Origin of the sequence: Actinomyces glycerinitolerans (genome assembly GCF_900098745.1) — a bacterium.
GTDB classification, from domain to species: domain Bacteria; phylum Actinomycetota; class Actinomycetes; order Actinomycetales; family Actinomycetaceae; genus Actinomyces; species Actinomyces glycerinitolerans.
Window position 1 is genome coordinate 1 of record NZ_FQTT01000002.1, and the last position, 57,671, is coordinate 57,671.

At 69.3% G+C, this 57,671-nt stretch carries 37 protein-coding genes, 3 tRNA genes and 2 pseudogenes; 17 read left to right on the forward strand and 25 right to left on the reverse strand.

Going from position 1 to position 57,671, the window contains the following annotated elements:
- Positions 1-201, reverse strand: a pseudogene (locus ACGLYG10_RS16305) (hypothetical protein); the annotation flags it as partial.
- A gap of 29 nt (positions 202-230) precedes the next feature.
- Here ACGLYG10_RS16305 and ACGLYG10_RS03170 point away from each other — a divergent pair.
- Positions 231-1,013: a Fic family protein gene (locus ACGLYG10_RS03170; protein ID WP_073327875.1), complete on the forward strand. Its 783-nt coding sequence runs from the start codon at positions 231-233 to the stop codon at positions 1,011-1,013.
- 35 nt (positions 1,014-1,048) lie between these two features.
- Here ACGLYG10_RS03170 and ACGLYG10_RS15770 read toward each other — a convergent pair whose 3' ends face one another.
- The 5 genes and pseudogenes from ACGLYG10_RS15770 to ACGLYG10_RS16495 all read right to left on the reverse strand — a co-directional run.
- On the reverse strand, positions 1,049-2,641 hold the full coding sequence (locus ACGLYG10_RS15770) for a hypothetical protein (RefSeq protein WP_139240772.1): 1,593 nt from the start codon (positions 2,639-2,641) through the stop codon (positions 1,049-1,051).
- 328 nt (positions 2,642-2,969) lie between these two features.
- The gene (locus tag ACGLYG10_RS16795) at positions 2,970-3,101 is read right to left on the reverse strand and encodes a hypothetical protein (protein ID WP_258522160.1); all 132 of its coding nucleotides are present in this window, start codon (positions 3,099-3,101) and stop codon (positions 2,970-2,972) included.
- Positions 3,102-3,310: 209 nt separating this feature from the next.
- Complete coding sequence (locus tag ACGLYG10_RS15775) at positions 3,311-3,883, reverse strand: hypothetical protein (RefSeq protein WP_139240774.1); 573 nt, start codon at positions 3,881-3,883, stop codon at positions 3,311-3,313.
- A gap of 63 nt (positions 3,884-3,946) precedes the next feature.
- Positions 3,947-4,621 (reverse strand): DISARM system phospholipase D-like protein DrmC, encoded by a 675-nt coding sequence (drmC, locus tag ACGLYG10_RS03180; protein ID WP_244542555.1) that lies wholly within the window; start codon positions 4,619-4,621, stop codon positions 3,947-3,949.
- A gap of 361 nt (positions 4,622-4,982) precedes the next feature.
- A pseudogene (locus ACGLYG10_RS16495) lies at positions 4,983-6,038 on the reverse strand (SNF2-related protein); the annotation flags it as partial.
- 698 nt (positions 6,039-6,736) lie between these two features.
- On the opposite strand from ACGLYG10_RS16495, the gene ACGLYG10_RS03190 reads away from it, so the two are divergent.
- A complete protein-coding gene (locus ACGLYG10_RS03190; RefSeq protein ID WP_073327878.1) occupies positions 6,737-9,223 on the forward strand; it encodes a (Fe-S)-binding protein in 2,487 nt (828 codons plus the stop codon).
- A gap of 4 nt (positions 9,224-9,227) precedes the next feature.
- On the opposite strand, the gene ACGLYG10_RS03195 is transcribed toward ACGLYG10_RS03190, so the two are convergent.
- The 3 genes from ACGLYG10_RS03195 to ACGLYG10_RS03205 all read right to left on the reverse strand — a co-directional run bounded on the left by ACGLYG10_RS03195 (position 9,228) and on the right by ACGLYG10_RS03205 (position 16,208).
- A complete protein-coding gene (locus tag ACGLYG10_RS03195; protein WP_073327879.1) occupies positions 9,228-9,914 on the reverse strand; it encodes an L-threonylcarbamoyladenylate synthase in 687 nt (228 codons plus the stop codon).
- 114 nt (positions 9,915-10,028) lie between these two features.
- Positions 10,029-15,494 carry a DEAD/DEAH box helicase gene (locus ACGLYG10_RS03200; RefSeq protein WP_073327960.1) on the reverse strand — a complete coding sequence of 1,822 codons (5,466 nt, stop codon included), beginning with the start codon at positions 15,492-15,494 and terminating at the stop codon, positions 10,029-10,031.
- A gap of 243 nt (positions 15,495-15,737) precedes the next feature.
- Positions 15,738-16,208, reverse strand: coding sequence for a helix-turn-helix domain-containing protein (locus ACGLYG10_RS03205; RefSeq protein ID WP_073327881.1), 471 nt, complete (start codon positions 16,206-16,208; stop codon positions 15,738-15,740).
- 74 nt (positions 16,209-16,282) lie between these two features.
- On the opposite strand from ACGLYG10_RS03205, the gene ACGLYG10_RS03210 reads away from it, so the two are divergent.
- The gene (locus tag ACGLYG10_RS03210; protein ID WP_073327882.1) at positions 16,283-18,973 is read left to right on the forward strand and encodes an excinuclease ABC subunit UvrA; all 2,691 of its coding nucleotides are present in this window, start codon (positions 16,283-16,285) and stop codon (positions 18,971-18,973) included.
- Positions 18,974-19,286: 313 nt separating this feature from the next.
- Here the strand turns inward: ACGLYG10_RS03210 and ACGLYG10_RS03215 are convergent, their stop codons facing one another.
- The 3 genes from ACGLYG10_RS03215 to ACGLYG10_RS03225 all read right to left on the reverse strand — a co-directional run bounded on the left by ACGLYG10_RS03215 (position 19,287) and on the right by ACGLYG10_RS03225 (position 21,518).
- On the reverse strand, positions 19,287-19,547 hold the full coding sequence (locus ACGLYG10_RS03215) for a type II toxin-antitoxin system antitoxin (protein WP_073327884.1): 261 nt from the start codon (positions 19,545-19,547) through the stop codon (positions 19,287-19,289).
- A gap of 30 nt (positions 19,548-19,577) precedes the next feature.
- Complete coding sequence (locus ACGLYG10_RS03220; RefSeq protein ID WP_073327885.1) at positions 19,578-20,537, reverse strand: SPFH domain-containing protein; 960 nt, start codon at positions 20,535-20,537, stop codon at positions 19,578-19,580.
- Between the two features lie 327 nt (positions 20,538-20,864).
- Positions 20,865-21,518 (reverse strand): HAD family hydrolase, encoded by a 654-nt coding sequence (locus ACGLYG10_RS03225; protein ID WP_073327887.1) that lies wholly within the window; start codon positions 21,516-21,518, stop codon positions 20,865-20,867.
- Positions 21,519-21,718: 200 nt separating this feature from the next.
- Between ACGLYG10_RS03225 and ACGLYG10_RS03230 the strand changes: the two genes are divergently transcribed.
- From ACGLYG10_RS03230 to ACGLYG10_RS16945, 4 genes are all read left to right on the forward strand, one after another.
- A complete protein-coding gene (locus ACGLYG10_RS03230) occupies positions 21,719-22,732 on the forward strand; it encodes an ROK family protein (RefSeq protein ID WP_244542556.1) in 1,014 nt (337 codons plus the stop codon).
- Between the two features lie 38 nt (positions 22,733-22,770).
- Positions 22,771-24,183: a replication-associated recombination protein A gene (locus ACGLYG10_RS03235; protein WP_073327890.1), complete on the forward strand. Its 1,413-nt coding sequence runs from the start codon at positions 22,771-22,773 to the stop codon at positions 24,181-24,183.
- 83 nt (positions 24,184-24,266) lie between these two features.
- Positions 24,267-24,752, forward strand: coding sequence for a nucleotidyltransferase domain-containing protein (locus ACGLYG10_RS15515; RefSeq protein WP_083565434.1), 486 nt, complete (start codon positions 24,267-24,269; stop codon positions 24,750-24,752).
- Positions 24,749-25,090, forward strand: coding sequence for a HepT-like ribonuclease domain-containing protein (locus ACGLYG10_RS16945; RefSeq protein ID WP_073327891.1), 342 nt, complete (start codon positions 24,749-24,751; stop codon positions 25,088-25,090). Before ACGLYG10_RS15515 ends, ACGLYG10_RS16945 begins: the two co-directional genes overlap by 4 nt.
- A gap of 158 nt (positions 25,091-25,248) precedes the next feature.
- Here ACGLYG10_RS16945 and pulA (ACGLYG10_RS03250) read toward each other — a convergent pair whose 3' ends face one another.
- Both pulA (ACGLYG10_RS03250) and ACGLYG10_RS03255 read right to left on the reverse strand, forming a co-directional pair.
- Positions 25,249-28,089: a pullulanase-type alpha-1,6-glucosidase gene (gene pulA / locus ACGLYG10_RS03250; RefSeq protein WP_073327893.1), complete on the reverse strand. Its 2,841-nt coding sequence runs from the start codon at positions 28,087-28,089 to the stop codon at positions 25,249-25,251.
- 107 nt (positions 28,090-28,196) lie between these two features.
- The gene (locus ACGLYG10_RS03255; protein WP_073327895.1) at positions 28,197-28,754 is read right to left on the reverse strand and encodes a TetR/AcrR family transcriptional regulator; all 558 of its coding nucleotides are present in this window, start codon (positions 28,752-28,754) and stop codon (positions 28,197-28,199) included.
- 117 nt (positions 28,755-28,871) lie between these two features.
- On the opposite strand from ACGLYG10_RS03255, the gene ACGLYG10_RS03260 reads away from it, so the two are divergent.
- Complete coding sequence (locus tag ACGLYG10_RS03260) at positions 28,872-29,987, forward strand: ABC transporter permease family protein (RefSeq protein WP_073327896.1); 1,116 nt, start codon at positions 28,872-28,874, stop codon at positions 29,985-29,987.
- 297 nt (positions 29,988-30,284) lie between these two features.
- Here ACGLYG10_RS03260 and pulA (ACGLYG10_RS16895) read toward each other — a convergent pair whose 3' ends face one another.
- The 4 genes from pulA (ACGLYG10_RS16895) to ACGLYG10_RS03280 form a co-directional block, all read right to left on the reverse strand.
- A complete protein-coding gene (pulA, locus tag ACGLYG10_RS16895; protein ID WP_073327898.1) occupies positions 30,285-36,365 on the reverse strand; it encodes a pullulanase-type alpha-1,6-glucosidase in 6,081 nt (2,026 codons plus the stop codon).
- A 1,035-nt stretch (positions 36,366-37,400) separates the two neighbouring features.
- Positions 37,401-39,158 carry an ABC transporter ATP-binding protein gene (locus ACGLYG10_RS03270; protein WP_073327900.1) on the reverse strand — a complete coding sequence of 586 codons (1,758 nt, stop codon included), beginning with the start codon at positions 39,156-39,158 and terminating at the stop codon, positions 37,401-37,403.
- Positions 39,155-41,089: an ABC transporter transmembrane domain-containing protein gene (locus tag ACGLYG10_RS03275; protein ID WP_073327901.1), complete on the reverse strand. Its 1,935-nt coding sequence runs from the start codon at positions 41,087-41,089 to the stop codon at positions 39,155-39,157. The genes ACGLYG10_RS03270 and ACGLYG10_RS03275 overlap by 4 nt, the downstream gene beginning before the upstream one ends.
- 213 nt (positions 41,090-41,302) lie before the next feature.
- Positions 41,303-44,221: a YhgE/Pip domain-containing protein gene (locus ACGLYG10_RS03280; RefSeq protein ID WP_073327903.1), complete on the reverse strand. Its 2,919-nt coding sequence runs from the start codon at positions 44,219-44,221 to the stop codon at positions 41,303-41,305.
- Between the two features lie 204 nt (positions 44,222-44,425).
- Here ACGLYG10_RS03280 and ACGLYG10_RS15780 point away from each other — a divergent pair, with 204 nt between their 5' ends.
- The 9 genes from ACGLYG10_RS15780 (at position 44,426) to ACGLYG10_RS03325 (ending at position 53,240) form a co-directional block, all read left to right on the forward strand.
- Positions 44,426-45,295, forward strand: coding sequence for a TetR/AcrR family transcriptional regulator (locus ACGLYG10_RS15780; RefSeq protein ID WP_073327905.1), 870 nt, complete (start codon positions 44,426-44,428; stop codon positions 45,293-45,295).
- 393 nt (positions 45,296-45,688) lie between these two features.
- Positions 45,689-47,080: a MalY/PatB family protein gene (locus ACGLYG10_RS03290; protein WP_083565438.1), complete on the forward strand. Its 1,392-nt coding sequence runs from the start codon at positions 45,689-45,691 to the stop codon at positions 47,078-47,080.
- A gap of 101 nt (positions 47,081-47,181) precedes the next feature.
- Positions 47,182-48,408 carry a PLP-dependent transferase gene (locus ACGLYG10_RS03295; RefSeq protein ID WP_083565440.1) on the forward strand — a complete coding sequence of 409 codons (1,227 nt, stop codon included), beginning with the start codon at positions 47,182-47,184 and terminating at the stop codon, positions 48,406-48,408.
- Positions 48,409-48,505: 97 nt separating this feature from the next.
- Positions 48,506-48,988, forward strand: coding sequence for an SAV_915 family protein (locus ACGLYG10_RS16510; RefSeq protein ID WP_244542552.1), 483 nt, complete (start codon positions 48,506-48,508; stop codon positions 48,986-48,988).
- Positions 48,985-49,278 (forward strand): hypothetical protein, encoded by a 294-nt coding sequence (locus tag ACGLYG10_RS03305; protein WP_073327906.1) that lies wholly within the window; start codon positions 48,985-48,987, stop codon positions 49,276-49,278. Before ACGLYG10_RS16510 ends, ACGLYG10_RS03305 begins: the two co-directional genes overlap by 4 nt.
- Positions 49,275-50,465: a hypothetical protein gene (locus ACGLYG10_RS03310; RefSeq protein WP_073327908.1), complete on the forward strand. Its 1,191-nt coding sequence runs from the start codon at positions 49,275-49,277 to the stop codon at positions 50,463-50,465. Before ACGLYG10_RS03305 ends, ACGLYG10_RS03310 begins: the two co-directional genes overlap by 4 nt.
- A gap of 170 nt (positions 50,466-50,635) precedes the next feature.
- Complete coding sequence (locus ACGLYG10_RS03315) at positions 50,636-51,343, forward strand: hypothetical protein (protein WP_139240776.1); 708 nt, start codon at positions 50,636-50,638, stop codon at positions 51,341-51,343.
- A 66-nt stretch (positions 51,344-51,409) separates the two neighbouring features.
- On the forward strand, positions 51,410-52,264 hold the full coding sequence (locus ACGLYG10_RS03320; RefSeq protein WP_073327911.1) for a hypothetical protein: 855 nt from the start codon (positions 51,410-51,412) through the stop codon (positions 52,262-52,264).
- 400 nt (positions 52,265-52,664) lie between these two features.
- A complete protein-coding gene (locus ACGLYG10_RS03325; RefSeq protein ID WP_073327912.1) occupies positions 52,665-53,240 on the forward strand; it encodes a hypothetical protein in 576 nt (191 codons plus the stop codon).
- Positions 53,241-53,352: 112 nt separating this feature from the next.
- On the opposite strand, the gene ACGLYG10_RS03330 is transcribed toward ACGLYG10_RS03325, so the two are convergent.
- The 7 genes from ACGLYG10_RS03330 to ACGLYG10_RS03360 form a co-directional block, all read right to left on the reverse strand.
- A complete protein-coding gene (locus ACGLYG10_RS03330; RefSeq protein WP_073327914.1) occupies positions 53,353-54,798 on the reverse strand; it encodes a GuaB1 family IMP dehydrogenase-related protein in 1,446 nt (481 codons plus the stop codon).
- A gap of 138 nt (positions 54,799-54,936) precedes the next feature.
- Complete coding sequence (aqpZ, locus tag ACGLYG10_RS03335; RefSeq protein ID WP_073327915.1) at positions 54,937-55,668, reverse strand: aquaporin Z; 732 nt, start codon at positions 55,666-55,668, stop codon at positions 54,937-54,939.
- A 136-nt stretch (positions 55,669-55,804) separates the two neighbouring features.
- Positions 55,805-55,877, reverse strand: a tRNA-Arg gene (locus ACGLYG10_RS03340).
- Positions 55,878-56,079: 202 nt separating this feature from the next.
- Complete coding sequence (locus tag ACGLYG10_RS03345) at positions 56,080-56,739, reverse strand: nucleotidyl transferase AbiEii/AbiGii toxin family protein (RefSeq protein ID WP_211482968.1); 660 nt, start codon at positions 56,737-56,739, stop codon at positions 56,080-56,082.
- On the reverse strand, positions 56,736-57,104 hold the full coding sequence (locus tag ACGLYG10_RS03350) for a hypothetical protein (protein ID WP_073327968.1): 369 nt from the start codon (positions 57,102-57,104) through the stop codon (positions 56,736-56,738). The genes ACGLYG10_RS03345 and ACGLYG10_RS03350 overlap by 4 nt, the downstream gene beginning before the upstream one ends.
- 39 nt (positions 57,105-57,143) lie before the next feature.
- A tRNA-Ser gene (locus tag ACGLYG10_RS03355) sits at positions 57,144-57,233 on the reverse strand.
- A 104-nt stretch (positions 57,234-57,337) separates the two neighbouring features.
- A tRNA-Ser gene (locus ACGLYG10_RS03360) sits at positions 57,338-57,426 on the reverse strand.
- Positions 57,427-57,671 lie beyond the last annotated feature (245 nt).

Consider the following 57,671-nt stretch of genomic DNA (forward strand, 5'->3'; position numbering starts at 1 on the left):
GGTGTCAGGCCGGCCAGGTCCAGCACCCCCCTGGCCTCCCCGGATCTTCTCCCGCCCAGCCTGAATCAGGGCCGCCAGCTCCGCCTCATCGTGCGCCGAGCCCAGGTGCTCCACAACCCGGCGCACCCCGTGCTCCTTAGCCACGATCTGCACCGCCGTAGCACCAGAAGCGGTACGCACCTTACGAACATACGGGCTCACACACCATCACTCTACCGCCCACCGGATTAGTGCCCCACAACCACCAACCCAACCGCACCACACCAACGAAAAACCCCGATCACCCCAGCGACCTGTCAGGAGTCAGGCCGGAAGACTGCGAGTATCTAGTCGATCGTCTATGCGAATGGCTGAACAACGAGCTCTCCCAGTTGGGCGACGACCCCGCCCTGCGGATGCCCATGGCCTCCATACTGGCCACGCTGGCCCACCTGCACCTGACTTGGATTCGCCCCTTCGGCGACGGGAACGGACGCATGTCCCGTCTGCTGGAGTTTGAACTGCTCACACGTGCCGGAGTTCCGGTACCCGTCGCCCACCTCCTGTCCGATCACTACAACAAGACCCGCGACATGTATTACTCCATCTTGGAGCAGACCAGCGTACGCCCCGGATACCCGGCAGAGGACTTCGTCCACTACACAGCCCAGGGCCTTGTGGATGGTCTACGCGAGCAGATCGCACAAGTGCAGGAGATGCAGCTATCCATCATGTGGCAGTCCTACGTCCACAAGCGGTTCCATGGCCAGCACATCCAGGCGCGAACCAGGATGAGAGACCTCGTGCTGGCCCTGCCCGCCGACCATTGGACCCCAATCGACGATGTCACGATCCTTAACCGAGGCCTCGCCGAGGCGTATCGGAGCAAGACTTCGAAGACCGTTACACGCGACATCAACGGCCTAGTCAAGATGGGGCTGGTCGAGAAACAGCGTGGCCGCTGCGTGCGCCCCCGCGTCGAGGTCATGTCCGCATTCCTTCCTCCGCGGCGTGACCCATCAGCGGGCCAATGAGCTGAACCACCCGTGGCAGTGCTTCCGACGCGTCGTCAGCACCGCTTGTCAGTTCGCCGCGACCTCTCGGCGCCTCCAGCACGCAAGCGCTTTGACGGGCGCTTGCGCGACGCGGCACGGCGGAGCCCTCTGAGCCGCGCCTTCACAGCGCTCTCACCCATCCCCATGGATACAAGCCTCCTCTCCTGCGCGCGCAGCCACACCAACTCGTCGCTGCGGCGCATCGCCAGACGCGCGCGAATCACAGTTACTGGATGCATGGCCGCGTCAACGCCACGCATGATCACCACTGACCAGGCGAGCACAAGCAGCACGAGTACAGCCAGTCCAGCAGGAATACTAGCCGGACTAGACGCCACTACCCCATACACCATAAAACACATGACCGTCACCACTGCACAGAAACATCCCGCGAATCCAGAAACTATCACAAGAAAAACACCCTGAGCTCGCCCCCAGCTCCAGGCGTAGGCGACAAAATATACACAAAATGCGTCAAGCAAAGCCAACACAGAAAACAGCCCAAGAAACCGCGCTGGCGCGTACGGCAGGAATGTTCCCGCCAGCAGCGGACCAATAAGCAGCATCAACCCGAAAGCAATCCAGCGACCAACGTGCGCCGCCTTGCCGCGCGCCTGCACCACGTCACGCGCTTCCACGTCTGACGCAACCTTGACTCGAATCAAGCGGTAAGCCCGCTCATACTCCCACCATACTGTATGACGTCGGCGCTCAACGTCTTTCAACGTATATTTAACAGCGTATCCATATAACCAAATCGGAATAACAACCGATGCTGCTGCGACGACCCAAATGGGCCACATCGATAACAACACCACCCCGAGCGGCCGTTCCGGAAGCACCTCCAGTCCCGGAGTCCACACCAGGCAGACATAGAGAATGGGAAGCCATACACAACAGTACATAATCAGCCAGAAGACCAACGCCCTGCCAGGGTCGCTCCACACGTGACTCATAATCGTCTCCCGCCGATTGTGTCGCCCGACGGACGCACGTGATTGGAAGCTGAACACCGCAATGATTACGCACTCAACGCCGAATAATCCAGATACCAGCGTCATTCCCGCTGATACAGATAGATCCAGCCCGAAGGGGCACTGATTGAATCCCTCCAGACCCACATCCGGAGTGGCTGCTAGGCACTGCCTGCTGATCCTCCGAATCTCCATTAACTCCACGAACATCACTTCCAGAGAAGACTCGGGCAGGTCCTTCGCCAACAACCACATGGTCCACCCCAAGAGGCCCAGCATGCCCGGCACCGTCATCATGGCGAGATTGCCACCGTGTTCCCAGGTTAGATTTCGACTGTAAAGCCTATCCCTCTTACCTCTCCTCTTCTCCCCCAAAGTCTTATCTTGCCCCACATTCTCTGGGGTTGTCGCCGAGCCATCTTTCTCCGCCGCGAATGCGCCCTTGAATCGTCTCAGGAAGCGGTGCAGGCCGTCGGCTTGTTCGGTCCCCACGGCATTCTTGGCACGATTCGTTGGCTCGCTCTTCTGCGGGGCAGGTTCCTGCTCGGGCTCCTTCGTATCGTTCCCGTCATCCAGGGACGCAGTGCCCCGCGGCTGCGAACCATCACCACGCACGTCTTCGCACTCACTCATGATCGCCTCGGTTCTCGCCGGCCGGTCAGGGTCTTGGGCGGGGCCGGCGGTTCCCGCCCACAGTCACAGTGCCACGGGGGTCCGACACGAACTACCGGCCTACGGGTTGAGGCAGGGACGAGGCTGGGCTAGACCGCCTGAGGCTGCCCGGCGCGCGCATTCGACACTCACGCTCCGCCACCTTGCCCTTCCACCATCCTCGTGACCGACCGCCAACCAGTTACTCACGGGACCAAGCAGAGCAAGGCGCTCCGCCTCCCCACTCCCTTGGTTCTCGCTCTGGGACATGGTGCCGCGGTACGACCGCGGCGCCCGTCTGCCGGCCCGCTCAGCCGCTAGCCACCTGCTCGTTGACGTGCGGCTCCAGGGTGCGTGTCTGGTCCCCGATGGCGCAGGCGAGCAACGGCTCGTCCAGGCGCAGCCCGAGCTCGACGTTAGCCTCTTCCGCGCTACGCGACACATTCGCACTCGCGACGACCACGATCCGCGACTCTCGCGGGCAGTTCTAGATGAGGCACCGAGCCTCTTTCGCGGGCATCTGAGACGAGTCTCGTCGCGGGGTTGACCTTCAGAGGAGGGGGGTGGCACACTAATGTCGCCGCCGCATCAAGGTGCGGACAGGAAGTTAACGCCGGTGCGCCTGTGACGTCATAGGGCCCGGCGTTCGCGCTACCTCCTGGGATGAATCGTCTCGATTCGCACGTGCGGTTCGAGCAGCGCCCATGCCGTAGTTTTACCCATGCAGGCATCGCCGTAAGCTCCCAGAACCTGATCCGGCACCCACAGCATGGGTTGTTGGGTCCCATACTCGTGCCGAAGTTTGAAGTCAGCGCTAACCATCCCGCTCTTACGGGCAACAGCGAAAACCGCTCGGTCTTTGTCATCTTGCTTCTGCTGCCGACGCTCCAGGACTAGTTCGTCTACGCCGTAGCCTCCCGACAAAATGGTCATCAGCGTCATAAGCGCCTGTTGACGCGCCGACTCTTCACGCACACCCTCAGCAAGGGGACGCGCCGCGACAATCAAGTGGCCTCCGCCGTGGGAACTGATTATGCGGCACGCCTCCTCCTGAACTCGAGGAATGGAATCTCGCCAGTGCAGTTTCCTTCCCCGCACGAGAGCCATCAGCTCGGAGGCAAGATCGGGGACGGCATCATCACGAATATAAGCACCCAAGAGATATGTTGGCTCCCGCACGCCTCTTCTGCGGATGCTCTCATCGCCGTACGCCACCTTCACCATGGGCAAATAGTAGCCATGCCCTCAGACACTAACCGTGTCTGAGCCGCGATCACGAAGCCTGCGTTAACCGGCCACCCGTTCATAGACGTGCGGCTCCAGGGCGCGCATTTGGTCCTCGATGGCGCGGGCCAGCAGCGGCTCGTCCAGGCGCAGGCCGAGCTCGACGTTCCACTCCTCCGCGGAGCGCGACATATTCGCGCTCGTGACCACCACGATCTGGTGATCCACCACCACGAACTTGGCGTGATTTCGCGGCCGCTTCCCGTCCTCACCGGCCCGCGTCCGCATCACCACGGCGCCCTTCAGCTCGCGCGCGACCTGCGCGGTGGTGGGCACCCAGGGCTTGGGCTCGGCGTCGGCCACGTCGGTGTCCAGGTACAGGCGCACACTCACCTCCGGCCGCGCCGTCACCTCCTTCAGCGCCTCCCACAGCGCCGAGGAGCGCGCAATGTTGTAGGTGGAGCAGGTGACCGCCCCGTAGGCCCGCGTCACCAGCTCGTGGATCAGCCCGGTCAGGTGCCCCGTCACCCCAAAAGCGCCAGGCCCGCCGGGAACCGTCCACACCGGGGTGACGGAGGTCGGGTGCGCCAGCGCGCCCTCGATGGCGCGCAGCACCGCCGCGGTCCGTTCCCGCTCCAACGTGCCGAGCCCGGCCCTCCCCATCAGCTCCCGCACTCGGCGTCGCCGCGACGCCTCCACGGCCCCAAGCGCCTGTGCCAGGGTCTCCCCCGCCTCCAAACTGGCGGCGACGGCCCGCGCCTGGGCCCCGCTCAGGACCGACCCGAGCTCGACGACGGCGTCCCGCCGCCACCGGATCGGTCAAGTAGTTGCCGAGCGTGCGGGCGAAGGCCCACGGGCTGGACAGGAAGCGCTTCTTCAGCAGCAGGGCGGCAATATCCAGGCTGCGCCGCCCCTGCTGGCGTCCCGAGGCGCGCAGCAGCGAGTCCAGCTTGGCGTAGGCATCCTCCTCATCGGCAGCGGCCGCATACTCCACGGAGTTGACCTTGCGGCGCTTGAAGTCGCGGTCCGGCACGTCCGCCTTCAGGCGCCGCACCGTCACCTCATCCAGGGCACTGCGGTCGATCTCGGCGCCGCGGGCGAAGCGGCGCGGGTCGATCATCTCCAGCAGGGCGGTAAAGGACTCGGTGTAACCGTTGTGCGGCGTGGCGGACAGGAACAGGCGGTGCTCACACTTCTCGGCCAGGCGGCGCAGCGCCCGGGTGCGCTGGGAATCCACCGCGTAACCGCGGCCGCCGCCAACGGCCGAGGGCGCCGCCGGGGCCACGTGGTGGGCCTCATCCACCACCAGCACGTCGAAGGCGTAGTTGCGGGCGCTGCCCGGGCGGCCGGCGTCGTCCAGTACCTCACGCAGCAGCCGCTGGGCGCGCACGCCCGGCAGCCAGGCCATGGACACGATCACCCGCGGATACAGGCGCAGCGGGTTCGCGGCCAGGCCGTAGGCGCGGCGGTCGGCGGCAATCCGGGCGGAGTCGACGATCACGAACTCCAGGCCAAACTTCTCACGCATCTCATCGCGCCACTTCAGGGCCAGGCTCGGCGGGCACACGATGATGACCGAGCGGGCCCGGTGCCGCAGCAGCAGCTCCTCGATGACCAGGCCGGCCTCAATGGTCTTGCCCAGGCCCACGTCGTCGGCCAGCAGGAGGTTGGTGCGCGGGGCCTCCAGGACGCGGCGCAGGGGCTCGAGCTGGTAGGGCTCCAGGGTGGCGCCCGAGCGGAAGGGAGCCTGGTAGGCCTTGGCGTCGGCGGAGGTGACCGCGCCCCAGCGCACGGCGTCGACGAAGGCGCCCAAAGTGTCCGGGTCGTCGAAGGAGTCGGCGGAGATCGTCTCCGGCAGGCCGCGGTCCGGAATGATCGAGTTGCCGACCTCCAGCTCCCAGATGACGGTCAGCTCCTCACCCATACGATCCTCGGCCAGCGATTGCAGTGAGACCAGGTGCTCCAGGTCGGTGCGTGAATCGTCGGCGGGGCTGTGGGGCAGGCCCTGCTCGCGCACGTCGGTGACGGCCCAGGTGGCGCCCCGCACCTGCACCACCTGCCCGGGTTCGGGCAGGGCCGGTGCGGCGTCAGTGCTGGAATCCAGGCCGGAGCTTGCGGTCGCGCCCGTAGGCCAGGGTGAAGTGTGCGTAGTCATCGGTGCCTGTTCGTGCGGGAGCGCCCGTTGCCTGTGGCCGGGCGCGAGACGAGCACACTGTAGCCCTAGTCACCATCGCCTCGGGGCGCGCGGACTCATCTCAGGCGACCGAGTCCGTTTCGAGTCCCATGTTCACCGCCCCGGCCTCCGACTGGCATCTCCAGCGGGCAGGCGCTCCGGTTCCGAGATCAGCCACGCCACGCCGTGAGTGTCAAGCAAGTAGGCCACGCCTACTCCCAGCTCTCAAGTTCGTCTTCCGCCAGGGGCGCGAAGAAGAACTCATCGGGAACCTTGAGATCGGGGCGCACCCCGAAGGAACGACGCTCTTCCGGAGCCACGACCCTCAGCGTGGCGACGGGCCTGCCACCCCGAGCCACCGCACGCACGCCGCCGCCTCCACCGGATACGCACCCCGCACCTGTCACAAAATGCACCACTTTCGGACCGCACCACTGCCAGGATCACACTGAAACCGCGGAAATCCGCGGACGCAGCCGACACGGCCGGCGGCCGCAGAACTGAAAGTGGTGCATCCAATGACACCCCCGACCCCACCAGCCACCGACAACCACACCCGAGCACCACCCCCCCACCCCAGCCACCTCACCCGCACCCCGACCCCCCTTCCCACCCGCATCCCAGCCGGCCCTTCGTGACGCCTGCGCACCCGCACCCGTCCGCTTGCGTAGGCTGACGCCATGAATTGGCTGATGGGCATCCGCGTCGTGTGCACCGTCATCGTCGCAGTCACGACGGTGGTCGGCGTCTTCGTGTTCGGCCGGGCCTGTTGCACCATCGCCAACCGCATGGGCGTGGGCCGCCCCGTCCCCCGCGAGCGCCTGCGCCCCATCGGCCGCCGCCTGATGCGCATGCTCGGTGAGGTCGTCGGCCACACCGCCTTCAAGGGCCGCCCTTGGATCCGGGCCGCGCACTGGCTGGTGATGGTCAGCTTCCCGCTGCTGTTCCTGACCCTGGTCACCGGCTACGGCCAGGTACTGGCCGGCCCGCACTGGGAGTTGCCGTGGCTGGGCCACCAGGCCTGGTGGGCGTGGGTGGTTGAGCTCATCGCCTGGCTGAGCCTGGCGGGCATCGTCCACCTGATCACGGTGCGCCGCCGCCTGACCCGCCGCCGGGCCGCCGCGCCCCCCTTCAACACCGACTCCGCCGGCGGCACCCGCACCCGCACCTCCCGCTTCGCCGGCTCCAGCCAGGGGCAGGCGCACTTCGTGGAGGCGATCGTGGCCGGCGTGGTGGTCTGCGTACTGGCGCTGCGGATGCTGGAGCACGCCCAGCTTGTGCTCTCCCCCGACCCGGCCGACGCCGCCCTCGCCCACTGGACGCACTTCCCACTGACCGCCTGGACCGGCCCACTGCTGGCACCACTGAGCGCAGACGCCCTGGCGGCCGCGATCACGGTGGTGGCAACCGTCAAGATCGTCATCTCCATGTGGTGGTTCGTGGTGGTCGGCCTGCAGCCATCGATGGGCGTGGCCTGGCACCGCTTCCTGGCCTTCGTGAACCTCTACGCACGCCGCAACACCGACGGCACCAAGGCGCTCGGCCCCGCCCAACCGCTGCTGCTACCCGACGGCCGGCCGCTGACCGCCGACACCCTGGACGACCTCGACGCCGCCATGGAGGCTGCCGAGGAGGCGGGCACCGAGGTCAAGCTCGGCGTGGAGCGCATTGAGGACTTCACCTGGAAGGGCCTGCTGGACTTCTCCACCTGCACCGAGTGCGGCCGCTGCCAGGACCTGTGCCCGGCGTGGAACACCGGCAAGCCCCTGTCCCCGAAGCTGTTCACCCTGGCCCTGCGCGACCACCACGCCGCCGTCGCCCCTTACCTGCGGGCGGCGAGCGCACTCGGCGTTGAGCCAGACGAGGTCACCGAGGAGATGCTCGCCGAGCGCCGCAGTGCCCGCGGCCCGCTCGGGCGGCTGGCGGGCATGACCGACGGCCTGGAGGACGACGACGATCTGGGCCTGGCTCCGGGCAGCGCCCACACCGGCGACGTGCTGGGCGCCCTGCTGGCCGCCAAGGCCGCCCCGAGCGACACGGGTGTGGCCACGCGTCCGGCGCCGCTGGCCGGCGAGGTGATCCCCGCGGACGTGCTGTGGTCGTGCACCACCTGCGGGGCGTGCGTGGATCAGTGCCCGGTGGACATCGAGCACCTGGATCACGTGATCGACGTGCGCCGTCAGCAGGTGCTCATGGCCTCGGCCTTCCCCAAGGAGTTGGGGCAGATGTTCCGCAAGCTGGAGTCCAAGGGCAACCCCTGGGGCCTGGCGGCGCGCAAGCGCATGGACTGGACCAAGGGCCTGGACTTCGACGTGCCGGTCGTCGGCGTGGACGTGGAGGACGCCTCCGAGGTCGACTACCTGTTCTGGGTGGGCTGCGCGGGCGCCTACGAGGACCGGGCGAAGAAGACGACGCGTGCGGTCGCCGAGCTGCTGCACACCGCCGGGGTGTCCTTCGCCGTCCTGGGCGACGCCGAGGCCTGCACCGGCGACCCGGCCCGCCGCGCTGGCAATGAGATCCTGTTCCAGACGCTGGCGGCGCAGAACGTCGAGACGCTCAACGAGGCCGGCGCGCAGAAGATCGTGGTCACCTGCGCCCACTGCTTCAACACGCTGGCCCGCGAGTACCCGCAGGTGGGCGGGCACTACGAGGTGCTGCACTACACGCAGCTGCTGGGCCGGCTGGTGCGTGAGGGCCGCTTGCGTCCCGCCCCGCCGCAGGCCGCCCGTCCCGACGACGCTGCGGCGCCCGCTCCGGAGTCGTCCGCGACGACGCCGTCATCCACGCCGCCCGCAGCCCCGACCGTCACCTACCACGACGCCTGCTACCTGGGCCGCCACAACCGCATCTACTCCCCGCCGCGCGAGTTGCTGGAGGCGACCGGCGCCACCACCGTGGAGATGCCGCGCAGCCACGAGCGCGGCTTCTGCTGCGGCGGCGGCGGGGCGCGGGCCTTCATGGAGGAGTCGATCGGCACCCGCATCGCGGTGGAGCGCTCGCGCGAGGCGATCGGCACCGGCGCGCAGGTGATCGCGACGGCCTGTCCGTTCTGCACCACCATGCTCTCCGACGGCGTCGCCTCCGAGGGCGCCGACGTGCGCGTCACGGACGTGGCCACCCTGATGCTGGAGTCCGTCCGCCGCGGCCAGCAGCCGACGCCGGCCTGAGCGCCTAGAAGTCGGTCGCGACGCTTACCCCGGTCAAGGCGGCACGAATGGTGCCCGGGCGCACGTCTCCCTCCCGCAGGATCGTCGCCCGGCCGTCCTGAACCTTGACGATCGTCGACGATGCCGTGGTGCCCTGATGCCCACCTTCGAGGATCAGGTCCACCGCGTCGCCGATCTGCTCGCTCGCGAGTTTCAGGTCCACCAGGACGCCGTCGGCCCTCCCGGACAGGTTCGCCGAGGTCATCGCCACCGGTCGACCGATGAAATCCAATAGTCGTTGCAGGGTCGGGTTGGACAACACCCCGAGCGCAACCGTGCTGCCTCCACGCACCAGGAAGTCGGGCACCGCGTCGCTGCGCGGCAGGACCAGGTTGAAAGGACCGGGCCAGAACGCCGCCGCCAGTGCCTGAACCGTGGCCCTGTCCGCCGCGGGTACCCGCGTGTAGCGTTCCCAGTCCCCGGAGTTCCGCAGGAACAGGGTCAGTGGGGAGGTCGCCGGGCGGCGCTTGATGGCGAAGGCCCGCTCGATGGCAGCCTCGTTCCAGGCGTCGAGTGTCAGCGCCAGATTCGTGTCCGAGGGCGCCACGATAACGCCCCCGGCCAACACGATCCGGGCCGCGCGTCGAAGGTTCTCCTCCGTAGCGGCAACCACCTTCGGATGGTGGAGGGCGTCGGCACTCGTCTCAGTCATCGGTCGCCGCCTCCAAACGAGGATCAGGGAGTCGCATCGAGTCATTTTCCCCCCGCCCGGCGGGACGGGCGAGTCGAACAGGGTCCCGGTCAACGGGTGCGGGTCGGGCACGGCTCAGCTCCGGTAGGGGTCGATGTGCAGACGCATGCCGCGCGGGTCGCGCACCAGTCCGGCCGTCTCCAGCAGGTCGCCGACCACCGGGTCCAGTGCGGAGACGCCGTTGAGGGCCTCCACCACGCGCTTGCCGGTGCTGCGCGGGGTCTCCCGCAGCGCGGCGCGGGTCTCGGCGGCGACGACGGCGGCCAGCGCCCGTTCCAGTTCTGCCCGGATCGTGGTGTAGCAGGTGAGGGCGCGCAGCCGCTCGGCGGCATGCAGCACCGGCCGCCCGCCGATCAGGACGACGCGCGTGCCCTGCCGCGCCGCCGGGCGCGGCAACTCCTCATCTGCGACATCCGCGGCCCGCGCGGCCAAGTCGGGCGGCAGCGCCGGCTCGGGCCAGGGGACGACGCCGCCCATGAGGCAGGCGGGGTCCTTCAGATCCAGCACCGCCACCGATTCGGGGCGGGAGGCGGAAGACTGCTCCGGCGCCCGCCCGGCCGCAGGCTCGTCCGACGGCGTGAACTGTGCGGCGGTTGGCGTGCCCGCTGCCGCGCCGTCGAGTCCGCCGTCACGCCCCGCCAGGGCGCGCAGCCGGTCGACGGTCTCCCGGCCGGCGAACTGACTCGGCCCGAGCCCGGTGACGAAGGCGCCGCGCAGCACGACGCCGGCGTCCTCCATGCGTCGCAGCACCGGCAGCAGCGGGGTGATGCCGCCCGGGATACCGGCGGCGAGCGCCACGTCCCGGCTGACGATGCCGTAGCGGTCGAGCAGGGATTCGACGTCGGCCACGGCCTGCTCCTCGGCCGTGACCTGCGGCGGGGCGAGCCGACGCCAGGAGGCGGTCGCGAGCGCGGCGGCGAGCGCCGGGTTGTGGGCCGCCGTCGGGCTGCCGCCGGCGGCGGAGAGCCCACCGGCCGTCGAGGCCGATGACGGTCGCAGCGCGTCCGGGGGCGGCAGCGGCCCCGACGTGGACGGCGTCGACTGCGCCGCCCCGGCAGATCCGGCCGGGCGGGTGCGTTCGGTGAGATAACCCGTGCGGTAGCCGCCGTAGCGGCGGGTGCGGCGACTGCGCACACGCCGCGGCGGCACGGCCGGTGGCCGCGGCTGGAGGAGTGCCCGCACCGGTGCGAAGGAGTCGGCGGTCAGCTGCCCGGAACCCACCAGCGCCCACTGTTCCTCCGCGTCGTACTCGCCTGTGCCGATGGGCGCTCCGGCGACGGGCGCCAGCGGGGAGTCGGATGGGAAGAAGGCGATTTCGCCCGGCGTGACCCCGTCCTGCGTCCGGCACACCCAGATCACGTCTCCGGAGCCGATGAGGTCGTCGAGCATGGCGGGGCGGTAGCCGACCACGCGCGCCGGGAAAACCACGGATTCCCAGAGCCCGGCGGGCAGCCACACGCCCTCCAGGGCGGCAATCGCCTCCGCGAGCGCCTCCACGCCGAGCCCTGGGGCGACGCCGAATGCGCCACTGCCGCCGGTGGTACCGGGCGCTCCCGGCGAACCCTGCGCTCCCGGCGAACCCGCCGCCGCTGACGCGGCACCCGCCTCCTCCGCACGCGCAGTGATACCGGCGCGCTCCAGCACGAGCCGCTGCAGGGCCGCGGGCGGCACCGGCTCGACGGCGGCCCGCGCCTTCGCCAGGGAGCGGTTGCGCACCCGGGTGAACACCTCAGGTGCCATCCAACGGACCTGCGCGCCGCCGCTCAGACGCAGACGCATGAGCGCGCCCTCATCGGCCAGCGCCGTCAGCGCATCCGCGGCCACGGAAGCGCCCAGGCCGAAGGCCCCGGCCACCGCCTCGGCGGTCACCTCAGCATGGGTGCGGGCGTGGCGCAGCACCAGGTCGGCCAGCGCCCCACGGGGTGCCGAAGCCTCCGCAGCGACCGCGGGAGCACCCAAAATCCCCGCGACGCCGACGGCGGGCGATTCAACACCCGATTCCGCCTGCCCGGCAGCCGGCTCAACCGGTGCGGTCGACGTTGTCACAGCGGGCCGCACCGCCCAGTCGGGCACCTGGGCCCCGAGGGCGTCGCGCAGGGCGGCCGCGTCCTCCGCGCGCGCCCAGCACTCGCGTCCGCCCACGCGCACGGGGAAGGCGCGCCGCGCCCGTTCCAGCGCCGTGAGCCCCACGCGCACTCCCTTAGGGGCCCCGCCCCCAACATCAGCGGCGGCCTCGTCCCCTCCCGCGGCACCACCAGCGGCATCGACGCCGCCGGCGTCCGCATCCTCGCCCGCGGCAGCAGTCTCAGCCTGCCCGTGCACCGCCGATTCGCCGTCGTCGCCCCGGCAGCGGGCGGCCAACTCCCCCGCCGACAGCGGGCCGAGTTCACGCAGCAGGTCGGCCAGCCCCTCGGCGTCGGCCCGCGCTTGCCGCCCGGGTGCCAGGTGCTGCAGCTCGGATTCGACCTGCGCCATGACCTCCTCATCCAGCAGGTCGGCGATGCCGCCGTCGCCCACAAGCTCGGCCACGGCGTCGGGATCCAGGGAGAGCAGCTGGGCGCGGCGCTCGGCGTGCGGGAGGTCGTACTGGTACAGGAAGGTGCCGGTGTAGCCGAACAGCAGCGGCCCGGCGAAGGGCGAGGGCACCTGCGTGACCGCCTCGACCACACGCGCGCGCCCGGCGGCGAGCCGCTCCATGAGGGCGCGCAGGGCGGGCAGGTCCCACACGTCCTGCAGACACTCGCGGGCCGCTTCCACCAGCACAGGGAAGCTCGGGAAGCGCCGGGAGGCCTCCTGGAGCTGACCGGCCTTCAGCCGCTGGAGCCACAGCGGGGTGCGGCGGCCGGGGCGCGCGGAGGGCATGAGCAGCGCGCGGGCGGCGCACTCGCGGAAGCGGGCGGCGAACACGGCGGTCTGGTCCACCCGGGTGCGCACCAGCTGCTCGAGCTCGGCGGCGTCGAAAACGAACAGCTCCGCGCCCGGCGGCTGCTCGGTGGGCGGGGTCTGCAGCAATATGCCGTCGTCGGCGGTGACGATCTGCGGGTCGATCCCCAGCATGCGGCGGGCCCGCTCCTTGATTGCCATGGCCCAGGGCTCGTGCACGCGGCGGCCGAGTGGGCTGTGCAGGATCAGTCGCCAGTTGTCGGACTCGTCCCGGCACCGCTCCAGCACCAGGTCGGTATCGGAGGGGACGACGCCGGTCGCCGCCCGCTGCTCGCGCAGCAGCGCCACCAGGTTGGCCTGCGCGCCGGCGTCCATGCCGGCGCGGTGCAGGCGGTCGGTCAGTTCCGGCTGGGGCGGGTCCCCGAAGCCGCCGTCGCCCAGGGCCGCGGCCGCCTGCCGCAGGAAGGCGCCCTTCGCGGCACCGGTGGCGGCCGGGCGGCCAGTCCCCTCCCCGCGCCAGAAGGGCAGCCGGGCGCTGCGGCCGGGGGCGGGGTCGACGACGACGCGGTCCGCCCCGATCTCGCGGATGCGCCAGGAGGCGGTACCCAGGGTGATCACGTCCCCGACGCTGGACTCGTTGACCATCTCCTCATCCAGCTCCCCCACGCGGCGGCGGCCGGTGGCGGCGTCGCCCTCGGGCAGCATCACCGGGAACATGCCGCGGTCGGGGATGGTGCCGGAGGCGGCGACGGCCAGGCGCTGGGCATTGGGGCGGGCGGTGAGTGCGCCGGTGGACCGGTCCCAGATGATCCGTGGGGAGAAGTCGCTCAAGTCGGCGGAGGCGTAGCCGCCGGCGAGCAGTTCCAGCACGGAGTCGAAGGCGGTGCGGGGCAGGTCCCGGTACGGGGCGGCGCGGGTGACGGTGGCGTACCAGTCGTCGGCGGTGCGGTCCTCGACGGCGACGGCGGCCACCGTCTGCTGGGCGAGCACGTCCAGCGCGTTGGACACCAGCGCGGTGCGTTCAATGCTGCCGGCGCGCATGCCCTCGGCCACGACGGCCGCGTCCACGAGCTGGGTGCGTTCGATCGGGTAGATGACCCCGCGGGGCCGCCCGCCGACGCGGTGCTCGGCCCGGCCGACGCGCTGCAATCCGGCGGCGACCGACGGTGGGGGCGCCACCTGGAGGACCAGGTCGATGGAACCCATGTCGATGCCGAGTTCCAGGGAGGCGGTGGCCACCACGCAGCGCAGCTCGCCGGACTTGAGCTCCTCCTCGACCAGGCGGCGCTGCTCCTTGGATACCGAGCCGTGGTGGGCCTTGGCGATCACCGGGGCGTCGGCCGGCAGGGGCCGGGTGTGCTGGGAGGCGCCCATCTCCCAGGACTCGTGGTGGCGGACGGGCTCGGGGGCGGACGCGGCGCCTCGTTCGGCCAGATGGGCGGCGTAGGCCTCGTTCAGGTGCGCGGTCAGGCGCTCGCACACGCCCCGGGAGTTGACGAAGATCAGCGTGGTGCGGTGGGTGAGGACCTGCTGCAGCAGGGCGTGCTCGATATGCGGCCAGATGGAGGCCGTCATGCGGGCCGGGGCGCCCGCGCCGGCGGATCCTCCGGTGCCGGCGATCTCGCCTGCCATGGCGGCACGCAGGGCCCGATCGCTGCGCCAGGCCTGCCGACTGCTTCTGCCGCCAGCGGCACCGGTCGGGCCGTCCGGGCGAGTGCCGCCTGCCCGCACCCCTCCGCCTGGGCCACGGCCGATTCCCGTCCCTCCGTCCGGGCCCCCACGGCCGGGCGCACCCCGCAGGGCGCGCTCGTGGCGGTCGAGCGTGGCCGGGACGCGGGCCATGTCCGTCACGGGCACGGCGACGGTCACATCGGGAGTGGCGTGGGCGTCGTCGTCGGCGATGATGCCGACCGGGTGGGGGCCGCCCAGGAAGCGGGCGATCTCCTCGGGTGGGCGGACCGTCGCGGACAGGCCGATGCGTTGAGCGGGGCGGGGCAACAGGTCGTCCAGCCGCTCCAGGGACAGAGCCAGGTGGGTGCCGCGCTTCTGGCCGGCGAAGGAGTGGATCTCGTCGACGATCACGGTGTCCACGGTGCGCAGCGTCTCGCGCACCGCGCTGGTGAGCATCAGGTACAGCGACTCCGGGGTGGTGATGAGGATGTCCGGCGGGCTGGTGCGCAGGCGGCGCCGCTCGGCCGGGGTGGTGTCTCCCGTGCGCATGCCGACGGCGAGCGGTGCCGCGGGCACGCCCAGTTCCGCGGAGGCCGCGGTGATGCCGGCCAGGGGACGACGCAGGTTGCGTTCCACATCGGCGCCGAGGGCCTTGAGCGGGGAGATGTACAGGACCCGCACCCCGCGCCCGCGCGGCTGCCGAGTGCGGCGGCGGTCGGCCGGGATGGCACCGGCCGGGGCGGCGTCGCCGAGGGCGGGCTCATCGCCCTGGGCCACCTGCGCCACGGGACGGGCGAGGCGGTCGATGGCGGACAGGAAGGCCGCCAGGGTCTTGCCCGAGCCGGTGGGGGCGATGACCAGGGCGTTCTCGCCGCGGCCGATCGCCTCCCAGGCGCGCCGCTGCACCGGCGTCGGGCCGGCCGGGAAGGCGGCGTCGAACCAGGCGCGCGTGGCGGCAGTGAAGGCAGCGGGCAGTGTGGGCGGCATCGGGGCCAGGATAGGCGCGGCCGCCGACATTAATCGGTCCCATTCTGGCCCACACCCCGCAGCCATCTCGGACGGCGGTGGCAGCCGGCTCTGGCTCGAGCGGGGGCGGCGCCCCACGAGCCGTTTGCCCGTCAGCGTTCCTCCGGCCCTGCCGACTCCTCGATCAGTCGGTCCAGGATCTCCGGCACCCTCTGTGTCACCGCCGCCCAGAACAGGTCATCATTCATCGACTGACGGCGTCGTTCACAGCGGCACCGCCTCTCGGACGGCGCTCTTGAGGGCATCGGGCACCGAGGTATCAGCCACCGCCTCGACCGGGAATCCCGTGAGCTCCTCAACCTCGGCGGCGAAAAGGGCCAGATCGAACAGGTCGGTGCCGGGGGCGGGCGTGACCAGCAGATCAATATCGGAGTCGAAGGTGTCCTCACCGCGCAACGCTGAGCCGAACACCCGCGGATTCGCGAAGCCGTGAGCCCTGGCACTGGCGCTGATCTCATCGGCGTGTGCGGCGAGCGGAATGGACGGACGGTAGTCGGCCGCACGCAGGACGCGTTCCAACATTTCGTCGGAGACGGAACGCCTGCCCGACTCCATCTGGGCCAGACTCGGCTGCCGCAGGCCAGCACGTTCAGCCAACTGGGTCTGCGTCAACCCCGCGTCACGTCGTGCGGCACGGATGAGCTCGGGCGCCGCATCAATGTTGAAGCGCCTCATGCTCAAAGTGTATAGCAGGAATGCTATTACGCTGCGGCGTGTTTGTGTCGGCGCCTCGACGTAGCCTGAGCCCCATGCCAGCCACCGCACCCGCCAGCACTGCCCCGTCCAGCCCAACCACCATCAGTGTGCGCGGCGCCCGCGTGCACAACCTCAAGAACATCGACGTCGAGGTGCCGCTGGGGAAACTGGTGACGGTGGCGGGCGTGTCCGGGTCGGGCAAGTCCTCCCTGGCCCTGGGGGTGCTCTACGCGGAGGGCGCCCGCCGCTACCTGGAGTCGCTGTCCACCTACACGCGCCGGCGCCTGACGCAGGCGGCCCGCCCCGACGTCGACGAGGTCCTCCACGTCCCCGCCGCCCTGGCCCTGCACCAGCGTCCGCCCGTACCCGGCGTGCGCTCCACCTTCGGCACCTCCACCGAGGTGCTCAACTCGCTGCGCCTGGCCTACTCGCGCCTAGGTTCGCACTGCTGCCCCAACGGCCACCCCAATGCGCCCAGCACCGACGTCGCCCTCGAGGTCCCCACCACCTGCGCCACCTGCGGGGTGGAGTTCTACGGTCCGGGCGCCGAGATGATGGCCTTCAACTCCGAGGGCGCCTGCCCCCGCTGCGAGGGCACCGGCGTCGTGCGCACCGTGGACGAGGCGAGCCTGGTGCCCGACGAGTCGCTGTCCATCGATGAGGGCGCCGTCGCCCCCTGGCAGAACCTGATGTGGTCGCTCATGAAGGACGTGGCCCGCGAGATGGGCGTGCGCACGGATGTGCCGTTCCGCGAGCTGACGGAGCAGGAGCGGGAGATCGTGTTCCACGGCCCCGCCGAGAAGAAGCACATCCTCTACGTCAACGAGAAGACCGACGTCGCCGCGGAGATGGACTTCACCTACTACAGCGCGGTGCACACGGTGGAGAACGCCCTGTCCAAGGTGAAGGACGAGCGGGGCATGAAGCGGGTGGAGAAGTTCCTCCACGAGGCCGTCTGCCCGGACTGCGGCGGCTCCCGCCTGTCGGAGGCGGTGCGCTCCACCAAGGTGAGCGGCATCGGCCTGGACGAGGCCTGCCGGCTCCCGCTGGGCGAGCTAGTGGAGTGGGTGGCCGGCATCCCCGACACCATGCCGGAGGAGCTGGTGGCCATGGCCCGGCAGATCGTCGACGAGCTGACCGTCACCGCCCGCCGCCTGCTGGATCTGGGCCTGGGCTACCTGAGCCTGGACCGGGCCTCCTCCACCCTGTCCACCGGGGAGCGGCAGCGCGTCCAGCTGGCCCGGGCCGTACGCAACCGCACCACCGGGGTGCTCTACGTGCTCGACGAGCCGAGCATAGGCCTGCACCCGGCCAACCTGGACGGTCTGACCGGCGTGGTGCGCGACCTGCTGGCGGACGGCAACTCGGTGCTGGTGGTCGATCACGACGTCGCCCTGCTGCGCGAGGCCGACTGGTTGCTGGAGATCGGTCCGGGCTCGGGGCAGGCGGGTGGCGAGATCGTGGTCAACGCGCCGGTGGAGCGGGCGGTTGCCGACCCGGCCAGCCGCATCGCCCCGTTCATCACCGGCCGGGCGGAGGTCGTATGCCGCGAGCGCGCCGAGGCCGCCGAGGCCTTCGCCCACGGCGCCATCCACCTGGAGACCGCACCGATCCATACGGTCCACGCGCTCGACGTCGCCATCCCCGAGCAGCGGCTCACCGCCGTGACCGGCGTGTCCGGCTCCGGCAAGACCACCCTGGTGCTGGAGTCACTGGTGCCGGCGCTGCGCGCGCTCGCCGACGACGCCCCCCTACCCGCCCCGGCCACCTCCATCCAGACCGAGCAGACACAGCGAGTGGTCGTCGTCGACGCCTCCCCCATCGGCACGAACGTCCGCTCAACCGTGGCCACCTACTCCGGGGTCATGGACGAGCTGCGGCGCGTGTACGCGCGCACCCCGGCCGCGCGCCAGGCGGGGTTGAAGGCCGGCGACTTCTCCTACAACACCGGCTCGCTGCGCTGCGATCACTGCGACGGGACCGGCCAGATCGTCCTGGACGTGCAGTTCCTGCCCGACGTCGACATCGTCTGCCCCCAGTGCGGCGGCTCCCGCTACGGCGAGGCGGCGCGTGAAATCCGCCGAGTGCCGGGCGGCGGGGCCGCAGGCGCCCGGGCGGCGGGCGACCGGCAGGCCGACGGGGGCGATGGCCACCAGACAAACGGGGACGACGACGGCCGGGATGACGCGGGACTGTCCCTGCCGGAGCTACTGGCGCTGACGGTGGACCAGGCCGAACGGGTCTGTGCCGACCTGCCCAGGGTGCGCCGCCACCTGCGCCTGCTGTCCGAGCTGGGACTGGGTTACCTGACGCTCGGGGAGACGACGACGGCCCTGTCCGGCGGCGAGGCGCAGCGGTTGAAGCTCTCGGCCGACCTGGGCCGCGACCAGCACGGCACGGTGTTCGTGCTCGACGAGCCGAGCATCGGCCTGCACCCGCTGGACGTGCGCGTGCTGCTGGGGGTACTGGACCGGCTGGTGGAGCGGGGCGCAAGCGTGGTGGTCATCGAGCACGACCTGGACATGATCGCCAACGCCGACTGGGTCATCGACATGGGCCCGGGCGGCGGCGAGGCGGGCGGCCGCGTGGTCGCCGCCGGCACCCCGGAGCAGCTGGCCGCCGCAGCAGAGCGGAACGCGAACACGGACGGCGTCTTCCCCGCAGACGCAACCAGCAGCGTCACTGCCCGTTACCTCGCCGCCCATCTGTCCTACGCAGCCTCCCCCTCCCGCCGAGGTCGGTAGAAGTTACGTGCCGAGGTCGGTTCAAATGACGCGTCGACGACTGCCCTCCGATTCCCGCCGGCCTGCGAGTCGCCTGTCCGGAGACACAGTGTCCAAATCTATGACAAACGACCGTTGACGCCCGCCAGACCCGATCCGGCGCCCGCATGATTCCAACGATTCGTCCGCAGCGACCGACATCGCCGGACCCGTTTGTCATAGATCCGGACACCCCGACCACACATCCGGACTACGTCCCGTCAGTCGACCGGTATGACCCCCACAAAACAGCGGCCCCTCCACGAGAGCCCTCATCGATCCCATCACCGCAGCGTTACCTACCATCTGCCCCGACAGAACTCGCACCATCGCCATCCCGGGCGCCGTCGGCGCCCTCCACGTCCTTCCGGGGCCGGCCCCTACCCCGCATGGGAGCGGCCTTTACGCCCCGGCCGGCGTCGTCGAGCGCGCGGCGCAGGATGATCTCGATCTGCGCATTGACCGAGCGCAGGTCGTCGGCGGCCCACTTGGCGATGGCCGCGTGGACCGCCGGGTCGAGGCGCAGCAGGACCTGTTTGCGCTTACCGCCCGTCATCGGCGCCCTCCGTCACCGAGCCGACCGACCTCAGGCGTACAGGGAGCCGGTGTTGACGACTGGCTGCGTGCGCTGGTCGGAGCAGAGCACCACCAGCAGGTTGGAGACCATCTGCGCCCGGCGCTCGTCGTCCATGGAGACGATGTCGTCCGCCTCCAGGCGCTTTAGGGCCTGGTCCACCATGGTGACCGCGCCCTCCACGATCTGCTCGCGGGCGGCAATGACAGCCCCGGCCTGCTGCCGCTGCAGCATCGCCTGGGCGATCTCCGGGGCGTAGGCGAGGGAGGAGATACGCACCTCGATGATCTCCAACCCGGCGATCGCCACGCGCGCAGCCACCTCCTCGGCCAACTCGGCGGAGACCAGGTCGGTGCCGCCGCGCAGGGAGGTCTCGCCGGGGCCGGGCTCGTCGTAAGGGTGGGTGGTGGCCACGTGCCGCAGCGCCGACTCCGCCTGTGCCTTGATGAAGGCCTCGTACTCCTCGACGGCGAAGACCGCGCGCGCCGTGTCGGCCACCTGCCAAACAACAATGGCCGCGATCTCCACGGGGTTGCCGTCAAGATCGTTGACCTTGATCTCGTTGGTCTCGAAGTTGTGGACCTTGATGGACACCTTCTTGCCGGACGTCAGCGGCGGCACCAGGACCAGGCCGGTGCGGCGCACGGTGCCGACGTAGCGGCCGAAGAACTGGCGCACGCTGGTCTGTCCCGGGGCCACGATGACGAAGGAGGAAAACAACAGCAGCGGGATGGCCAGGCCCACCGAGCCTACGACCAGGCGCGACACCCCACCCGGTTCACCCTGATCCGCGGCGATGGCGCCGGTGATGAAGGCGGCTATAGACAGGCCGAATATCCCCAGCAGCAGGAGCAGCACCAGGAAGGCCGCACCGGATCCGGCGCTGATGGCGGGACGCTCAGCGATGTCGACTCGCCCCTTGACGACGCCGGACTCCTGCTGGGCGATGGGGGCGTGGGGCGCCGCGGACATGATGACCTCCGGTTCGAACCGCTGCGGCGGAGGCGAACCCCTCCCGACTCCCGCAGCAGCTATAGCAATATGATAGCTATTTTTTGACGGGAGGCAAGCTCCTTCCCCTGCCGCCACCCACCCGCAGGCCCACGCCTGTCACCAGATGCACCACTTTCAATCACATCGCGCGCACCACGCTGACAGAAACGACCTGATTCCGCCGAATCACCGAGCGCTCACTACCGGGCAGGCTCCTAAAGTGGTGCATTCCGTGCCACTGCATCGCCACACCCCACCCCCTACCACCGCAGTAACACTCTCCTCATCGAGAGCTCGCGCGTGCAGTTATGAGCAGCGGCGCGTCGCGGCATCGGCCAGCAGTTGACGCAACTCATTCAAGTCGCGACACACGACATCGGCCGGCCGCGCTCCGCCAACGCTGACTACGACCATGCCCGCAGCACGCGCCGCCGCTAGCCCGGACTCAGAATCCTCTACTCCAGCCACCTGCCGCGGCTCGACACTCAGGCGTCGCGCCCCCAGCAGATAACCCTCAGGGTCCGGCTTGCCGCGCACGACGTCATCAAAGGCGACGATGTCCGGAGGGTGAATGCCGGCGGCACCAAGTCGCGCAAGCGCCAGTCGCCGATAAGCGTTAGTGACCACCGCCCAAGGAATGCCGTTCTCCTGCATCCACGCGACTAGCCGTAGGGCACCTGGGGCCGGACGCACACCAGAAGTGTCCGCGCACTCGCGCTCCAGATGTGCCGCCACATGCTCGTCCACCTCCGCAGCAGATATGTCCGGCAGAAACCGCCTGACGGTCGTTGCCGCATCCGGACCATGACACACTGCCAGCACGGCGGCCGGATCAAGATGATTGTCCCGCGCCCAGGCCGTCCATGCGGACTCGACGGCATCGTTGGAGTCAATCAAGGTTCCATCCATGTCGAACAGGAGGGCGCGACAGGAGGCAAGATGATGCATGAGTGAAGTCATACATCCATTAAACTCGTACGCCGAGTAAAAAACTAGAGGGAGGCCCCGTGGCATCACGACGCACCACTGCCGATCAACTCCGCTGGACGCTTGCGGCCGACGTCTGCGCGCTGGTGCGCAAGAACCCGGGCATCACCCGTGCGCGGGTCGCTCACCACCTCGGTATCTCCAGCGGAACAGCGGCCGATCTCGTGACGAGGATGCGTCAGGCAGAACTCCTCGACGAAGGAGAAGCCGTTCCGCACGGGCGCGGCCGCCCCACGGCTGCACTCACTGCGCATCCCCACGGTCCACTCGTCCTTGCGATCGAGATCGGCGCCACCGATTGGCGCGTATCCACCGCTGGCGTGGACGGCCGACCCGCCACCGTCGCATCGGGCTCACACAACGGGAACAGCCCCCGGAGCGTACTCGCCCCGCTCCGTCAAGCTTCAGACGCGGTGGTCGAGCACCATCCCGGCAGAGTGCAGGCTGTGTCCGTGGCCATCGCCGCGACCGTCCGCGACGGAAACATCGTCCAATCCTCGGTCCTGGACTGGCAGCGGACGAGCCTCGCACCGTTGACCGTGCCGGGCGCCGAACTGTTCGTCACCAATGACGGCACCTGCGAGGCCCTGGCGGAGTCGCGCCGCGGCGCCGCTCGCGACGGGCGCAGCGCCTTACACGTAACCGTGCTCAACGGTGTTGGCGGAGGACTCGTCCTTAACGGAACCCCCGTACTCGGGGCGACCGGCCTAGCCATGGAGATAGGCCATCTTCCTTTCGGCGACCCGGATGCGGTCTGCGGCTGCGGGGCACGCGGCTGCTGGGACACCGCACTGGGTACAGGCGCGCTGTCCCGGACACTAGGACTGAGCGACTCCGCTACGGCCACCGTCGAGGCCGCCATCACCCAGGCCGCTCCCCACGATGTTCCCGTCATTGAAGCCGCCGCGGCGAGCCTTGGACGAGGCTTAGCCGGATTGATCAACACCACCGACCCCGACATCGTCACACTCGGCGGAATCGGCCCGCTTCTGCGTTCACGTTCGCCAAAGGCCTTTGAGGCCGCCCTGGCGAGCGGCCTCATGCGGTGCCTGCGCGATGACCGCCCGCGTATCGTCTCCGGAGAACTCGGTTCCGACGCCGCATCGATCGGCGCCATCGAAATCGCTCTGGACGCCGTGACGAGCCCCACCGGTCTCACCGCCTGGGAGGTGAGACGAGCCCAGTAGCCGTGCCCGGTGTCGGGCTGGCCCCGTAGCCTGGTGCCATGACCCCGCAGGACGCGCCCTCGCTCTTCGACGCCGCGGCCGACGCCGGCGGCCCGATCGTCGACGACCCCACTCGCCCGCTGGCGGACCGGCTGCGGCCGCGCACACTCGACGACGTCGTCGGGCAGGACCACCTGTTGGCCGCGGATGCGCCGCTGGGGCGGATGGTCGCCGCCGGACGCCTGGCCTCGATCATCCTGTGGGGCCCACCCGGCTGCGGGAAGACGACGATCGCCCGGCTGCTGGCGGACCGCACCGGCCTGGTGTTCGAGCAGGTGTCGGCCACCTTCTCCGGCGTGGCCGACCTGCGCAAGGTTTTCGCCGCCGCCGCGCGCCGCCGCGAGGTCGGCCAGGGCACGCTGCTGTTCGTCGACGAGATCCACCGCTTCAACCGCGCCCAGCAGGACTCCTTCCTGCCGTACGTCGAAGACGGCACCGTGGTGCTCGTGGGCGCCACCACCGAGAACCCCAGCTTCGAACTCAACGGGGCCCTGCTGTCCCGCTGCCAGGTACTGGTGCTGCACCGCCTCGACGACGACGCCCTGGCCGAACTCCTTGCCCGCGCCGAGGCGCTGCTCGGTCGGCGACTGCCGCTGACCGACGGCGCCCGTCGCGCGCTGCTGACCATGGCCGACGGCGATGGGCGCTACCTGCTGGGCATGGTCGAGCAGGTGGTCGGTTACGCGGACTCCCAGGGGGCGACCCCCGACACGGGCGCCGATACGCCCACGGGACCCGCCCCCACCGAGCCCGCCGCACTCGATGAGGAGGCGCTGGCCGCCGTCGTCGCCTCCCGGGCGCCCCTGTACGACAAGTCCTCCGAGGAGCACTACAACCTCATCTCCGCGCTGCACAAGTCCATGCGCGGCTCCGACCCGGACGCCGCCCTGTACTGGTTGGCGCGCATGCTGGCCGGCGGGGAGGATCCGCTCTACATTGCGCGGCGGCTGGTGCGCTTCGCCTCCGAGGACGTCGGCATGGCCGATCCCGGCGCGCTGCAGATGACGCTGGCCGCCTGGGACACCTACGAGCGGCTCGGCTCCCCGGAGGGCGAGCTCGCCATCGCTCAGGCGGTCGTCTACCTGGCGACGGCGCCGAAGTCGATCAGCGTCTACCGGGGCCTGGGGCGGGCGATGAGGCTGGCGCGGCAAACCGGTTCACTCATGCCGCCGGCACACATACTCAACGCGCCCACCCGGCTGATGAAGGAGCTCGGCTACGGCGAGGGCTACCAGTACGACCCGGACACCCCCGAGGGCTTCTCCGGCGCCGACTACATGCCGGAGGGCCTGCCGCCGCGCGAGCGGCGCGAGCGCCTGTACGAGCCCACCGCCAACGGGCAGGAGCGCCGCATCCGTGAGCGCCTGGCCTACTGGGACGACCTGCGCGCCAAGCTCCGCTCCGACAACTGATGCCTCAGCAACCACCACTCGAGCGCGGGCGGGCCACACGCATTCGGTTCACCTTCGTGCATAAGAGTTGCTATACTTAGCCCATGGCGGCACCTTCTTCTGCCTCCGAACTCGCAACAATCGCGCGGAAAACCGACGCGGACGTGCGCGAAGCGCGCGCGCGTCTGGTCTCTGCAGTACGTGCCGCCCATCGCGCAGGCATGACGCAAACCGAGATCGCCACCCAAATCGGTCGTTCTCAACCCGAGGTGTCGCGCCTCCTCCACTTTCATGGGACAACTCCGCTTGCTCGTTGCTTGCGTGCGCGTCGCGCCGAGGTGACCAAGTGCATCAAGGAGGCCGGGGGCTCCAACGTGAGGGTTTTCGGTTCGGTAGCCACCGGCAAAGACCACCAGGATTCAGATATCGACCTGCTTTTTCAAATGGATCACCCCATGAGCCTCATGGAATTGGAGCGGCTCGAGGCCCGCCTTGAAACTATCCTGGGGACCAGCGTCGACCTTGTCCCCGACTCCGCTGTCGCCCCCTATATGCGCGATCGCGTTCTCCGAGAGGCGGTCCCCCTATGACTCCCACGAGTCGCACGCCGCTTGAGCTCATCGATGAAGCCCTCTACCACTTTGAAGCCGCACAGGCCTACGCTCAGCGTGATATCACCGACCCCATGACTCTTGACGCGATATCGCTCCGCCTGGCTGCAGGCATTGAGGCGTTCGGCGCGCTCCCACCCCGTCTACGAGATGAGGCAGCCCAAGGGGAATGGCACCTCCTAAGAGGAATGCGCAATCGCATTGCTCACGGCTACCTGCAAGTCGATCCAACCATCGTGTCAGCGACCGTTCAGCGTGACGTGCCAGCGCTGGTTGCGACCCTTCGTTCCCTGCATCAAAGACTCAGCAGCAACTGATACTGTCCGACTGTTCATCTGCAACAGCAGGTACTCCGTCACGGATAGGGAATACCGACTCACCGCGCAACGCCATATCGACCGATCTCGACGGTAACGTCGACCGATCTCGATGGTTATATCGACCGATCTCGGCGAGGGGGCACGGTGAGCGACTGTCAGCGCTCGCAGAGGACGGCGACGGTGCGGCCGGGGACGGTGATGACGCCGGTGTTGGCGTCGAAGCGGGTGTCCTTGACGATCGGGTCGGCGCCCTCCATCTGGATGTCGCTCAACTCGAAGTAGCGATCCATCAGCGCGTCGACCCGCTGCTTGACGGTGCCGGGTTCCGGGTTGAAGACCACCAGCAGCCCGTCGAGGTCGGGGTCAATGTCGCTGTCCCCGGCGCCGTCGTCGATCAGCATGATTACCAGCCCCGGGGCGGCGTCGTCGGCGGTAGGGAACGAGACGCGCTCGCGGATGAGCGCGGCCGTCCCCAGGGAGAACAGCCGACTGGAGCGCCGCAGCCGCAACAGGTCGAGGGCCTGCTCCTGAGCGGCGGCAATATCCGCGGCGGTGGGACGCAGATCCTCGTGCATGAGGATGCCGGCCTGCACCACCCAGGTGTCGAAGTTGCGGGCGGCGGGCGGCAGCCCCCGACCCCAACCGTTGTCGCGCCCGGTCCAGTCGATGGCGTTGAAGTGGTCGCCGGAGTTGTAGGAGTCGGTGTCCAACGACTTGCTGCGCAACAGCTCGGTGCCCGCCGCCCAGAAGCAGGGGGACTGCCCGAGCGTGACGGTGGCCAGGCACAGCGTGTTCATGCGGATGCGCTCGGCCATGGGGGTACCGAGCGGCAGCTTGTAGGCGAGCCGGTCGAACAGGGTCTCGTCGTCGTGGGCGTCGACGTAGTTGATGGAATCGCTGGGGGCGAGCCCGTAGGCGGCGGGTTCCTCGCCGTAGCGGATCTCCTCCCCCCTGACCCATTGCCCGTCGGGACCGGGCAGCTCGAAGTCCCGCAGGTTCCCGGCCAGGGCCAGGCGCACCAGGTCGGCGCGCCAGGCGAGGTCGTTCCGCAGAGTCTCCTCGGAGCGGTCGTCAAAGCCGTTGGGGTCGGTCAGCTCGCCGTTGCCCAGGCCCTGCGGCACCCGCGGGTCGGTGTCCGCGCCGCGTCCATGGACGGCGTCACGGACGCGGTCATTGAAGGTGCCAATGCCGAGCGCGCCGACCTGCCCCTGGGTGGCCTGAGTGAACAGCGCATTGTCCGCCACCTCCCCCATGTTCCAGCCCTCGCCGTACAGGTAGATAGGGTGGCCGACGGCGTCGTCCGCAACCTCCGCCAGCGCGTCCTGGAGCCGGGCCATGGTCTCAAGCGAGTGGTAGCCCATCAGGTCGAAGCGGAAGCCGTCCACCCGGTAGTCGACCACCCAGGACACGCAGGCGTCGATCATGAGCCGCTCGGCCATCCGGTGCTCGGTGGCGATGTTGTTGCAGCAGGTGGACATCTCCACGTTCCCGGCGGCGTCGAGGCGGTGGTAGTAGCCGGGGACGATCCGGTCGAGCACGCTGTGAGGATCCTGCCCGGAGGCCCCGGTGTGGTTGAAGACCTGATCGAGCACCACCTGCAGACCCATGCCGTGGATCGCGCCGACCATCTCCCGGAACTCGCGCACGCGCGCCCCGCCGTCCTGGCAGCCCGCACGCGCATAGGAGCCCTCGGGAGCCAGCCAGTGCCAGGGGTCGTAGCCCCAGTTGTAGGGGTCGGAGTCGCCGACGGCGGTGACGGCGGCCTGGGGGCGCCGGGAGGCCGGGGAGGCGTCGGCGGGAATCTCGGGGTTGTGCTGGGCGGAACGGTCCTCGGGCACGGAGCAGAAGTCGAAGGTGGGCAGCAGGTGCAGGGTGTCGATACCGGCGGCCGCGAGACTGCGCAGGTGGCGGGTGCCGTCGGAGGCGAGCGTGAAGGCGGCATAGGTGCCGCGCAGCTCCTCGGGGACGGAGGTGTCGGCGGCGGAGAAATCGCGCACGTGCAGCTCGTAGATGGCGCGGGCCGCGTCATTGGTGACGATGGGGCTGAGGTTCTCCCGCCAGGCGGACGGTTTGAGGGCGCGCTGCCCCAGGTCGACGACGACGCTCCGGCGCGAGTCGACGGTCAGTGCCCGCGAGTACGGGTCGGTAACCAGGTTCGTCTCAATCGCCCCGGTGGCGGGGACGTACACGCGTACCTCCCATAAGTACTGGGAGCCGGCGTCGATGCCCGCGGCACGAGAACTGCTCGCGTCCACTTCCCAGCGGCCGTCCCAGGACTCGGCCTCGGCGCGGTATGCGGGCACGCGAATCGGATCGCCGTCGACCAGCGGGACGGAGCCCGTGGGGTCGCCGGTGGGCCAGGCGAGCAGGGTGACGTCGACGGCGGTCGGGGCCCACAGGGCGAAGGCGGGGGCGCCGTCGGGGGCGATGTGGGCGCCGAGGGGCGCCGAGCCGTCCCGAGCCGCGGCGTCGGCGTACAGGCGGTCCAGCACCGGCCAGATCTGCACGCCGGTGAAGGCCGTGACCCAGCCGCCGGTGGACGCGGCGGTGCGCTGGACGACTGCGAGTTGGCCGGCCAGCAGCATGGTGATGTCCTCGCGCTCCACGCGGCGACCGCCGAACTCGTCCTCCAAGGACAGGGCCAGGTAGCCGCGCAGGGCGGGGTGAGCGGCCATGGCCTCCTCACCGAGCAGGTCCTCCAGCGAGCCGTGGATGCACAGGGGGATCTCCTCGCCCTCGGGACCCGGATCGAGGATGCCGTCGACCAGGCGAGCACCGCCGGCGGGGGCGGCGACCAGGCCGAAAGTGACGGGGGTGTGAGCCGGGGTGCCGACCGGTGGGCGCACGCGCAGCGCCTCGACGTCCACCATCGCCGGCATCAGGTCGTCCGGCCAGGCCAGGGTGGTTTCGTCCACCCAGTAGGCGCGGGCCTCTCCGACGCCGGGGAGCTCGTGGCGGACCGGGGCGTCGTGATGCACCGGGACGACGATGGCCATAGGAACACCTTCCTGCCTGTTGGCGCCGAGTGTAGTCCGATGCCTCCGGGGAGTAGCAAGCTGTGTCAAGACACCGCAGCGGCGCGGCCCGGACGGCGCGCTCGCCCTCAGGGTCGCAGGCCGCGCAAGTAGACGTCGACCAGCCAGTCCTGCCAGCCGGGAGCCATTTCATCGACGATCGCCCCCAGCGGCCGCGACACCTCCACCACGCCGATCTGAAAGCGGACCGGGTCCACCTCCTCACGCACCAATCCGGCAGCGTGGGCCGCCTGAAGCAAACCGGAGATGCGCGCGACGGCGCGCTCGCGCAGTGCAGGTCCCAGTCCGCCGGCCTCGAACAGCTCGGAGCGGGTACCGACCTGAGTCAGCAGCCGGCCCAGTCGTAACGATGCCACCTCACGCACGAAACCGGCCCAGGCGGCCTCGGGGTCACGGTCCCACGCCTGCTCGCAGCGCCCCGCGGCCGCGTCAAGTTGTTCGTAGACCTCGTCGGCGACCCCGACCACCAGACTCATCCGGTCTGGAAAATGCCGGTACAGCGTGCCAATCCCGACTCCCGCCTCCGCGGCAATCCTTCTGACGGGGACGTCGACGCCGACGTCGGCGAACAGCTCCCGGGCCGCCTTGATGATCGAGTCCCGGTTGGCGACGGCGTCCACCCGCATGGTGATGCTCCTCTCCCCCGCGAGCCGGTCCCGCGGACTTGCCCAGACTATATCCGGAGCGATACGCTCCGGATCACTTCCGGAGCGAATTGCTCCACTTACAGAATCGAGCAACCGATGACCGCCCTAACCCCTACCGCCGCGTCGGCTTCCAACACACCCTCGGACCCGCGGCGTTCCACCCGCGGGCTCCTGCTCGCCACACTCGGCATCCCCGTCGTCATCATCCTCATGCTCCTGGCGTTCCTGGCCCCGTCCATCAACTCCGGGGCACAGGACCTGCCGCTGGCCCTCTCGGCGCCGCAGGCCGTGCAGGACCAGCTGCTGACGCAGCTGGATACCGCCGCACCCGGGGTCTTCGACGTAACCGTCGTCGCGGACGGCGAGGCTGTGGCCGGCGCGGTTGAGAACCGTGAGGCCATTGGCGGGATCACCATCACCGCCGACGAGTCCGGCCAACAGATAGAGGTCGTCACCGCCTCCGGCGCGGGCAGCCCCTACGCCGCCCTGCTGACCAATCTCGCGACCACGCTGGAGGCGCAGTCCGACGCCCAGGCCGTGGCCGCCGCCCAGGCGCAGGGCGCCGACGCCGCCACGCTCCTGCAGGTGCAGCAGGAGGCGAGCGCCTCGCAGACGGTCACCGTCACCGACGTCGCCCCGCTGACGGAAGCCGACCCCTCCGGTGTTGGACTGTCCGCCATCGCGCTGCCGCTCGTGTTCGGCGGCATGGCCTCGGGCGTGATCCTGAGCCTGGTGCTGCGCACCTCCCCGTGGAGGCGAGCCCTGGGGGCCGTCGCAATCGCGGCGCTCGGCGGACTGTGCGTCGCCGCCGTGCTGCAGACCTGGTTCGGCGCCGTCGACGGCTCCTTCCTGCTGCTGTGGGCGGGCCTGAGCCTAGGCATCGCGGCGATCTCCCTGACTCTGATCGGCCTGCAGGAGACCCTGGGCTACGCCGGCTTCGGACTCGGAGCCGTACTCATGCTGTTCGTGTCGAACCCGCTCTCCGGCCTCGCCACCGGCTGGCAGTGGCTCCCCAGTGGATGGGGAACCTTCGGGCAGCTGCTGCCGGTGGGTGCGGCCGGCACCTGGCTGCGCTCCGCCGCGTACTTCGACGGCGCCGGCATGGGAGCCAGCCCGTGGGTACTGACCGCCTGGATCGTCTGCGGCCTCGCCCTGCTCGCACTCGGCGCATACGTCAACGCGCGCCGCAGTCGCAGAGACCGCATGAGCTGACACCTCGACCGCGCAGACTGTCATGCAGACCCTGCCGGGACGGTACGGAGGCGAGCGCCTTCGGGGCCGTCCCGGCGGGCGTCGCGGCGCCGGCGGGGCCGGCCAGCGTCTGCAACGCCACTTCGGGGTTAACAACGCCGGTTAACGGTCTGCTGAAGGGCTCCGAGGTATACAGCAGAACGTTAAGTAGCGTTGTTAACGCCCAACCCGCGTAGCAGACGGCGGGCGACGACGCGGGCGGCGCCCGGAACCAATCACTCGGTCCCGGACACCGCCCGCGTTGTTACGCGCTACGGCTCAGAAGCGCAGACGCCGGAGCAGGAACGCGGCCACCGCGGCCAGTGACAGGCCCGTCGCGATCACCACGGTCACCACCACGCCGGCGCGGAACAGCATGACGACTCCGGGCGCAGCCGGGGTAACCGTGGGCGAGGCGGTGGCCCCGCCCGTCGGCACGACGGTGGGCTCCACCGTTGCGGTCGGCGCGGCTGTGGGCTCGGCCGTCGGCTCGGTGGAGCCGCCCGCCTGCTTCTCCACGTAGACCGCCACGGTGCGCGCCGGGACGGTGGCGGTGCCGGTGGCCGCGTCGAAGGTCGAGTCCTTGACGACGGCGTCGGAGCCATCGGCCTGAACCTGGTGCAGCACGAACTCCCGCCCGGCCAGGTCCGTGATCGTCTCGCTGACCTCGGTGTCGGAGGCGTTGAACACCACCAGCACACCCGCCAGCGAGGCGTCCACGTCGTCGCCCACGGTGTCGTCAATGAGCATGTCGATCACGCCGGCCGTCGCGTCCGTCCCGGAGTTCGGGAAGGAGAGCTTGGCCTGGATGGCGTCGGCCGAGCCCAGGTGGAACAGCGGCGTCGAGGTGCGGATCCGCAGGAAGTCCAGCATCTGCGCATTGGAGGCGGCAATATCCTCCGCCGTGGGCTTGAGCGCGGGGTCGGCCAGCAGTGGGCGCTGGATGTCCCACTTGGAGCCGTTGGAGGACTCCATGGGCAGCCCGGCGCCGAAGCCGTTGTCCTGCCCGGTCCAGTCGATCGCGTTGAAGTAGTCGCCGGAGTTGTAGGAGTCGCGGTCCAGCGACTTGCTGCGCAGCATCTCGGTGCCCGCCGCCCAGAAGGACGGCGACTGGCCAAGCGTCACGGTGGCCAGCGACAGGCTGTTCATGCGCACCCGGTCGGCCATGGACGTGTCCGCGGCCAGCTTGTAGACGCCCAGGTCGTACAGCGTCTCATTGTCGTGGGCGTCCACGTAGTTGATCGTCTCCTCCGGACTGGAGGCGTAACCGGCCGCCTGCCCGTTGTAGTCGACCTCCGCCCCACGCTTGACGGTCCCGTCGGACTGGGTGAAGGAGTAGTCCTTCAGGTTGCCGGCCAGCCCCAGTTTGACCAGGTCGGTGGCGTGGCCGAGGTCGGCCAGCTGCTCCTCCTCGGTCTTGTTGGACAATCCGTTGGGGGCGGTGTAAAGCCCGGTGCCGAAGCCCTGGTAGGTGCGCGGGTCGTCGTCGAAGGGGCCGCCGCCGTGGACGGCGTCGCGCAGCCGGTCGTTGAAGGTGCCGATGCCGGTACCGTCCAACTGGCCCTGGGTGGCGGTGGTGAACAGCGCGTTGTCCGCGATCTCCCCCATGTTCCAGCCCTCGCCGTACAGGTAGATGGCCGAGCCGTCCACGCCGTCCTTCGCAACCGTGAGCTCGTCCAGGGCGGCGCGCAGCCGGTTCATGGTGTCCACCGAGTGGTAGCCCATCAGGTCGAAGCGGAAGCCGTCGACGTGGTAGTCGCGCGCCCAGGTGACCACCGAGTCGATCATGAGCCGCTCCGCCAGGGCGTTCTCGGTGGCGGTGTTGGGGCAGCAGGTGGAGGTGAGCACGTCTCCCTTGGCGTCCAGCCGCTGGTAGTAGCCGGGCACCACCCGATCCAGCACCGAGGTGGTGTCCTGGCAGGCACCGGCCGTGTGGTTGAAGACCTGATCCAGCACCACCTGCAGGCCGGTGGCGTGCAGGGCGCCGACCATCTCGCGGAACTCGTAGGTGCGGGCGCCGCCGTCCTGGTTGCCCTCGGTGGCGTAGGAGCCCTCGGGGGTCGTGTAGTGGTAGGGGTCGTAGCCCCAGTTGTAGGCGTCGGCGTCCTTGACCGCTCCCACGGCGGCCTGTTGCTCGGTGGAGTCCGGGCCGGCGTCGGCCGGGATGTCCGGCACCTGCTGGGCGGAGCGGTCCTCCTCGATCGAGGCGATGTCGAAGGTCGGCAGCAGGTGGACGGTGTCGATGCCCGCGTCAGCGAGTTCGGCCAGGTGCTGCATGCCGTCGGAGTCGGTGACGGTGAAGGCCTTATAGGTGCCGCGGTACTCCTCCGGGACGGTGGCGTCCGCGGCGGAGAAGTCGCGCACGTGCAGCTCGTAGATGGTGCGGGCCGCGTCGGAGGAGACCAGCGGGGAGGCGGTGGACGTCCACTGCTCGGGGGCCAGGTCCGGGTCGGACAGGTCGACGGCGACCGACCGCGCCGAGCCCAGGGTCAAGCCCACCGAATAGGGGTCGGTGACCAGGTTGGTCTCCACCTTCCCGGTGGACGGCGCATACACCTTGACCTCCCACAGGTACTGGGAGCCGGCGGTGATGCCGGCGTCGGCGCCGTCCACCGTCCAGCGGCCGTCGTCGCCGCGCACGGCGGCGGTGCGCACGGGGTCGCCGTCCACGAGGGCGGCCGAGCCGGTGGCCGTGCCCGTGTCCCAGGTCAGCAGGGTGACCGCCTGGGCGGTCGGCGCCCACAGCGCGAAATCGGGGACGCCACCCACGAAGGTGACGCCCAGCGGCGCGTCGGCGACGGCGTCGGCGTACAGGGAGTCGATGACGACGGCGGTCTGCACGCCGGTGAAGGCGGTCGCGCCGGTGCCGTCGGCGCCGTGCTGGACCACGGCCACCTGGCCCTTGAGGGCCTCGGCGACCTCCGCCTCGGACAGCAGGGCCTTGCCGTCGGCGTCGGTCGGTGAGACGGCGATGTAGTCGGCGAGATTGGGGTGCGCGGCCAGGACGTCGTCGGACAGGTTGCCGAGCACGCGCAGCGGCGTCTCGGTGCCGCCCGTCACTTTCCCGTCGGCCAGGGCGGCGCCGCCATCCGGGGAGGTGACCAGGCCCAGGCTGATGGGGGCGTCGGCGGCGGGAGTGCCGTCGTCGCCGACCACGTCCGCACGGGTCACGCCGTCGGGCAGCAGGCTCACCGGCCAGGCCAGCGTGGTGGAGTCGACCCAGTAGGCGCGCTCCTCGCCGGTGCCGGCGACGGGCGGGTCCGCGACCTCAATGGTCAGCAGGTGGGAGGACTCGTCATAGGTGAAGACGACGCTCTTGCCCGCGGTGGCGGAGAAGGAGTAGTTGGCGCCGTCCGCGGCACCGTCAACCCCATAGTTCTCCGCCCAGGACAGGCCGACGGCGACCTTCACCTCATAGGAGCCGGTGGGCAGTGCCGCGGTGGAGAAGGTCCACGTCCCGTCGCCGTTCGGCCGCATGATCGAGGCCAGGCAGGCGGGGTCCCAGTCGGATTCACAACCGAGTTCGTCCTGGAAGGAGCCGGGCAGGGTCACCGCCGGGGCCTCGGCGTCGTTCCACACCTGGTGGGTGCGGGCGTCGTAGTAGAAGGTGACCGGCCCGCCGTCGGTGGTGTAGTAGATGTTGTCGCCGCCGGCGACGGCGTCGGCACCGTAGTTCTCGTCCCAGGTGCCGCCGATGGCGATCTTGTACTGCCAGGTGCCGGCGGGGATGTCGAAGGTGCCGGTGTACAGGCCGGAGACCGGGTCCTGGGCCAGCAGCGCCTGCTCGCAGTCGGGCTGCCAGTCGGAGATGCAGCCCATCTCGGTGTTGTGGTCGCCGGGGATGGTGACCTCGAGGCCGTCGATGGGGGCCTCCGGGTCGGCCTGCGGCTGCACGCCGGACAGGTCGGCGCCGACGACGGCGAGGGTGGAGGCGGCGGCCCGGTTGCCGGCGGCGTCGGTGGTTACCGCCCGCACCTCCAGGACGGTGCCGGTGGGCACGGCCGACAGGTCCGCGTACACGCGCGGGGTGTCGTCCTCGGCGGTGCCGACGGTGGTCCAGTCCTCGGTGCCGAGCGGCCGGTAGGAGAAGGTGGTCTCCGCCCAGCGGTCGGCGGTGGTGGCGGCGGCGATCTCCGCAGTGCTACCGGACAGGTTCGCCCCATAGGCGGTGGTGAAGCCGACCGTGGGGTTCTCCGCGGCGGCGACGGTGGCGTCGGCGCGCAGCACGACGGCGCTCATCGCGGGCACGGTGAGCGTGACGGTGCCGTCGGCGTCGGCCGTGACCGCCTTGTCGGTGCCGTACAGCGGGGTGTAGGCGGCGCCGGGGGTGAGAGTGGTGAAGGTGACGGTCTGGTCCTCGCCGGCGTTGTTCAGGGCGACCAGGTGCTCGATCTTCTCGTCGCGGTCCACGCGGGCGAAGGCGTATACGCCGGCGGAGTCCTGGGAGTACAGCTCGATCTGGGAGCCGGTGGACAGAGCCGGGGTGGTGGCCCGCAGCCGGGAGAGCTCGGCGATGTGCTTATACAGCGCGGAGTCGGTGTCGTAGCGGTCGGTGGAGCCGGCGACGGTTCCGTCGATGAGCTGCTCACTCGCGTACTGGTCCACCTGGGTGGCGAACATGTCCTGGCGGGCGTCCTTGTCCCCGCCGGAGCCGGCCAGGCCCTGCTCATCGCCGTAGTAGATGACCGGCTGGCCGCGGGTCAGCAGCATCAGGGAGTGGGCCAGTTCGGAGCGGGTGAGCAGGTCCGCGCTGCCGGACCCACCGCCCAGCAGGTAGCCGATGCGGCCCATGTCGTGGTTGCCCAGGAAGGTGGGCTCGGCGTAGATGCTGGAGTGGTCGGTCGTGTAGTAGTCGTCGGTGGCGAAGAAGGTGCTCAGGTTCGTCGTCGGCCGGCCCCGGGCGAAGCCCTGGGCGGCGGCCTGGAAGGCGAAGTCGAGGGTGGCGTCCATGCCGGTGCCACGCACGTAGGGGCTGGTCTTGGTGGCGTCGGCGTCGTAGACCTCGCCGAAGGTGAAGAAGTCCGGGTTGGTGGCCTCGGCGTGGGCGTCGATGGCGGCGGTCCAGTCTTCCCAGAACTCATAGTTGACGTGCTTGACGGTGTCGATGCGGAAGCCGTCCACGCCGAAGTCCATCCAGGCGGTGTAGACATCCTCGAAGGTCTGCTCGACGATCGGGTTCTCCGTCATCAGGTCGTCCAGGCCCTGGAAGTCGCCCATGGTGGTGGACTCACCCGTCCAGGTGGAGTCGCCGCGGTTGTGGTACAGGGTGACGTCGTTCAGGGCCTCGGGGATGACGTCGCCGTTGCGCACGGGCGTGTAGGGGAATGAGGTGGCGGCGTCGAGGGTGGGGAAGTCGTCCCGACCGGCCAGGGCGGAGATGTCGATGACGTTGCCGTCGGCGTCGGTGTAGGGCACGTCGGCGGTCTCGACGTAGGAGTAGGTGCCCTCCTCATAGCTGATGAGGTCGGCGGTGTGGTTGGTGATGATGTCCAGGTACAGCTTCATGCCGCGCGCGTGGAGGGCGTCGCGCAGCTGTGCCAGCGCCTCGTTGCCGCCCAGGTGCGGGTCGATGGAGGTGAAGTCGGTGATCCAGTAGCCGTGGTAGCCGGCGGAGGTGTCTGCGCCACTGCCCTGAACGGGCTGGTTGGTGAAGGAGGGGGTCAGCCAAATGGCGGTGGTGCCCAGGTCTTGGATGTAGTCCAGGTGGTCGATCAGGCCCTGGATGTCGCCGCCGTGGTAGTAGCCCTTGTCGGTGGGGTCCAGGCCGGTGATGTCGCTGCCGCCGGTGAGCCCGCCGGTGTCGTTGGAGGTGTCGCCGTTGGCGAAGCGGTCGGTGAGCACGAAGTAGAACTGCTCAGCGGTGCCCTGGCGTACCGGGGCGGCAGCCAGGGCGGCATCGGCGTCGGTGTAGTCACCGGTCAGGTCGGCGGAGGCGAGCCCGACGCGGTGGCTGTCCTGGTTCCAGGTGAAGGTGAGTTCGGCGTCGCCGGCGAGGGTGAGGGGGATGTTGTCGGCGCCGCCGTCCTTGCCGTAGGAGGTGTCCCAGGTGTCGTTCAGGGCGACCTTGATCTCGTAGGCGCCGGCGGGCACGGTGGCGGTGTACTCCCAGGTGCCGTCACCGTCGGCGTCGGTCAGCTCGGTGACGTCACAGGCGGGGTCCCAGTCGCCTCCGCAGCCGAGTTCATCCTGCAGCGAGCCGACCAGGGCCACGGATGCCGGTGCGGCCTCGTCGGCGACGGCGACGGCGGGCTGCGCGGCCAGACCGATCGCCCCGGTGGACAGGGCCAGGGCGGTGGCAGCGACGGCGCCGAGGGCGCGGGAACGCTTCAGCCGCCCAGTATGCAAGGAATGCAAGCGCACGGTGACTCCTTCGTCTGTGCATGTCGCGCCCGCGCCTGGGCGGGCGAGGTGGGTTCCGGCCAAAGCCTGACGGCGCCGGTCGGGTCATCTGAGGGTACGACACGAAACCGCAACCTGCAACCTCTGCAACTCTTTCACCCGCCTTACACCCCTTCCTCCCCGAGATCGGTCGAAACCATCGCCGAGGTCGGTCGCTGTTACCGGCTCTTCCGGTTTGAGGGTGTGTTGGCCTGGGAGTTTGTGTGTAGACGCGACGGTTCGTACCTTCGCATAAGGGTTCGTATGCTCTGGTCAGCGATTCGTACCGTCTTGCGACGGTTCGTACGGTAGGGGTACGTACCGTCGTCGGAAGTGCCGAAGCGTTGGCGCCCAGTGCCGAACCGTCACGCGAGGTGCCGAACCGTCATCCGGGGCGCGCGGGCAAACACGCCAGGTCCGCACCCCGGGCGCTCATGTCTGCGCCCGGGGCCTGTCGAGTAGGGCGCCAAGATCACCGCCGTGCGTCGTCAATGGCGGCAGTCCCAGTCCAGCACCCAGATGATCCCAACGGCCCCGAAGAATCATCGCAAGCCAACACCACCCACCGACAACGACCACCCGCACCGCAGCCCCGACCCCAACCACCACACCCTCAAACCGGAAGATCCTTATTACCGCCGAGGTCGGTCAAAGTTACGCGCCGAGATCGGTAACGCCGCCTGTGGCCCGGCCGCCTGCACATAGCCCGCTCCCCGTGCTCAGGCCGCCCACCGATACCGCCTCACGTACGCGTTCTGGAGCTTTTCGAGGTTCTAGGTCCTGTTGTGTAAGTGCTTGGGTGGCGGTGTGTGGCTGTTGAGCCCATTAGTTGGACCGCCGTTCCCCGGTTGGACCCCTGTTCCCCGGTTGGACCCCTGTTCCCCCGTTGGACCGCCGTAGCCGCCGGTTACAGCGGTCCAACGGGGCGTGGGCGGTCCAACGGGGCGTGGGCGGTCCAACGGGGCGTGGGCGGTCCAACCGGGGCGTGGGCGGTCCAGCCGGAGGGGTGAGCGCCGCTCAGCCGCTGACCCAGGCGCGCCACAGGCGGGCGTACTCCCCGCCGGCGGCCAGCAGCTCGGCGTGCGGCCCCAGCTCCACGATCCGCCCGTCAATCACCACCGCCACCCGGTCGGCGGCGGCAGCCGTGTCCAGTCGGTGGGCGATGGCCACCACGGTGCGACCGGCCAGGACGGCGTCCAACGAGCGCTCGGCGGAGCGGGCGACGCTGGGATCGAGCAGGCTGGTGGCCTCGTCCAGAACGAGCGTGGCCGGGTCCATCAGCACGATGCGGGCGAGCGCGACCTGCTGCGCCTGCCCCGGAGTCAGCTGCACTCCGCCGGCGCCGACGAGGGTGTCCAGCCCGTCGGACAGCCCCCGCGCCCACTCGGCGGCACCGACGACCTCCAGGGCGCGCTCCAGTTCGGCGTCGGTGGCGTCCGTGCGGGCCAGACGCAGGTTGTCGGCCAGGCTGCAGGCGAAGACGTGGTGTTCCTGGGTCACCAGCGCGACCTCGTGGTGCAGCGCATCCTCCGTGAGCGCGGTCAGATCGACGCCATCGCCGTCGCCCACTGTCACGCGCCCGCGGGTGGGCGGGTGAATGCCGGCGAGCATGCGGCCGAGCGTGGACTTGCCCGAGCCGGACGGGCCGACGACGGCCAGTCGCTCCCCCGGGATCAACTCCAGGTCGACATCGTGCAGCACGTCGTGTCCGGGCAGGTACGCGTAGGAGACGCCGCACACGCGCGGAGGCCGGCCCGTGACCGTGCTGCTGGTGGCTTGGCGGTCGGGAGCGACCAGTTCCACGCCGACGATGCGGGACATGGCGGCGCCCGCCGTCTGCAGGGAGTCGATCCAGAAGGTCATCTCTGAGACGGGCGTGCGCAACTGAACGGCGTACAGCGACACCGTGGTGATCGCCCCGAGGGATACGGCACCGTGTCCGGCCAACCAAGCCCCCCAGGCGACGACGGCGATCACCGGGGCGAAGGAGCCCAGCCCCAGGGCGGTGATCAGGACAATGCGCAGCCACAGGGCGTACTGCTCGGTGGACCAGACCTCGATCATGGCCCGGTCCAGGATGCGGTTGCGGCGCGCCCCCAAGCCGTGGGCGTCGACGGTGACCGCCTGGTCGGCGGTTTCGGCGACAACGCCGTCGACCTCGGCCCACATGGCGTTCATGGCCCGGTACGCGGGCACGGCGTAGCGCAGGTACCAACTCGCCGCGGGCAGGATGGTCAACAGCGGAATGATCAGCGCGGGGCTGAGCTGCGGGGAGGTGATCACCGCGGCGGCCACGATCGTGAGCAGCGTGAGCACAATGACGAGGATCTGGCTGACACCGCGCTGGACGACGTTGCGAATGGAGTCCAGGTCCCGGCCCGTGCGCCCCAGCAGGTCGCCGGTGCCGGCGGACTCGACCACCGACAGCGGCAGGTGCATGGCCGAGCCGACCAGCCGCTCGCGCAGCTCGGCAAACACCCGCTCCCCCAGCACGCGCGCCAGGTACTCGCCGCAGCCGGTCAGGGCGGCGTTGCCGACCGCCAGGGCGATGACGACGACGATCAGCCCCTGCAGCCGACCGGCCGTATTGGCGTCCACGGCACCGGTCACCAGGTCGACCATGGATCCGAGCACCCGGGGGATGCCCACGGAGGCCAGTGCCGCCAGCAGTTGGATGATCGTGACGGCGGCGATCGCGCCGCGGTGCTCGCGGACCAGTTCGACGGCGCGGCGACGCACGGCGGCCCCGTCGGCCACGGGTAGGCGTCGGTTCACGGCTCTCCTCCCGTGTCTACACCGCGTTCGACGACGGCGCGGTAGGCGTCCAGAGCGCTCAGCTCGTGGTGGGTACCGCGAGCGACCTCATGCACATCTGCCGCCGGGGTCGCAGTCCCGCGTCGGCCGGCCGCACCGGCGCCATTGGCGTCGACGACGGCGCTGACCGCACCGCCGTCAGACGCCTCGGCGGGCGCGAGCAGCACCACCTCTTCACAACGTCCCAACAGCAGTGGGGAGGAGGTGACGACGACGGTGGTCAGGCCCCGCCGCTCCTCCTGCAGCCTCCGGGCCACCAGGTCCTCGGTGTGCGAATCCAGGGCGCTGGTGGGCTCTACCAGCACCAGCACGGGGGCGTGGCGGGCGACGGCGCGGGCCAGAGCCAGGCGTTGGCGCTGACCGCCGGAGACGTTGCGGGCCTTCTCGGTGAGCTGGCCATCCAGGCCACCGAGGGAGTCCAGGGCGTCGCCCGCGGCGGCCACGGCGAGGGCCTGCTCGGCGCGCTCCCGCTGGGCGGCGGTCAGGGGCGCCGCACCTCCGCCGGCAGCGGGGCCGTCGTCGCCGTGGGCGCCCGCCACCGCGCCTGAGCGGATGACCTCGGCGGTCGGGCGCGGCCCGGACAGGGGGATCTCGTCGCCGAGTACCTCCTCGGCGAGCGTGCCGGCGAAGGCCTCGGCGTGGGCGCCGGAGACGACGATGGTGCGGCGCACCTCCTTAAGCGGGACGGTGCGCAGGTCGGTGCCGCCGAGCGCGACGGGGCCGTCGGCGTCGTCGGCACGGCCGAGGCGCTGGGCCAGGGCGGCGGCGCGGGCCGGGTCGGGGCAGACCAGGGCGGTCATGCGTCCGCCGCGCAGCACCACGCCGGAACTCAGGTCGGTCAGGTCGCCGGCCGGGTCCAGGCGCGCCCCGGGGACGACGCCTGCGTCGTCGGTCAGCGGCTCGACCGCCTCGATACGGGCAACCTTGCGGGCGCCCACCCAGGCGCGGGTGGAGAACTGGATCAGGTCGGCCATCACGCCCAGCGGCCCGACCAGGAAGGTCGTGTAGCCGTAGAAGGTGACCAGTTGGCCCGGGCTGATGGTGCCGGTCAGGGCCGTGCGGGCACCCGCACCGACGACGACGGCGGTGAAGACCATGGGGGCGCCGGCCTTGACGGTGGCCAGGAGCGCCTGGGTGGAGGCGACCCGGATGCCGGCGTCGCGCACCCGGTGAGAGGCCTCGGCGTAGCGGGCGGCGTACACGTCCTCCCCGCCGATGCCGCGCAGCACGCGCAGGCCGGACACGGCGTCGGTGGTGATGGTGGACAGGCGCCCCTGTTCTTCGCGCTGCACGGACAGGCGCCGGTTCAGGGGACGGATGAAGGCGCCCACCAACGCCAACACGATCGGCAGACCGATCAGCACCAGCAGCCCCAGCGGGGCGGACGTGCGCAGCATGAGCACACCCACAACCACGACGCTGACCAGGGCGCCGATGTTGTCGGCGTCGGCGGTGATGGTGGCGATCACGTCCCCGCTGGCGATGCGGCGGGTGACGGCTCGCGAGCGCAGGCCCAGGCGGTGGGCGGCACCACGCATGGCCGGCTTCCAGGCGCCGACCCAGGCGCCCATGCCGGTGGCGTCCTCCAGGCCAGCGGCGAGCGAGCCGAGCAGTCCCAGTCCGGTCAGCGCAGCCAACCCGGGCAGCAGGCGGGCGGTGAGTCCGGCCTCGAGACCGGCGTCGAGCAGGTCGCCCAGTGCCAGCGGGATCAGCGCCTGCGCGAGGTAGGAGGCCGTGGAGACCACGACGCCGAGGGCGATCGCGGGCACGCTCATGCGGGTCACGGCGCGCAGCAGCCCGCCCGGGGTGGCGGGCAGCTCCGGGGGCGGCGTCGTCTGCACCGACAGGAAGGCGGGCCACCGCCGCGGGGCGCGGGCAACGGGGATCGACACGATCTCCTAGCCTATGTGACCCGGCCGCGGCCGGGTCACAAGGAATGCGCTCCCGCCGGTCCCGGCTACAACGAACATCTGCCTTCTACTACGAGCTTTTGCACCCTGGTGTGCGGCGATTAGGCGTACACCAGGGTGCAAAAGCTCGTATCAGGGCGAATTCGGGTGCCTTGGGGGCCGGCCACAGCGGACCACCGCAGCGGCGGGACCAGGTCAGGCCGCGGTGGGTGCGAGGGCGTTGTCCGCCGGCAGCGGCTTGGGGCCGCGGCGCAGGCGGGCGCCCAGCAGGATGAAGGCCCAGGCGATCAGCGCCCAGACGGCCAGGACCGCCAGGGTCTTGAGGTAGATCCCGTCCACGCCGCCGCCGGCGATCAGTCGCCGGAAGGCGAGCTGGGTGTAGCTCATCGGCAGGTAGGGGTGGATCCACTGGAAGAAGCGCGGCGTGGTCTCGATCGGGAAGGTCGCGCCCATGGAGGTGATTTGCAGGCTGAGCAGGATGATGGACACGAAGCGGCCGCGGAAGGCGAGCGTGGCTACGCAGGCCTGGTTGACGGCGACGAAGGTCAGCGACGCGGCGATCGCCATGGCGCACAGGCCCACCAGGTTGGCGGCGTGAATCTCGCCCGCGGCATTGACCGCAACCATCATGACCACGGCCTGGGCGACGGCGAGCAGGGCGGCGGTAGTGGCGGGCCGGATAGCTGCGGCGTACCAGCGCTCGCCATGGTCGCGCTTGTCCAGGGCGGGCAGCACCAGGAACAGGGCGATGGCGCCGACCCACAGTGCCAGGCTCATGAACATCGGGGTGAAGCCGGCGCCGTTGTTCGCCACGGGGTTGTCGCGCACCGCATCCACGTCGGCGGCGTCGGCGGCCACGTCGGTCATGGTCTGGCGCTGGGCCGCGGTGTAGTCGGGGATCTGGTCGACGCCGTCTTCCAGGCCCTCGCTGAGGGCGTCGGCGCCGTCGGACAGCTCGGTGGAGCCGTTCTGGAGCTGATCCAGGCCATCACTGAGGTTGGTGGCGCCGTCGGACAGGGTGACGGAGCCGGAATAGGCAGCGCCCAGGCCGCTGGACAGGGTGTCCGCACCGGTGGCGGCGGTGTCGGCGCCGGCAGAGAGCCGGGCGAGGCCGTCGGCAAGGGTCTGGGAGGAGGTGGCGGCCGTGGAAGCGCCGGAGGACAGCGTGTTCAGGCCGCTGGACAGGGTGTCGGCACCGCTGGACAGGGTCTGCGCGCCGGAGTTGACCGAGTTCGCGCCGGTGGCGAGCTGGGAGGTGCCGGCGGAGAGACTGTTGGCCCCGGTGGACAGGGTGTTCAGACCGGTGGACAGGTCGCTGGAGCCGGTGGCGAGTTGGGAGGCGCCGTCGCTGACGGAGGTGGCGCCGGAGGTCAACATCGGGCCCTGGGAGGACAGTGCGGCCAGCACCCCGGTGAGGCTGCGGTCTTCGCCGGTGGCGGGGTTGTACACGTCGGTGGCGGACCCCAGTCCTCCGGACAGCGTGGTGGCGCCGGAGGACGCATCCGCCGCCCCGGTGGCGACGGCACCGACGGAGCCCTGCAGTTGGGTCGCGCCGGAGGAGAGCTGCTCCGCTCCGGTGGCGACCTGGCCGACGGCGCCGGTCACGCCCGCACTGGAGGCGGCCAGGGTGTTGAGGCCGCCCAGCACGGTGCCGGACTGGGCCGTGTCCTCGGTGGTACCGAGCCCGCCTGCGGCCTGCGCGATCGCCTGGCAGGTCGCGTCGGTCTCACCGTGGTCGGCGACGCACTGCTGATAGGCGCCCGCGAGCGCGGTGGCGACCTGCCCGGCCCCTGCCTGGGCGGTGGACACGCCGCCGGTGTAGTCGTTGACGGCGCCGTACAGGGTCGCCTGGCCGGCCGCGGCCGAGTCGGTTGACGACCCGATCCCGTTGACCGCGCTCTGGGCGCCCGTCGCCAGGTCATTGGCGGCTCCGTAAAGGGTCCGCTGGCTCTCCTCGCCGCTGGCGTAGGAGTCGGTGGACTTGCCGACGCCGGCGGACAGCTGGTTCAGGCCCGACGCCAGGTCTTGGGCGCCGGGGTCGAGTTGGTCCTTCAGCGTCGTGTAGGCCTGGTCCACACTGTCTACGTAGGTGTTCACGCCGGTGGACAGGGTGGTAGCGCCGGTGGACAGGCTGGTGGCGCCGGCGGACAGGCTGGTGGCGCCCGACGAGGCGGAGGATGCGCCCGCGGCCACCTGTCCCGCGCCCGAGTCGACCGTGGCGGCACCCGAGGCCAGCGTGGAGGTGCCGTCGGCCAGGGTGCCCGCGCCGGATGCCAGCGTGCTCGCGCCGGAGGCGGCCGATGACGCTCCGGTGGACAGGCGGGCCACGCCGTCGGCCAGCTGCTGGGAGCCGGAGGCGGCGGTTGACGTGGAGGTGGCGAGGATGGTCAGGCCGTCGGAGAGGGTGACGGCGCCGGAGGCCAGCTCGCTCATGCCGACCGTGAGGGTGGTGGCCCCGTCGGCCAGCTGGTCGGCACCGTCGGCGGCGTCGGCGGTACCCGACTCCAGGGTGGCGGCGCCCGTGGCCAGGGCGGTGGCGCCGTCGGAGGCCTCTACGAGTCCCTCGCGGATGGTGGAGACGCTCAGCAGCAGGGTGGACAGGACCCGCTCGGAGCCCTGCTGCTCCAGGCGGTTGGAGAGTTCGGAGGCGACGGTGGCGGCCATGGTGCCGGCCAGGTAGTTGATGCCGTCGTCGGTGACGAGCTTCAGCTCCTGGGTGACGGCGTCGGAGGGGTCATCAGAGCCGACGCGGGAGGCGATCTGGGAGAAGTCGGCGGGGATGTAGAGGATGGCGCGGACCTTCTGCGTGTTCATGTCCGCCTCGGCGGTGGCGGCGTCCATCTGCTCCCAGGTGAAGCCGACGTTCTCATCGCCGTCCGGATGGGTCAGGGCGTCCGTGAGGTCGGCGCCGAGGTTGAAGGTCTCGGTCTCCCCGTTGGCGAGCGTGGCCGTGTAGGCGCTGTCCTCGTTGACGACGGCGGCCTTGATGTCACCGAGCCGGTTTGTGGGGTTCTGGTAGGCGAGCGTCAACAGTCCCGAGTACAGCAGCGGGATGATGGACACGGCGAGCACCACGACCAGGTTGGCGATGCGCGAGCCGCTGAGCTTCTTCATTTCAGTTGCCTCTCCTGAGTTCCGCCGACCGACGATACACATCTGTATCGACGCCTTCAATACAGACCTGTATCATGCCTGTCTGGCTGGACGCCGAGGATCGGCCTGAGAAACCCCGAGGGGACGCCGAAAACACCCTCGACGCCGGCGTCGCGAATGTCGTGAATGACACAGGGCGACGCGAAATGACATGATGAGCTGGACATGAGTGCGAGTAGGGAACAAGCGGAAGAGCTGATCGAGGCCGCCGGCGCGCGCCTGTCGGCCCGGCGGGCCGCGGTGCGTCGGCTCATCGGCGTCCCCCCGTCCGAGCGACGCGCCCAGACTCAGGCACTGCTGCTGGACGCCGGCCGGGAACTGTTCGCAGACAAGGGCATCGGCGGCACCTCCGTGGGCGACATCTGCTCCCGCGCCGGCTTCACCCGCGGCGCCTTCTACTCCAACTTCACCGACATGGACCACTTCGTGCAGCGCCTGGCCGAGGAGCAGTGGACCTCCATCGTCAACTTCGTGGACGAGTCCGTCGCCGGCGCGCTGTCCACGCAGACGGAGGGACCAACGCTGGAGTCCGACGCCGAACTGGCCGCCGGGCTGGCCGAACTCGCCTCCCGGCTGCTCGGGGCCATGCCGATCTCACGCGAGGTGTTCCTACTGCAAAACGAGTTCGCCGCCTACATCGCGCGCACCGAGGCGGATGGCGGGGGCTCCCCGCTGCGCGAGGGCTATGCCGCCTTCAAACGGCACCTGGTAAGGGTGCTGGTGGAGGGGTTGGCGTCGATCAACCGCGCCTGCCTGCTCAGCCCGGAGGACACCACCGAACTCATCATGGCTACCGCCGTGCGCTCCATGCGCATGGCCCTGTCCGCCGCGCCCGACGCGCACAGGCCCGGTGACGCACAGGCCGCTGGCACTCGTGGCGCTCAGACCGACGACGCCGACGCCAACAGCGACCGCGGGTCGGAGAGCACCGGCGCCAACGCCGCCGACCCCGACCTGACCGCCTTCCTCGTGCGCACCCTGCCCACGCTGCTGGCCCGCCTGTCGACGCCGGTCACCCACACCGCTGACGCCTAACCGTTAGTGCGCGCCCCAGACGGGAGACCGCATCCCGGCCGCCCTTGACATGCCCCGCACCAACGGCGCTAGCCTCACCCCATGACCGCTTCGACGCCCACGACCCGTGCCCTGATGGCGCGCGCCGAAAGCATGCGTCGAATGCAGATGCGCTGACAGCGCCAGCCGTCGCTGTTTACACGAGTAACGGTCAGAGTCCGAGCCGCCTGCGGGCGCTCGTTGCACTCCGCGGCCGTCGACTATGTCGGCCCGCGTTCAAACCCCGGTAATCCTCCATTCACCGCCGCCACCGGCCTGTGCACACCGCGTCCACTCCACCTCCCCGAGGTCGGTTGAAGTTACGTGCCCGGGTCGCCCGACGTGACGGCAGCCCCAAGCCTTACAGGAAGCACCATGACCACCTACGCCCCCGCCGTCGTGACCGGCACCGACGCCGTATCCGAACCGCCAAGGCACCCATCCGCTCCGGAGCGCCAGACTCCGGCCGCCAACTCGCCCACAGCCGTGGTCTCATTGCCGGCCGACGCCGCCGCGACTTCCGCCGTCGTCCCCGATGCCTCCGGCCTCGCCCCGCACGCCTCCGCCTCCCCCTTCGACGTGGTCCACGACCGCGCCGGCACCGCGAGCCTGAAGTGGGACTTCGCCGCCGAGCGTGGCCGCCCCAGCGCCGTCCTGCCGCTGTGGGTGGCGGACATGGACCATCCCACGGCGCCCTGCGTGGTCAACGCCCTGCTGTGGCGGGTGCGGCACGGCATCTTCGGCTACACCGAGCCCGACGCCGCCTACAACGCCACTCTGGCCGCCTGGTTCGCCCGCCGCTACGACTGGCGCATCGACCCGGCCTGGAACGTCGTCACTCCGGGAGTCGTGCCCGCGCTGGCGACGGCGGTGCGCGCCCTGACCGAGCCGGGCGACGCCGTCGTCATTGAGGAGCCCGTCTACTACCCGTTCCGGGAGGTGGTCGAGCAGCAGGGGCGCGTGGTCGCCCCGGCCCCGCTGGTGCGCGGCGCCGACGGCGTGTACCGGCGCGACCTGGACGCGCTGGAGGCCGTGCTCACGAGCACCGGCGCCCGCCTTCTGCTCCTGTGCAACCCGCACAACCCGGTGGGCCGAGTGTGGTCCCGCGCCGAACTGACGGGGCTGGCCGAGGTGGCCGAACGCCACGACGTGCTCGTGGTCTCCGACGAGGTGCACGCCGACCTCGCCCTGCCCGGGTACCGCACCACCCCCTTCGCCTCCCTGTCCGCCGATGCCGCCGCCCGCACCATCACCTGCACCTCGCCGTCGAAGTCCTTCAACCTGGCCGGGCTGCAGGTGGCCAACATCCTCATCGCCGATCCCGACCTGCGCGCCCGCTTCCGCTCGGCCCTTGGCGCCGCCGGCTACTCCCAGCCGAATGTGTTGGGACTGACGGCCTGCCAGGCGGCCTACAAGTCCGGCGACGCCTGGCTCGACGCCCTGCGCCGCCATATCGAGTACGCGCGCCGACACGTCATCCGCCGCCTGGAGCGGGTGCCCGGCGTCGAAGTCTCGCCATGCGAGGGCACCTACCTGCTGTGGCTGGACTGCACAGGTCTGCTGGAGGCCACGGGCCTGGCGGCGGAGGAGCTGGACGGTTTCATCACCGATCAGGCCGGCCTGTGGCTCGACGACGGCGCCCTGTTCGGCACCGGCGGTGCCGGCTTCACCCGGCTGAATATCGCCTGCCCGCGCGCAACGCTGGACGAGGCGCTGGATCGCCTGGAGATCGCCGTACACGGTCTGCTCGCCAGCGCCGCCGCCTGAACCGTCGCCCCACCTCGCCGAGACCGGCACTAATGACAGCCGGGACCGGCACCAATAACGCGCCCAGTGCGCAAATACTCCCAGCCAGCCAGAAAGCTCTTATGCCCGTCATCGATTCCACCCCCACGCAGTCCTCCGACGCCGTGCGCGGCCCCGCCGTCGATCATTCCGGGTGTCGCACCGCGCCGATCCAGCACCACCCCACGTGGTCGGACTCCCCCAGCCCCTGGCGGCTCGACACCGTGCTGGCGCATGCGGGGACCGGCACCGACCCGGTCACCGGCGCCATTACGACGCCGATCCACCTGTCGACCGCATTCGGGCATCCGGGCCTGGGCGCCTCCACCGGCTACGACTACACGCGCACCGCCTCCCCCACCCGCGACGTCCTGCAGGACGCCCTGGCACGGCTAGACGGCGGGGCGGCGGGCTTCGCCCTGGCCTCCGGCATGGCGGCGGTGCAGCTGACGGTCACCACGCTGGCGCCGTACGGCTCGCGGATCGTCGCCCTGGAGGACCTATACGGCGGCACCTACCGGTACCTGAAATATCTGGCCGACGACGGCGCCTACGAGGTGGACTTCGTGGTCGGCGAGGCCGGCCTGCGGGAGGCGCTGCGGCGGTCGGCCGCGCTGGTGCTGATTGAGACACCCACCAACCCGATGATGACCGAGCTGGACATTGCGCGGGTGGCCGACTGGGCGCATGCGGCGGGGGCACTGCTGGCGGTCGACAACACCTTCTACACGCCGGTGATCTGCCGGCCGTTGGAGTTGGGTGCAGACGTGGCCGTGTACTCGGCCACGAAGTACCTGGCCGGGCACAACGACGTCATGGCGGGCGCCGTCGTCGTGAAAGACCCGGCGCTGGGCGAGCGGCTCCAGTATCAGTCGAACACGACCGGGACGACGCTGGGCCCCTTCGACGCGTTCCTGCTGCTGCGCGGACTGAAGACGCTGTCGCTGCGCATGGAGCGCCACGAGACCAACGCCCGGAAGGTGGCCGACTTCCTGCGCGCCGACACGAGGGTGACGCGGGTGCTGTATCCGGGACGCTCGGGCATGGTGTCCTTCGAGCTGGCCGACGGCGTCGACGTGGCCGCATTCCTGGCGGCGGTGCGCGTGTTCACCTTCGCCGAGTCACTCGGCGGGGTGGAGTCGCTGGTGACGTGCCCGAGCGTGCAGACGCATGCGGACGTGCCGCCGGCCACCCGCGCCGCCTACGGGCTGACGGACCGGCTGCTGCGGCTGAGCGTCGGCATCGAGGACGCCGAGGATCTGGTGGCCGATCTGAAGCAGGCGCTGAACCTGGCCGACGCGACGGCGTGAGTAGAGCAGCGAGGGCACTGACGGACGCACCAAGTGCGGCCGAGGCCACAGGCTTGTTTGGTAACGGGTTAGCAACACGGCCGGGTAGGCTGTCGTCATGGATTCCAGCACAGGTCCGAGCTTCCCGATGTCGGCCACAGCAGTATTGGCACAGAGGAAGCAAAGACAACGGGAGGCCGCCGCGGTTACGGCCACCGAGCAGTATCTGCCCCCGAGTCGTGGGCGCCATGCCGCCGACCGGCCAGATCGACGGCCCTCGCGTGGCGGCCGGGCACCACGCGGCAAGAAGCCCGTTATCCCGCCCGTGCTCTACCTGCCCTCGACCGGCGCGCCGAACACCTACGGCGCCGAGATCGAGTTGCGCAAGACGAACGACGGGCGCATGGCACTGCTGGCCTACACGGCGCTGGATCGCCTGGCGGACTGCATGGGGCCACACCAGCCCTGGGTGCTGTACCCGACCGAGAGACTGGGTGATCTGGAAGTCGTGGAGCACTACGACGTCATCTACCTGGACTTGCCGGTGCCAAAGGAGCTCTGGCGCACGGCGGTGAACACGGATCGGAGGTCGGCGCGATGAGCGAAGAGTTCCGGTTCGAGTACGACTCCGCGATCGACATTGCGGCAAGGTTTGCAACTGCCCAGGACGACCTGGAGGCCAACGCGCCGACCATGCCCTACTCGGTGGACGCCGGAGACGGCAGCACGTACATCACCAGCATGATCTCCCAGCTCGCGCAGGACGCCGGCACGCTGGCTTTGGCTGCTGAACTCGGCTACACCAACATGAAGAGCGCCATCAACCTGGTTTCCGGTGCCGACGACGACGTCGCACAGACCTTCCGCGACATGGAGGAGGACATGCCATGAGCACGGGTTTCCCTGTCGATAACGGAGACGGAGTCTGCACCGCCCAGATCGACACCACGATCCCCGGGAGTGTGGAGTCGGTCGACAGCTCCGCCGACTGGCTAAAGCTGCTGCAGGACGGGTTCTGTGACGCGCGCACCATGTTCAGCAACGCTGCCACGCTCACCAACGCAGACCTGTCGGGAGAGCTTGCTAGCGCGGTGGTTGCGTATTCGAACGACCTGTATGACGCCTGCGGCAATGCCTACGATCGCGCGAAGAACGCTGTAGACGTCATTAGGTCCTTCGCCGACCAGCTGGGTTGGCGCAAGGATGACATGGCCGAGCACCGCGAGACCGCGATAGCAGGAGGTCTGACAGTCGTAGGCAACGTCATTGTGGCACCGACCCCGGTGTCCAAGCCCGCCGACCTGGGAGATGGCGCCACCGCAGCCGAGAAGCAGGAGTGGACGACCGCGAACGACGCCTACGAGGACTATCAGACCAAGAAGGCCCTCTTCGACGAGGTCAGCGAGGACGTCCAGGACACCTTTGACGAACTCGACGACTGGATCACCGAGCACCTCGTCACCGCAGAGTCCGACGCATTGGACAACGTCCTCATGGACGGGGTCAAGGAGATGGTGGAGAACGCCATCGGCGAAGGATTCGAAGCAGGAACGCAAAACGTCTACTACAACAAGGCCACCGCGCTGTACGACGCCGCCGTCGCAGCGGCGACCGCGAAGGCGATCGAGCGCTCAGGCAACCCCGCTGTCAGATCCGGCAACAAGCCGCCCAGTCAGGACGCCGTAGACAGAAACCTGGGCCGTTCCCCTAAGGCTGACGCTGCCGAGCAAGTAGCCAAAACCGGGAAGAAGGTAGCCAAAGGCGTCGGCGTCTCCATCACTCTCGGATTCATTGGCATTGAGCTAGCGACAGGAGACTCGCCGTCCGAGGTACTGCTCCCGGCCGCCGCTTCGGCGGCGGCCGTAGTGCTCCTGCCTGCTAGCGCATCAATATTAGCCACAATTGCAGTCCCGGCAGTCGTCGCAACTGGCGTAGGTTACGCCTACAATAACTATGTGCCATTGGAGATTCGCGGGAAGATAGACGAAGGTCTCAATGACCTCTGGGACTGGGGTGCGGACCGCGTGGATGACGCGACCGACTGGGTCTCCGACCAGTGGAACCGGATCTTCGGATGAGTTCTGCCAGTAATGCCTCCGGTTGGCTGCGACGCCGGAAGTATCCTCGCGTCATCACCTGCGATCAGGCAGACATAGACAGAACCAAGGCTCCCTGGTGGGAGGCATTTACCTTGGCGGCGCTACTGCTCCTCTCATGGATGATGACGGCATGGCATAATAATGTGGCCTTGAGCATCGTATTTGGACTCGCCGGTTTGGCAATCGCATTGCACATTCCGGTTGCGGTCGATCATCGGTGGGCGTTGCGGCGGGCGCACGAGTACTGGCGGCATACCGAGGGCGCCACACTGTTCTTCCCAGACCGGAGCATCGCCATAGCCGAGTACGTGTTCTTCGGCATGGTGTTCCTGGCAGGCGTTGTGGGCATTGGCCTGGTGTGGTTCGTGCGGCTCACCCAGACACCGATCGGCTCCACCATGCGGGGCACCGTATTCTTCGCCTCGCTGTTCATCGCACTGGCCACCGCGTCCTGGCGTAAGACTCCTTTCACTCTGCGCCCCAGCCCGGCACTGGCCCTCACTCACGACGGCATCCACGTTTGGCCCGGTACCCGCCATGAGACCTTCATCTACTGGGAGCACCGGCCACAGGTCACCAAGGTGGTCGCCTACCAGCTGCTCCTAACCACCACCGCCAACGCCGTCATCACCTGTTACCTCCACGACCGCGAGTTCCCCATGGGAAGCCTCCCCATGGAATACAACCAGCTACGCCGCGTCGTAGAATTCTACGCCCGCCACCGCCGCCTACGCCACGAACTCGCCAAACCCGAGGGCCTCGAACGCGTCAAATCCCTCATGCAACACCCCGTATGGGAAGTCGAGCAACAACTACCCCCACCGACACCCAAACGACCACGCAGACACCGCAAGTGAACCAATGCGCCATATGACTCCAGCTTCACATCAGCCAACGCGTCGCCAGGGGGCACGGGCGCGGTTATGAGCTGGCTGCACATAGTGCGTCATCGCGCAGAACGCACCACAGAGGAAGCACGCGCGAAGATCGTCAGCTGTGATGACGCCGATGACGTCTACGGTAAGGGTCTCCGTTCCACGCTGGCCATCACACTGCTCTACATCCTTAGCGCCTGGTTCTTCTTCGCAGTCTCCGCATTCGCACTCGGCGTAGTCTTCGCCGCCCTGGCGGTCTCCTCCGCCATGGCCGCTGCGCAGCTGGAGGACAAGTCAATGCTGCGCCGCAGTGCCTACGAGCACTGGTACCGGGACGACTCCGGCATCGTGATCAGGCCCTCATGGCACCTGCTCGCCTATGACTGGTTCGCAACCACAATCTCGATTGTCGGTATCGGCGTCGGTGCGGTGCTGCCATGGTTCATCCCCCAGGAACGGATCGGCGGCGTCGGCAGCAGTGCCGTCGCACTGCTGATACTTCATGCAGTGATCTCCGGACTGAGTCGACGACCGTTCGGACTGCCCACCGGTCCCGCCATCATCCTAAGCTGCAACGGCATACACCTATTGCCAGGCCAGCGCTACGAGGCCTGGATCCCCTGGAACGAGCGCCCGCGGGAGGCCGGTGTACAGAACGGGACATTGCTGATCACCACGCGCGACCGATACACCATCATCTTCCCGGTCAGCTATCTATACCCCGGCTGCGCCCAGATCAGCCGCGTCCTGGAATTCTACAGCACCCACGCGTCCCTCCGCCACGAACTCGCCAAACCCGAAGGCCTCGAACGCGTCAAATTCCTCATGCAACACACCGTCCAGGAAGTCGAACAGCAACTACCCCCACCGGCGCCCAGACGCCCACGCAGACACCGCAAGTGAACCAATGCACCACAATGTCAGTTAGACCACGGCAGCTACCCCCGGAGATCATCTACGTACACACTATTCCCGTTGACAACTGACAGTTGGACACGCGAAAGATAAGCACATGAGACCACGTAAGCCGGCCGTCGAAGGCGTTCTTCGCGGTAAGCAGCGCTACCGATATTCAACAGTTCTGACCTTTGACCAGGTCGACCACCAGAACGACAGATGGCTACGGGCACATGCGGTATGTGCGGCACTTGGCATTCTCTCGGCTTGGATGGCCGCGAGTCTAGCCAGAGCATTCACCCTCGCCGTGTTTTCGGGTGTCAGTACTCTTTATTGCCTGACGTCCTGTATTTCAATACTGTCCGAGCGATCCGATCACCTGTACGCTCATCATGAGTGGCGATCCGTGCCCGAGGGCGTGGAACTCACATCGATCAAGTCCTGGCACAGCCGGGCCTGCATGAACCTACCGAACTCAATCATGATCGCCGGCTGCCTGATCACCCTCGCAATCCCATGGTTCGTCCCTTATCGAATCCCAGGCTCAATCGGATCATCCGTGGCCGCGATCAGCTCGTTGGCAATACTGGTATTCGGCCTACTTGACGAACCGCGGAAGCCGCGCACCCGCCCCGCAATACTGCTACAACCCGAGGGCATACTCGCCTGGCCCAACGAACCCTACAGGTGCCGCATCCCATGGACCACCTTCCCGAAGGCAATGGTCATACGCCACTACGCACTAGACATAGTCACAAGCAAACGCCTGGAGTTCGTGATCCCACTCAAACACCTCAACATCAGCGGCAGACAACTCGCCCGCGTCATCCAGTTCTACACCAAACACATCAACCTCCGCTACGAACTCACCACCCCCGAAGGCCTCAACCACGTCAAACTCCTCATGCACAACACCGTCCAGGTAGTCGAGCAACAGCTACCCCAACAACCGCCCAGATACCCACACCACCACCGTGAGTGAACCGTGCATAACGATCCGCCCCGTCGGCTGTCATATCGACCGCCCTCGGCACGTAAGATCAACCGACCTCGGCGGGCGGGGCGGGTCGGGTTGGGGTGGGTCTGGTTGGCAGCTACCAGCTGACCGGCACCGGGGCGCCCTCGCGGTAGCCGGAGGCCGACTGGATGCCGACGATCGCCCGCTCGCGGAACTCCGGGATGGAGGCCGCGCCGGCGTAGGTGAAGGAGCTGCGCACGCCCGCCACGATGGAGTCGATCAGGTCCTCCACGCCGGGGCGCTCGGGATCGAGGTACATGCGGCCGGCGCTGATGCCCTCCTCGAACAGCCCCTTGCGGGCGCGGTCGAAGGCGTCCTCCCCCTCAGTGCGGTCCGCCACCGCCCGGGCCGAGGCCATGCCGAAGCTCTCCTTGTAGGCGCGCCCGTCGGCGTCGTACTGCAGGTCACCCGGGGACTCGTGGGTGCCGGCGAACCAGGAGCCGATCATCACGTTGGAGGCGCCCGCCGCGAGCGCCAGGGCGACGTCGCGCGGGTGGCGCACCCCGCCGTCGGCCCACACGTGCGCGCCCAGGCACGCCGCCTCCCGGCTGCACTCCAGGACGGCGGAGAACTGGGGGCGGCCCACGCCGGTCTGCATGCGGGTGGTGCACATGGCGCCCGGCCCCACCCCCACCTTGACGATGGAGGCGCCGGCGTCGACCAGGTCGCGCACGCCGGCCGCGGTGACCACGTTGCCGGCGACGATCGGGAAGGCGCCGGGCAGGGCGGCGCGCACGGCCCGGACCACCTCCACCATGCGGTCCTGGTGCCCGTGGGCGGTGTCGACGACGATCACGTCCACCCCGGCCGCCACGAGTTCGGCCGCGCGGCGAGCCGGGTCGCCGTTCATGCCGATGGCGGCACCCACGCGCAGGTGGCCGGCGGCGTCGACGGCGGGCCGGTAGATGGTGGAGCGCACGGCCCCGGAGCGGGTGAGCAGGCCGACCAGGCCGCCGTCGGCCCCCACCACCGGCGCCAGGGTGCGGCGGGCGGCCTTGAGCCGGTCGAAGGCCTCACGCGGGTCGATCCCCTCCGGCAGGGTGACCAGCTCGGTGCTCATCACCCGCCGCACCTGGGTGAAGCGGTCGACGCCGCTCACGTCACGCATGTCCACCATGCCGATCGGGGCGTTGGTTTCGCCGTCGACGACGACGGCGGCGCCATGGGCACGTTTGGGAATCAGGCCAAGGGCGTAGCCGCAGGTGTGGTGCGGCTTGACCGTCACCGGGGTGTCGTAGACGAGGTGGGAGGCCTTGACCTGGGCGACCGTGTCGATGACGACGTCGGCGGGAATGTCCTGCGGGATGATGGCGATGCCGCCGCGGCGGGCGACGGTCTCCGCCATGCGCTTGCCGGCCACGGCGGTCATGTTGGACACCACCAGCGGGATGGTGGTGCCGCTGGCGTCGTCGGTGGTCAGATCCACGCCCGTGCGTGAACCCACGGCGGAGCGGGAGGGGACCATGAATACGTCGTCGTACGTCAGGTCGAAGGTGGGCTGCATGCCGTTGAGGAACTTCACTTAAGGATTCTACGGCGCAGCCCGGCCCGTGAGCGTGCCCGCGGGTGGCGAACGGCCCCTCACGGCCGTCTCGTCGCGAGCAACGAGGGGGTGAGGGGCCGTTACCGCGCGGACCGGATGGTCGGCCGCGCGGGCCGGTCAGGCGTTCTGCTCGGGGTCCTTGCCGAGCAGGAAGGCGTAGCTGAAGCCGGCGATGGCCGCGCCCAGGAGCGGGGCGACGATGAACAGCCACAGCTGCCCGAGGGCGCCGTTGCCGGCCTCGAAGGCGACGGCGATGGAGCGGGCCGGGTTGACGGAGGCGTTGGTCACCGGGATGGAGACCAGCAGGATGAGCGTCAGGGTGGAGCCGATGGCCAGCGGGGCGAAGCCCTTGGGGGCGCGGGAGTCGGTGGAGCCGAGGATGACGATCAGGAAGATGGCGGTCATGACCAGCTCGCAGATGAAGCCGGCGGCCATCGAGTAGCCGTGCGGGGAGTGCGCGCCGTAACCGTTGGCGGCGAACCCGTTGGCGGCCACGTCGAAGCTGTCGGAGCCGGAGGCGATGGCGTACAGCACGCCGCCGCCCACCAGGCCGGCGACGATCTGGATGCACCAGTAGGGCAGGACGTCCTTCCAGGCGAAGCGGCCGGCGACGGCCAGGCCCAGGGTGACGGCGGGGTTGAAATGGCCGCCCGAGACGGCGCCGACGGCGTAGGCCATGGTGGTCACGGCCAGGCCGAAGGCGAGGGCCACGCCGAGGTAGCCGATGCCGACGGGGAAGTCGGAGTCGGTGATGGCGGTGGCGGCGAGGACGGCGGAGCCGCAGCCGGCGAAGACGAGCCAGAACGTACCGAGGAACTCGGCGCCCAGACGCTTGGACAGGGGAGCCATTGATGGCCTTTCGTTGTTCGAATGCTGGATTCAGGCGGATCCGGCAATGTGGATGGGACAGGGACTACACAGGGATAGCCAGGGACATGGAAAACGCCCCGCAGCACCGACTGTTCAGCCGATGACGGGGCGTCAGTGCGCCAGAAGGGACTCGAACCCCCAACCTTCTGATCCGTAGTCAGATGCTCTATCCATTGAGCTACTGGCGCAATCCGGTTCGGACAACCCGGAACATTACTCGGCGATCCGGGAGGCCACAAATCCTCGGGCCGTGAGCCTGGGCACAGCCGCGGCCGACCAGCCACGCTCGCAGTCGGCGGGGGGTATCGCGCCCCGCCGGAGGCGACTGAGAGGGGCGGGCGACTCCCACGGCCGCGGCGCCGTCGGCGGGCGTGGCGATGGCCGGGGCGTTCACTGCTCGCGACTTCGGCGTAATGCCGCGGCCCACTGAAGGCAGCGCGATTTGACCTCTTCGAGCTGTTCCGGAGTGACACCGTACCGGCGGACATCCAACGGCGTCACACGATTGACCGCTTCCAGCTGACGAGCAAACATGTCGATGTCGAAGCCAGGATCACGCTCGGCCGCGGCGTCCACGAGCACGCCGTCGGCAAACTCCCCCGACCTGCGGATGCCGTCAACGTCAAGAAAATCACGCGGTTCGCCCCGGGAATACAGGGCGTCGATCTTACTGGCCACCGCGTCCCTCAGGCTGAGCACAGGTCCGATGGCGAAGGGCACGGGATCGTTCTCTCTCCAATCCACCCCCAGATCAAGTTCAACTTGCGCCCCGCCGTGAACGCTAACCCGTAACCTTGCGAACTGCGGTGACCGACGGACCTCGTCAACGCCGTAGCCACGCCTGTGTAACTCACCCACGACCTGCTTTACAGCTCGGTCGAACTCCACTGGGTCCTGCATCGTCGTGAACAGATCAACATCCTCTGTCGGCCGCTCGATCACCCCGTGCTCACGAATGGCACCAGAGCCCGCCAGCACGAAGCCAGCCCCGGCTAGCGTGGTCAAAGCAATATGCGCGACTTCCCGCTGCACGTCCCGCTCTACGCTCATGCGCTCTTCCCACCTCCGAGCTGCGGGAACCGAACCTCCCAGAGCTCGCGTGCACGCCTAGGCAGCAGCAGTTCCGACCAAACCGACACGAGCCGATCCCGGTTGAGGATGGCAACCTGATCGGCAACAGTTCCCTCGGCTATGGCAACCCGGTAGGCCAGGTTCACGCCGCCGTCCTCATCTAAGTCCACATGACCGCCGCCGGGCGCCCATAGCAGAGCGTGAGGCAAGTCGATGCTGCCGCTTGCCGGCCCGCGCAGATCATCCAAGCTGTCGGGAACCGCATAGGGCTTGACGTCACCAAAAAGCACGCGGCGTGACGACCCAGAAGCACCGCGCGCTTCGATGTGCGTGGTCCTGCTCATCACACCCCCGTTCCGAGGCACCCGTATGGGCACGGGCGGTGGCGGAGATGGGGAGATTCGAACTCCCGAGGGGTTTTATCCCCAACCTTCTTAGCAGGAAGGCGCACTAGGCCACTATGCGACATCTCCAGTTGCCGGATCGGCCCAATGAGCCTACCCCAGCGCACGCGCAGAGGCAACGACCCGCCGTGGAGCCCCGCGGAGCGCCGTCGGCGACGGCTTACCCACACCCGTGGCGGAGAGGGAGGGATTCGAACCCCCGGTGCGCTAGGCGCACAGCGGTTTTCAAGACCGCCACATTCGGCCGCTCTGTCACCTCTCCAGGTACGTGCCGAAACCCTACCACCCCGCACCACCCATCGCAGCGCGCGGTTCAGGCCATAACGCTAGTCACAAAACAGGACCTTCGTCCCCTGTACACCACATCGCCAGATCAGTATCGTTGCGGATATGACGTTATATAACGTCATATCCAGAGACGGATCGCGCACCCGCTCGAGCAGCCTCACCAACGACGGTGTCAGGACCACTGCCTCAGCCCCATGGCGCCCCGCTCCACCACACGCA

Coding starts and splice junctions, on each gene's coding strand:
- ACGLYG10_RS15770 (WP_139240772.1), bottom strand. CDS start 2,641: ATGAGTGAGTGCGAAGACGTGCGTGGTGATGGTTCGCAGCCGCGGGGC.
- ACGLYG10_RS15775 (WP_139240774.1), bottom strand. CDS start 3,883: ATGGTGAAGGTGGCGTACGGCGATGAGAGCATCCGCAGAAGAGGCGTG.
- ACGLYG10_RS03190 (WP_073327878.1), top strand. CDS start 6,737: ATGAATTGGCTGATGGGCATCCGCGTCGTGTGCACCGTCATCGTCGCA.
- ACGLYG10_RS03195 (WP_073327879.1), bottom strand. CDS start 9,914: ATGACTGAGACGAGTGCCGACGCCCTCCACCATCCGAAGGTGGTTGCC.
- ACGLYG10_RS03200 (WP_073327960.1), bottom strand. CDS start 15,494: ATGCCGCCCACACTGCCCGCTGCCTTCACTGCCGCCACGCGCGCCTGG.
- ACGLYG10_RS03205 (WP_073327881.1), bottom strand. CDS start 16,208: ATGAGGCGCTTCAACATTGATGCGGCGCCCGAGCTCATCCGTGCCGCA.
- ACGLYG10_RS03210 (WP_073327882.1), top strand. CDS start 16,283: ATGCCAGCCACCGCACCCGCCAGCACTGCCCCGTCCAGCCCAACCACC.
- ACGLYG10_RS03215 (WP_073327884.1), bottom strand. CDS start 19,547: ATGACGGGCGGTAAGCGCAAACAGGTCCTGCTGCGCCTCGACCCGGCG.
- ACGLYG10_RS03220 (WP_073327885.1), bottom strand. CDS start 20,537: ATGTCCGCGGCGCCCCACGCCCCCATCGCCCAGCAGGAGTCCGGCGTC.
- ACGLYG10_RS03225 (WP_073327887.1), bottom strand. CDS start 21,518: ATGACTTCACTCATGCATCATCTTGCCTCCTGTCGCGCCCTCCTGTTC.
- ACGLYG10_RS03230 (WP_244542556.1), top strand. CDS start 21,719: ATGCGTCAGGCAGAACTCCTCGACGAAGGAGAAGCCGTTCCGCACGGG.
- ACGLYG10_RS03235 (WP_073327890.1), top strand. CDS start 22,771: ATGACCCCGCAGGACGCGCCCTCGCTCTTCGACGCCGCGGCCGACGCC.
- ACGLYG10_RS15515 (WP_083565434.1), top strand. CDS start 24,267: ATGGCGGCACCTTCTTCTGCCTCCGAACTCGCAACAATCGCGCGGAAA.
- ACGLYG10_RS16945 (WP_073327891.1), top strand. CDS start 24,749: ATGACTCCCACGAGTCGCACGCCGCTTGAGCTCATCGATGAAGCCCTC.
- pulA (WP_073327893.1), bottom strand. CDS start 28,089: ATGGCCATCGTCGTCCCGGTGCATCACGACGCCCCGGTCCGCCACGAG.
- ACGLYG10_RS03255 (WP_073327895.1), bottom strand. CDS start 28,754: ATGCGGGTGGACGCCGTCGCCAACCGGGACTCGATCATCAAGGCGGCC.
- ACGLYG10_RS03260 (WP_073327896.1), top strand. CDS start 28,872: ATGACCGCCCTAACCCCTACCGCCGCGTCGGCTTCCAACACACCCTCG.
- ACGLYG10_RS03280 (WP_073327903.1), bottom strand. CDS start 44,221: ATGAAGAAGCTCAGCGGCTCGCGCATCGCCAACCTGGTCGTGGTGCTC.
- ACGLYG10_RS15780 (WP_073327905.1), top strand. CDS start 44,426: ATGAGTGCGAGTAGGGAACAAGCGGAAGAGCTGATCGAGGCCGCCGGC.
- ACGLYG10_RS03290 (WP_083565438.1), top strand. CDS start 45,689: ATGACCACCTACGCCCCCGCCGTCGTGACCGGCACCGACGCCGTATCC.
- ACGLYG10_RS03295 (WP_083565440.1), top strand. CDS start 47,182: ATGCCCGTCATCGATTCCACCCCCACGCAGTCCTCCGACGCCGTGCGC.
- ACGLYG10_RS16510 (WP_244542552.1), top strand. CDS start 48,506: ATGGATTCCAGCACAGGTCCGAGCTTCCCGATGTCGGCCACAGCAGTA.
- ACGLYG10_RS03305 (WP_073327906.1), top strand. CDS start 48,985: ATGAGCGAAGAGTTCCGGTTCGAGTACGACTCCGCGATCGACATTGCG.
- ACGLYG10_RS03310 (WP_073327908.1), top strand. CDS start 49,275: ATGAGCACGGGTTTCCCTGTCGATAACGGAGACGGAGTCTGCACCGCC.
- ACGLYG10_RS03320 (WP_073327911.1), top strand. CDS start 51,410: ATGAGCTGGCTGCACATAGTGCGTCATCGCGCAGAACGCACCACAGAG.
- aqpZ (WP_073327915.1), bottom strand. CDS start 55,668: ATGGCTCCCCTGTCCAAGCGTCTGGGCGCCGAGTTCCTCGGTACGTTC.
- ACGLYG10_RS03345 (WP_211482968.1), bottom strand. CDS start 56,739: ATGAGCGTAGAGCGGGACGTGCAGCGGGAAGTCGCGCATATTGCTTTG.
- ACGLYG10_RS03350 (WP_073327968.1), bottom strand. CDS start 57,104: ATGAGCAGGACCACGCACATCGAAGCGCGCGGTGCTTCTGGGTCGTCA.